A 56,774-nucleotide genomic window follows, 5' to 3' on the forward strand; every position below is an offset into this window, starting at 1 on the left:
TTCTTTAAAAGAAATAAATGTTAAGTGAGTGACGTTTCTTTACAAAGCCATATTAGAGCAAATGTCCATTTGAAATCAAATTTCCAGATCAAAGATCTACAATTAGACTTTTCTTAAGAATATTCCACTAAATTAGTGTACTCATAAATGCCATAGATACATGATACACAGTAAAAATTAACTATTTATTCACATTAATTTGGCAGAAATGACTGCTTTGATTGGAAATATTGAACTTATTGTCCCATGAGGTTGAATAATTGATTTACATCAATGCATTTATTAACACACCCCGTAACAGCGCAGAGAAATATGGCTTTAATTCAATAAATGGCCTGAATATGAAAAAATCCTGTATCGGACAAATTCAATCTTTAAAACAGTAATGACTATACTGCTACAGGAATGGCGAATAAATGACTACGCGTTTTTCGATAAACGGGAGAAAGAATCTCTCTGAAGATATTCATCATGACAATGAGTGATGGGCTGATATGAAGGGGATATACGGTATTAACCAGGCTGTAAAATCATGCCCCCTGAGAGCGGGCGCTTATGCGGTTAATGGATGTTTACCATAATCACGTAGCGCCCTGACCTCTTTTTAATGCTTTTCAATATACATTGTACGGCTGTACGCAACATCCTCTGGGTTATTTATCGGATAACCTTTAACCCATGGCTTGATGAGACGGCCATTGGTGTACTGATAAATAGGGGCAATTGGTGCTTTCTCGGTGAGGATCTTCTCGGCCATGTTGTAGTCGGCATTACGCGCTTTTTCAGTAGTTTCGAGCGTCGCCTGATGAATAATCTTATCGTAAGCAGGATCGTTGAATCGTGAGATATTCCCGCTGTGGGAGGAGGTCAGCAGCGACAGGAATGTAGACGGCTCATTGTAGTCCCCTACCCACGATGCACGGATGACGTCAAAATTCCCGGTATTGCGGCTGTCGATGTAGGTTTTCCACTCCTGATTCTGCAACTTAACGTCAACACCCAGATTTTTCTTCCACATGGATGCAACGGCAATCGCGATTTTCTGGTGGTTTTCAGACGTGTTATACAGCAGCGTTAATTTTAGCGGACGCTGGGGGCCATAGCCTGCCGCCTGCAACAACGTTTTCGCTTGCGCATTCAGCTCCTGCTGTGACATCTGCTCAAATGGCGAGGTTTCCGGCGTAAAACCCGCAGTGACATCGGGAGTAAAATGCCAGGCCGGTTTCTCGCCGGTCCCCAGGACTTTTTCCGCCATAATACGTCTGTCGATAGTCATGCTGAGCGCGAGACGTACGCGTGCATCCGCGGTTGGGCCTTTTTGCGTATTAAACGCGTAGTAATAGGTCCCAAGCTGTGGCGGTGTATATACCTGTCCCGGAATATCTTTAAGCAGCTTCTGGTACATGTTTTTCGGAAACGATTCTGTAATATCGATATCGCCCGCCAGATAGCGTTTGGTCGCTGAGGACTCCTGGTTGATTGGCACAAAGGTGACTTTTTTAAGCACCGTCCTGGCGTTATCCCAGTAATGTGAATTCGGCTCAACCACCAGTTTTTCATTCACCACGCGATCTTTCAGCACATAAGCACCGTTGCCAATGAGCGCGCCAGGGCGCGTCCATTCCTTACCGCTCTCCACATTGGCCTTTTGAACAGGATAAAACGCGAAGTTAGCCGTCAGATTACTGAACCAGGGTAGCGGTTTGTCCAGCTGCACGCGCAGAGTTTTAGCATCGACCGCCGTCACGCCGAGCGTATCCGGAGCAGCTTTGCCGTCGATGATGGACTGGGCATTGTTAATGCCCGCCAGCGCCGCAAACCAGGCGAAAGGTGACGTTGTTTTAGGATCAACCAGACGACGCCAGCTATAGACAAAATCTTGTGCCGTCACTGGGGTACCGTCAGACCACTTAGCGTTATCCCGCAGCGTGAACGTCCAGACGCGGTTGTCATTGCTCTGCCAGCGCGTCGCCACGCCGGGAACTAACTCCCCTTTTTCGTTCTGATTTACCAGCCCTTCATAGAGGTCGCGAATCACCTGTATCTCGGGCAATCCCACCGCTTTTGCCGGATCGAGCGAAGCGGGCTCATCTTTGATATGTCGAACCAGCTCCTGCTTTTGCGCCAGAACCGTTCCTTCGGGAACCTCCGCGGCATATGAAAGTGAAGAAAGCCCGCACAGCCACAGCGCAGTACAAAGAAGCGAAACAGGATGCTTCATACGATCCCCTTAATGATGTCAGGTAACAGGCAGATGCGTAATTATTTGTTTCGAAACGGAGAAATGCAAATGCTTCCTCTGGAAAGTTGATGTCAGGCAATTTTCCACACACACGGAAACTATTTGATTAAGCGCGGCTTTTGCACAACACTGCCAGAAGTGACTTTATCATCAGGGTTTACTATGGCAACTACCCGACCAAGAACGGAACGCGGCGCCTTCCCGCCCGGAACTGAACATTATGGACGCTCATTTTTAGGCGCGCCGCTGATCTGGTTTCCGGCCCCCGAGGCCGATCGCAATAGCGGCTTAATCATTGCAGGCACGCATGGCGATGAAAACTCGTCTGTCGTGACACTCTCGTGCGCGCTACGTACGCTGGCCCCCGATTTACGACGTCATCATGTGATTTTGACCGTCAACCCGGACGGTTGTCAGCTTGGATTGCGGGCGAATGCACGAGGCGTTGACCTGAACAGGAACTTCCCGGCGGCAAACTGGCGCGCCGGTGAAACGGTGTATCGCTGGAACAGTTCGGCGCAGGAGCGAGATGTGGTCCTGCTCACGGGAGACAAACCCGGTTCCGAACCGGAGACTCAGGCGCTATGCCAGCTTATTCATAAGATCCACCCGGCCTGGGTTGTCTCTTTCCACGATCCCCTCGCCTGTATTGAAGATCCTCGTCATACGGCGCTCGGGCAGTGGCTGGCGGATGCGTTTGCTCTACCTCTGGTGAGCAGCGTTGGCTATGAAACACCCGGGTCGTTTGGCAGCTGGTGCGCAGATCTCAGCCTTCACTGTATCACCGCAGAGTTTCCGCCCATCTCCTCGGATGAAGCGAGCGAAAAATACCTGCGGGCGATGACAGATCTCCTGCGCTGGCAGCCTCAAAGATGAAGCACGCCGGAAGTAAAATTCAGCGCGGGTGAGACGTCAACCGCCAGCCAGGTTGGGCCGTCAAGATCGGCAAAACGCACGCTGTTCACCAGCGGGAGCGCAGCGCCGATCGCTCTGGACGTGCACAACATACAGCCCAGCATCAGAGCAAAGCCTTGCGCCTGCGCATCTTGTGCCAGTGCCAGGGCCTCGGTTAATCCACCTGTTTTATCCAGCTTAATGTTCACCATTTCGTAGCGTCCCTTGAGAGCTGACAGGCTCGCACGGGTATGACAGCTTTCATCTGCACAGACGGGAAGCGGATGAATAAAATTCGCCAGCGCGGCATCGTCTCCTGCCGGGAGGGGTTGCTCCAGCATGGCGACGCCCAGATCGGCAAGCAGCTGACAACGGGCTGCCAGCCCTTCGCTGTGCCATGATTCGTTCGCATCGACGATAAGAGTGGCATCAGGCACCGCCGCACGAATGGCGACCATGCGTTCGCTAATCAGACGATCGTCGAGCTTCACCTTTAATAAGGTTGCACCGGTGGCATACAACGCCTGAGCGCTGGCGGCCATTTGCTCTGGTTCACCGATGACCACCGTTTGCGCGGTGACGATCGATTGCGGCAGCGTAACGTCCAGCAGCGCAGGCAGCGGTTTTTGTTGTTTCGCCGCTTCCAGACTCCAGAGTGCGCAGTCAATCGCGTTGCGTGCCGCGCCGGCCGGCAACCGAAGCTGAAGAGCCTCACGCGTCAGGCCCGCCTGCAACTCGGGCACTACCGTCATAATTTGCGCCATGACTGACGCCAGGCTTTCTCCGTAGCGAGGATAAGGGGTACATTCCCCGACGCCTTTTACGCCGTCCTCTTCACATTCAACCACGACCACGCAGGCCTCATTACGGCTGCCGCGCGAGATCACAAACGGGGTGTGCAATGGCCAGGCTTCTTCATAGACCTTAACGCTTCTCATCACTGACTCCTTGCAGGCCGGAAAGGCAGAAAATTGGTTTGCCGTGCTAACTGCGGATGACATACACTAGCCACGACGTTAACTATTTGTAAACAGGAAGATACCTATGTCACAACTCGTTCATTTCCAGGGCAACCCGGTTGCTGTTGCAGGTTCCATCCCACAGTCTGGCAGCAAAGCACAGCCTTTTACTCTGGTGGCTAAAGATCTGTCTGACGTCACGCTGAGCCAGTTTGCTGGCAAACGTAAAGTCCTGAACATTTTCCCAAGCATCGATACTGGCGTTTGCGCTGCATCAGTGCGTAAATTCAACCAGCTGGCGACCGAAATGGACAACACCGTAGTGCTGTGCATTTCTGCTGATCTGCCGTTTGCCCAGTCCCGCTTCTGCGGCGCTGAAGGCCTGAGCAACGTCATCACCCTATCCACTCTGCGCAGCCCGGATTTCCTGGAGAAATACGGTGTTGCCATTTCCGAAGGCGCGCTGAAGGGTCTGGCTGCTCGAGCGGTGCTGGTGATCGACGAAAACGACAACGTTGTTTTCAGTGAGCTGGTCAACGAAATCACTACCGAACCGGATTACACCGCTGCACTTGAGGCGCTTAAAGCCTAAACGTAAAAAAGCCTCTGCAAAGAGGCTTTTTTATTTATTCGTCACCCTTCTTCTGATTTAACCCATACTCGCGCAACTTATTCGCAATCGCGGTATGTGACACCCCAAGACGTTTAGCCAGCTTGCGCGTGCTCGGATAGCTGCGATATAGCTGCGTTAACACCGAACGCTCGAAACGGCTGGTGATGTCATCCAGCGAGCCTTCCATTGCCTCTTCGCCTACCGAGACCGTCCCGGCATCGTAATCCGGCAACAGAATATCCTGAGGGCGCAGTTCATACCCTTCAAGCTGAGTTAATGCGCGATAGACCGCATTTTTAAGCTGACGAATATTGCCCGGCCAGCCGTAACGCGTCAGCACGGTGCCCAGGTCGGCAGAGAGCTTCGGACGCGGCACGCCCTGCTCATCGGCAAAACGGGCCACGAACAGTTCTGTCAACGGCATGATGTCCTGTGGGCAATCGCGCAGCGGCGGAATATTGAGCGTCAGAACGTTGAGACGATAGTAGAGATCTTCGCGGAATACCCCTTTCTGCACCAGCTCCACCAGGTTTTTCTGGGTGGCGCAGATGACGCGCACGTCCACGTGAACTTCATGATCTTCCCCCACGCGGCGGAACGTGCCGTCATTGAGGAAACGCAGCAGTTTCGCCTGCATGCGTGGCGACATTTCGCCAATCTCGTCCAGCAGCACCGAGCCGCCATTCGCCTGTTCAAAGAAGCCTTTTTTACCTTCCGGCGCATGCCCGAACAGCTCACTTTCAACGGCATCTTCAGGAATAGAGGCGCAGTTCAGCGCCAGATACGGTTTTGCCGCACGCGGGCTGGCCATGTGCACAGCATGCGCCAGCAGATCTTTCCCCGTACCGGTATCCCCGGTAATCAGCAGCGGCGCCGTAAGATTTGCCAGCTTGCGCGCCTGGTCGATCACATGACGCATCTTCGGGCTCACCGCAATAATCTGGCTGAATGCGCCGACGTCCTGGCTGGAAAGGTTCTGTAACTGACGCCCCATTCGCACCGTGGAGCGCAGCATGATCACTGCGCCGGTCAGCACCCGCGCGGCATTTTCCCCTTTCAGGTAGACCGGCGTGATCTCCATCAGGAAATTCTGTCCGTTGATGACGACATGCTCGCTATGGGTATTTTGCGGGTTGCTGTCCAGCCAGCGCTGGAAATTAAAACCGGTGATCAGTTGCGTGGCGTGGTGCCCGATAAGTTTTTCCTGAGTCTGCGCAAACAGCTGGCAGCTGGCCTGGTTAACGCGCTCGACTTTATTTTTCAGATCGAGAGAGAGAAACGGCTCCGGCATTGCTTCCAGCAGCGCGCTCAGCGCAAGATGTTCCCGCTCGGACGGCATCCAGGGGATGGTGCGTACATCCGTAACGCCAGCGATACGGCGGATTTCCGCCATCAGGCTACTGAAGGTATTAAATTCAATTTCGGCAAAATTGAGGTAAATTCGCCCGACAGGGTCGATCTCTATGCCACGTAAATCAATGCTACGTAAAACAAGAAGATCGAGTAACTCGCGGGTCAGACCGAGACGGTCCTCACAAAAGACTTCCAGACGCATGGGAAATTCACCGTTTAAGCCAATAACAGTAAAATGATATGTCAGATCACGGTGCTCGGGAAGGTGGCTGTCAACAAATATTGACAGCCCGCACGATTAGTAAACAAAACCTCACTGAGCAGGTTTTTTATTGAGCGTCTCTTTAAGCTGGCCAATCAATTCGCGACGGAAATCCCCCAGCCGCGGCTTATCGCCATCGATCCAGGGGAGTGGACGACAAACCTCCATCGCTTTGATACCCAGGCGTGCCGTCAGCAGACCGGCACCAATCCCCTGCGCCGCCCGGGCAGAGAGACGCGCCGCAAGATCCTGCGACATCCAGTCCATCCCGACCTCCCGTACCAGTTCGCTTGCCCCGGCGAAGGCGATATTCAGCAACACCAGTTTGAACAGGCGCAGTCGGCTGTAATAGCCAAGCTCAATGCCGTACAGCCTGGCGATGCGGTTGATCAGACGCAGGTTGCGCCAGGCGATAAAGGCCATGTCCACCATTGCCAGCGGACTGACGGCGATCATCAGGGTAGATTCCGCCGCCGAACGGCTGATCTCACGACGAGCCTGCGCATCCAGTACCGGTTGAACAATGTGCGCATAGAGCGTGACCACTTCCTGGTCATTCTGGGTTTCGTGGATCGCCGCATACCAGCGCTGAAGCGCCGGGTGAGAGTGATCTATCCCGGCCTGAGCCGCAAGCTTTTCACAAAAAGCACGCCCTTTTCCTGTGCCGTGACTGTGCAGCAGATCCCGCGCTTCATCGCGTTCGTGGGCACGCTGACGCAAACGCCAGAGGCGACGCCACTCGCTGACGACTGAGCCAACGCCCGCACCAACAATCAACGCCCCGGCGGCGCATCCCCCCAGCGCCACCCAGTCCTGCGTTTGCCAGGCATTGACGCCCCACTGCACGCCCTGGCCGATTACGCTCACACCAAAAAGGGCTAACCCGGCGGTCACCATCTTACGCCACAGGCTGCGTTTCGGGCGCAGTGCCGCATCAACCACCGCTTCCGCCTGCCCCTCTTCAACCATCGGCTCGTCTGCCAGCACGGGAGCAAAGTTGTCAGCCTGCGGGCCGCTGAAGGTTTGCGCCGTTTTAAACGCCTCATGGGGCGTCTGCTCAAGCTGGCCGGTAAAATCAATGCGAGGTTTTAACGGTTCCGTCATCGCAATTTATCTCCAATTAAAAACTCCAGCGCAGCATCCAGACGGATATGCGGCAATCGCTGATCAACGTTCATGCTCTGCGGACGGAAGGCTTCGAACTGAAAACCCTGGCTTTGCCAGAAAGCCTGGCCCGGCAGACGCGCCGGAACTTCCCCCGGATAGACCGTGAGCGGTTCGCCGTCGCTGAGACGGTTGCCCCGCAGGGCCGGAATTTTCTCGCCATTCAGGTCAATCAACCCACTCTGCGTAGCCTGTACGGACGCCAGCCCCAGACAGTCCATGCTGATCCCTTCGAAGGCCGCATTCTGCCAGGCATCCTGCACCAGCTGTTGCAGCAGGGATACCAAGTTGGCGTGCTGATCGACCGTCACATGGTCAGCTTTTGTGGCGGCAAACAGCAGCTTGTCGATGACCGGCGAGAACAAACGGCGAAACAGCGTACGCTGGCCATAATGAAAGCTTTGCATCAGCTGCGTCAGCGCCAGCCGCATATCATTGAACGCCTGCGGCCCGCTGTTGAGCGGTTGCAGGCAGTCCACCAGCACGATCTGGCGGTCAAAGCGTAAAAAGTGATTTTTATAAAAACCCTTAACCACCTTCTCACAGTAATAATTGTATCGCTCGCGGAGCATACCGGCGTTGGTGGTCTTGTCCGCCTGCGCCAGTTTCGATTCGCCGATGCTGTCAACGTCCGGCCACGGGAAAAACTGTAGCGCGGGAGCACCGGCTAAATCACCCGGCAGAACGAAGCGGCCCGGCTGAATGAAATGCAACCCCTCCTGCTTGCACTGATGCAGGTAATCCGTCCAGGCTTCGGCTATGACGGCCAGACGGTTTTCATCCGCCGGTGCCAGCGGGTCCAGCCCTTCGCAAAGCTGGCGCCATTTGGTCGACCACTCTGCCCGCTGCCCCTGCAACAAACCGGTCATCTGTCGGGACCAGTTCAGGTAATCCTGCGCCAGCATCGGTAAATCGAGCAGCCATTCTCCCGGATAATCCACAATTTCGAGATAGAGCGTGGACGTTTCTTTGAAGTGACGCATCAGGGATTCATTCGAGCGGAAACGCAGCGCAAGACGGATTTCGCTCACGCCACGCGTCGGGGTGGGCCAGGCGGGAGGTTCCCCGTATAACTGCGCCAGACCTTCATCATAGGTGAAACGGGGGATGCCAAAATCACGTTGCGGTACGCGTTTCACCCCCAGCAACCGCTCCTCGCGCACTGCGCTAAGCAGTGGCAGGCGCACCCCTGCATGCAGGTTCAACAGCTGATTGACCATCGCCGTAATGAATGCTGTCTTACCGCTGCGGCTCAGCCCCGTCACGGCAAGACGCAAATGGCGATCAACGCCACGGTTCACCAGAGAATTGAATTCGTTTTTAAGTCGCTTCATCGCCGTCCTTCATTGCCTGGAACCCTGAAAAAAGTCACTTCAGAATACAGTAAATTGGGGCAGATCGTTGATTATCAATTCTTAATTATTGCTATTGCCGTTTTCTCTCCAGTAAGATGGGCGCAATTGCTGTCCGTCTGGAGTGAGTAAGGTGTATGTCACCCACCATCTATGATATTGCCCGCGTTGCTGGCGTTTCGAAATCAACCGTGTCGCGCGTTCTGAATAAACAAACGAATATTTCTCCTGAAGCGCGCGAAAAGGTGTTGAAGGCGATAGAAGAATTAAATTATCAACCGAATAAACTTGCCCGCGCACTCACCTCTTCTGGCTTCGACGCCATTATGGTTATTTCGACCCGTTCAACCAAAACCACCGCAGGGAATCCGTTTTTCTCTGATGTACTGCATGCCATAACGGCAAAAGCAGAAGAAGAAGGTTTTGATGTTATTTTACAAACGTCCAAAAGCAGCGAAGATGATCTGCAAAAATGCGTGGGTAAAATAAAGCAGAAGATGATCAAAGGGATCATCATGCTAAGCTCGCCGGCGAACGAGTCTTTTTTCGCGACGCTGGACGAATACGGTGTGCCCGTGGTCGTTATTGGTAAAGTGGAAGGCAATTACCAGAATATCTATTCTGTCGACACGGATAATTTCCACGACAGCGCCATATTAACCGACTCATTTATCAAACATGGTCGCACTAAAATTGCCTGCCTGCATGCCCCGCTCGATTATCACGTTTCTATCGATCGCCTGGCGGGCTATAAATCGAGCCTTGAGAAGCACGGTATTGCGATTAATCCGGACTGGGTTATTGATGGCGGATATACCCATGAAAGCGCGCTTCAGGCGGCCTGTCAGCTACTCTCATCAGACAACCCGCCTGATGCAGTTTTTGCGACGGACAGCATGAAATTGCTAAGTCTTTATCGTGCCGCAGATGAGCTAAATCTGACGATCCCGGAACAGGTCGCAATGGCAGGATACAGCGACCCGATGCTATCTCTCATTTTAACCCCTGCACCAGGCGGTTTTGATATCCCCACGAGAAAGCTGGGCGAAGAGAGCTGCGATTTGTTGTTCAGGTGCATTGCGGGTAAACCTGCCCCGCATAAGGTATTGGTTGAAACGCATTTTTCAGATGCGGCTTCATTACGCTAAAAACCAGGGGCAAACGCCCCTGGTAACGTCCTGTCAGAACGCGTAATTCACGCCGATCCCCGCATAGTGGAAGCGATCGTTTTTACCTTCGTCATGGTTTTCCCATTCGTAGGCATATTCCAGCGTCATGGAAAGGCCATTCGCAAAGTCATAAGCATAGAGCAATCCCAGACGATTGAAATCATGCCCTTCACGTGTCGGATCGTCCTGCCAGTCCCAGTTTGTCCAGCGGTCAAGCCCAAGACGAGTATACGGCGTCAGGGTTGTCTGTCCTAATGAAACAGGCATATACGCACGGATTTCCTGAGTGGAGAATTCACCGTTATTACGTGAACTGTCCATATTGAAACCCCGCTCTAAATAGTAATTAACTTTTGCAGAGACGGTTTCGTTAATTGTCCAGGTAAAACCGGTTTCCGTTTCAACACGGCTGTCAGAATAACCGGTTTTTGCCAGGTCATTCGCAAACTGGTACATGGCAAACCATCCGCCAAAACGCCAGTCATCGGTTAATTTTACATCCCAGTCCGGTTGAATTTTATAGCGCTGCATATTTGCGCTGCCCGCTTTCGCGCCATCCTCATCTTTGAAATGATAGCTGTAATTACGGAAACCACCCGTCAGTCCCAGCGTGAAATCATCGGTACCAATAATACGATAGCGTAATTCTACTTCGGGACGATCGAAATAGGTGCCGCGCGTCATGCTACTGTAATCAACCGGCCCTTCCTGATACATAGCCAGCGAAATGGTCCATGCATCCCAAGTGGCATTAAACCACACGGAGGGTTCATATAATCCATCTTTATCGTCGGCCTGATCTTCGACGTTTTCAATTTCATACATGGCGCCAATATTAAATTCCCACTGTTTGGCTGATTCAGTTGCTTGCGCGCAGCTCACCCCTGCGCACAGGACGAGCGCAGCACTTCTTAGTAGAGTACTCATTAAAATATTCCTTTATAATTAACATACAAAAAACCGGAAACTTTCATTTCCGGCGAACACCTTTCTTATCTAATAGCTGTTTCAGTATCAGCATCGAAGAAATGGCACTTATTCATATCGAACTGGATGCCGATATTATCTCCGGCAACGTAATCATCCGCCGCTCCCGCACGGACAACCAGTTCATGCCCACCCACGGTGGCATAAAGCATAAATTCAGCCCCGGTCAGCTCAGCAACGCTGATCTTTGCCGTGATGTTTTCGCCGCTTTGCTGTACGGTGAGAATATCTTCCGGACGGATCCCAAAGACAACCGCTTTACGCTGGTAACCTTGCGCATTCAGTACGGCCAGCTTGTCCTCCGGGATCTCCAGACGCAGCGTTTCCGTCACAAAATAGCGGTCGTCGATTGCGCCACGAATGAAGTTCATCGCCGGTGAGCCAATAAATCCTGCAACGAACATATTCGCCGGCTCGTTGTAGACCTGCTTCGGCGCGCCCACCTGCTGAATGATGCCGTCCTTTAAAATCACGATGCGGGTCGCCATCGTCATGGCTTCCGTCTGATCGTGCGTCACGTAAATCATGGTGGTATTAAGCTTCTGATGCAGCTTGCTAATTTCAGCGCGCATCTGCACACGAAGTTTGGCATCGAGGTTGGATAAGGGCTCATCCATCAGGAACACCCCCGCTTCGCGCACTATCGCCCTGCCTAACGCCACGCGCTGACGCTGACCGCCGGACAACGCGCCAGGTTTACGCTGGAGGTAATCGCGCAAGCCCAGGATCTGTGCCGCCCAGGTAACGCGTTCTTCAATGACGGAGGGCGCAATTTTTTGCATTTTCAGGCCAAACGCCATGTTGTCGTAGACCGTCATATGCGGATAGAGCGCATAGTTCTGGAAGACCTTCGCGATATCACGGGACTTGGCGGGAACATCATTCATGCAAACCCCGTCAATAATCAGTTCACCCGCGCTGATCTCCTCGAGGCCGGCAATCATTCGCAGCGTCGTGGATTTCCCACAACCCGATGGACCGACGAAGACGATAAATTCTTTGTCTTCAATTTCGAGGTTGAAATCCTTCACCACGTGGACCTGGTTATCATAAATTTTCTGAATGTGTTTCAGAGACAGTTGAGCCATTATTAATTCCTTATCAATACGCCCGGGATGCCCAGAACGCCGTCAGGCGTTCCCAGGTCAGTTCCTGCGTTGAATGAAGTTGTAATCCCGCATGGTTCAGGCCAGGCCCAATCCCGACCGACAGCATTCCTGCGTCGTTGATCGCATCTACCCCTGCGGCGGCATCTTCGATACCAATGGCCTCTTCAGGACGCACGTTCAGTCCTTTACAGGCCGCAAGGAAGATTTCCGGGTCCGGCTTTGAGCGGCTAATACGCGAAGCATCGGCGCAAAAATCGAAAGCCTGATGAATACCCAACGCGTGCAAAATCCCAGGAGCATTAAGCGATACGGATGCCAGGCCAATTTTGACCTTCGCGGCGCGAATATCCGCCAGCACGTCGCGAATACCCGGCAGCAGCGAATCCTGCGTCAGTGATGCCAGCGACTGGACGTAAAGCGCGTTTTTTTTCGTCGCCAGCGCCAGGCGCTGCTCGTCACTGAACATCCCCTCTTTCCCGCCATGTTTCAGAATGCGCTGGAGGGAGTCCATACGGCTTATTCCCTTCAGCTGTTCGTTAAATACTTCGTCGAAGGTGATACCAATCTCCTCCGCCACGGCGCGCCAGGCCAGAAAGTGAAGATGCGCGGTATCGGTGATCACCCCGTCCAGATCGAATACAACAGCGTTAAGCGTCATGGCGCCCCTCCGTGGTAGCGATCCCATTAACAGGTACAAGAAAGTCCTTACGCTCACAGACCTTTCGCCCTGATACATGCAGCGTTTTACCCCACAGCGTCAACGTGACAGGTGCGGTGGTTTCAATGGTTAACTGGTCATCTTCACAGGTAATGTGCATTGTTGCGCCCCGCCACCGCAGTGGGAAGGCGAGTTTCTGCCAGTGAGCAGGCAGCTTCGGCGCAAGATGCAGCTCCCCATCGCTAATGTGCAGGCCAGCAAATCCCTGAATGGCGCCCAACCAGATCGCACCGGTGGCGGCGGCATGAATACCGTCATCACTGCTGTGCGGGTCGTCCCCCAGGTCGATGGCAATCCCATCGCGCCAGAAGGCATACGCCCCCTCGGTGTCACCGCAGCGTGCGAGCACAATGCCGTGAATGGCTTTACTCAGGGATGAATCATGAATCGTGCGTGGCTCGTAGAACGCCAGATTGGCGGCACATTGCTGCGGCGTAAACCGTTCCGGCAGCAAGTAGTTAAGCATCACCACGTCGGCCTGCTTCAGGATCTGCATCTCGTTCACTTCCGCGCGAGAGTAATCAAGCAGAATGGTTTGCTTACCCGCTTTGGCTTTATAGCGGCTCAGATCGATGGCAGGTTTTGCCATGAAGGTATCATCCTGCGGGATCACACCCTCTGCGTCGGCCTCTGGCAGCCACAGGCGCGCCAGGAACTTACCGGCAATATCCGTAAAACGCGCATCTTCACGCCCAAATTTCGCCATAAACTGACGCGCGCAGGTCACGTTGTGCCAGGCCAGATAGTTGGTGTAAGCGTTGTTGTTGACATGCTCGGTGTATTCATCCGGTCCGATCACGTCATGGATCTCAAGACGACCATTAATTTCCGTCGCGCGTCCCATCCAGAACGAAGCGGTTTCCATCAGCAGCGTCAGACCCTCATTGCGCATAAAGGCATCGTCGTGTGTTGCCTGCCAGTAAGCGACAACGGCCCAGGCAATATCAGCCACGATGTGGTGTTCAGCGAGTGCGGAGGCGACCTTCTGGCGAACCCCGGTGCGGATGTTAATGGCTGCGAATTCTGGCGTCTCTTCCTCTATGACCGGCTCGCCCATTACGTGGCGAACAAACGCGTCCATACTGCGCAGATGTCGGCGACCGTCAGCCTCTTCCCGCTGGGTCAGCGTCTGTAAAACTCCGGCTTCGTCGTTATAAATGTGTGCCGGGAACAGCGTTGCACCCGCCTTCTCACCGCAGAAAGAGACGTTCATGATCGACTGCTCGCGGATATTAAGCGCAAAAGAGGTGTCCAGACGCAGAATGCCACCGTTGCAAAACTCAATCGTGCCAAACAGGGCATCCTCCACGGTAAACTGCGCAGGATCCCATTCGCCAAACTGGCCGGTGTGTTTACGGTTCCCCAGTCTCTGGAAGCTGTGCGCGGTTACCCGCTTCACGGGCGGGAAACCCAGCACATACATCGCGGCATCCAGCATGTGAATGCCGATATCGATCAGCGGCCCGCCGCCCTGGAGCGATTTATTGGTGAAAACGCCCCACCCCGGCACACCGCAACGACGCAGCGCCTGCGCGGAGGTGAAGTAAATTTCACCGAGCGTTCCGTTCATTACCGCATCGCGCAGGAGCTGGGTATCCAGCGCAAAGCGATGGTGAAAATCGTACGCGAGGACTTTTCCGGCCTTGCGCGCCGCGAGACGCATCTCATCCGCCTGGTGCGGCGTCATCGCCGGCGGCTTTTCACACATCACATGACAACCTGCTTCGAGAGCCGCCATCACATGTTCAAAATGGAACCGGTTAGGCGAACAGACGCTCACCAAATCCGGTTTTACTTCCTGCAACATCTCGTGAGCGTCCTGCCATGCCGATGGAATAGCATAACGTTCCGCGAACGCCTGTGCCTGCTCAAGGCGGCTGTCCATGACAGCCACCATTTGAACATCACTGCGCGTGGCGTAATACGAGGCATGCACTTTGTCTGCAACCTGCCCGGCGCCAATGATGGCGACGCGCAGAGGCAAAGGTGTAGAAGCACTCATCACGCTCGTCATCCTTAGCATTCACGCAAGTAAGTGAGAGAGTCCTTATAGGCCTGAGCCGGATCGTCGGCACGCACCCGGCACTCGTACACGACGTAACCCTGATAATTATCGGCACGCAGCTGATCGAACAGGCTGGCGAAATCGAGGCTGCCGCTGCCCGGCTGATAGCGGTGATTATCAGCAATGTGCACATGACCCAGCAGGTCGCGGTTCTGATGCAGCGCTTCCGTCAGGGAGTCTTCTTCAATATTCATGTGGTAGAAATCACCGATGATCTGCACGTGCTTCAGGCCGTTCTCTTCGATATAACGACGCGCGTCGGCCAGAGTGTTGATCATATGATCCTGATAGCGGTTCAGCGGCTCCAGGTAGACGGTAGTACCGGTGCGCGCTGCCACCTCATCCAGCCAGCGCAGGGAAGCGCTGACCGCTTTGCGATCGCCGTCCAGACTACGTGGCGAAGTCATTGGCGGCAGACGGAAGGTAAACATCCCCCAGGCAGCCGGAACGATAATCCCTTTTCCGCCCACTTCTGCCAGCGCTTCCAGAATGCGTTCAATCTGCTGTAGACCGTTCAGGCGGCGTTCTTCAATGAAATCCCCGATCCAGCCATCGTATCCGCCACAGGCCGTCGTGACCGGCAGGCCGGTGGCTTTGATAGCCGCTTTTACTTCGTCGAGGTTTTCCACCAGCAGTCGGCCATCAATTTCGTAGCCATCAAATCCCATCGCTTTGATGTATTCGAATTTTTCCATGATAGCGGTCGGGAAAAAGGCCTGGTTTTGTGTTGCGATTTTCATGATTGCTGTCCTTAGCTTAAAAAGTGACGCCCATTTTGATACTGAGTTTCGGGTGCTGATCGACATACTTCATATAGCTTTCCGGGCTGGTGGTGAAGGTGACGACCGGGTCGATCAGATCTTCGCAATTGAGATAACCGTTCATCAGCAATTCCCAGCAGGTCTCTTCAATACGCTTGCGGCTCCAGCGCGGATAATCCGGGTTGGGTTCACTGCATGCGCGGGAGAAGACAATTTTGGCGTTATTGAAGTGTGCTTCGCGACCAAGGTTGAAGCCTGCCGCAAACGGCTTGGCGAAAGCCACGTAGGAGATCGTTCCACCGTAGGCGAGACCGCGCAGCGCAGATTGCAGCGCATCTGCAAATCCGCTGGTTTCGATGATCACATCGGCGCCCTGCTTGCCGGTCAGTTTCTTAATTTCCAGACCGACATCGGTACCGATTGGGTTCAGGCAGTGGTCTGCACCGTGACGGCGGGCGATCTCACAGCGATGTTCGATAGGATCGACACCAATAACCACTGACGCGCCGGCTTTTTTCGCCAGCTGAATCGCAATCTGGCCAATCGCGCCCAGCCCCACAACCACGACGAAATCCCCTACGCGGACGTTAGCATCACGCACGCCGCTCATGGCGAACTGCGCCGGATCGTAGCAAACGGCGTTTTTCCAGGATGCGCCCTGCGGCATTTTGCGCAGCTTATAGTTGTTCACCGCGTTTACGATGACCGTTTCCTGCAACGGGCCGTAGCAGCAGACGCTGTCGCCGATCTGGTATTCCGTCACGTCCGCACCACATTCGATAATGTTGCCGACGATCATGTTCCCCAGCTGGAATTTACCAAATTCGATGCCGCGCGCTGCACCTTTTTCACGCGGGGTAAACATCTGCCACTCAGCGTTGAACTCTTCATCGATGAACGGGCTTGCCGCGCGGAAATCCACGACTTCGGTGCCGTGTTTCGGGGCACCATAACGGGCACGAATCTTCACCTCATGTGCTGCAACAGGACGATCTTCGTATTCCACCAGCGCCGCTACACGAGGCGCTGTCGCAACTAATTTTTTCATGACTGACTCCTTGTTAATATCGGCCGCCTCAGCCCTTCACGCCGCCGGCGGTCAAACCACTTTTAATGAAACGTTCAGACAGGGCATACATAATGACGACCGGAAGTGCCGTTACCAGCGATGCCGCCATCATGCGACCCCAGATGTAATCTGGCGTACTGAAGAGCGTGTTCAGCCCCACCGGCAACGTGAAGTTGCTGGCGCTGGACAGGAAAATGGAGGCGAACAGATAGTCATTCCACGCCACCATGAAGCAGTAGACAAAGACCGACACCAGACCCGAGATCGCCAGCGGCACGGTGATGCGGAAGATGATTTGCAGGCGGTTCAGGCCGTCCATCATCGCGGCTTCTTCGATTTCGTCCGGGATGGTGTCGAAATAGCTGCGCAGCATAAAGACCGCGGTAGGCAACGTCTGCGTCACCATGGTGATGATCAGCGCCAGTTCGGTGTCATAAATGCCGAGCGCGGTGATGATTTTGAACAGCGGCACCACCAGCAGGATCCCGGAGAACATATAGACGGTGTAGAAGCTCGCATTGATCGTCGTACGCCCTTTAAAGCGCAGTTTGGATAACGCATACGCGCCCAGCGTGCCGAGAAACACCGCAATGACCGAGGAGGTCAGCGACACCACCATGCTGTTACGGAAGTAATCCACAAACGGGAAAATCAGCGGGTTAAAGATGTCGATGTAGTGCTGTAGCGTCCACTCCTGCGGCAGAATGGTCGGGTGCAGCGAGATCGCCTCTTTCGCGCTTTTGAATGACGTCATCAACATCACAAAAAACGGAAACAGCGTGATAATCAGGAATAGCGCCAGTCCCAGATAAAAACCGATACGGCCCAGAACGCGTTTATTTGTTGCCATTGAGGTTTACCCTTTTTCTGGTCAGCAGAATGACCGCGAAGATGATCACAAACAGCACAACGGAAATGGCGGCTGCTTTACCCAGGTCATTGAACGCAAAGGCGGTTTTGTAGAGATATACGCCCAGAATGTCGACCTTGGTGGTGAGCAGATACACATCCGCAAACATGTAGAACATCCAGATGGTTCGCAGCGTGACCACCGTGGCCAGCACCGGCATGATGGCGGGCAACGTCACGATACGAAAACGCTGCCAGGCATTCGCTCCGTCCATCTCTGCCGCTTCGTACAATGATTTATCAATGGTCTGCAAAATTGCGAGGAACGAGATAAAGGCGTACGGGAAGTAACGCCAGATGGCGAACAGCACAACCAGGACAAAACTGCTGCCAGGATTATCGAACCACAGCGGCGCCTGATCGTAGAGATGCAGCAGATCAACGCCCAGGTAGTTCACAATCCCGTAGCCGTTGTTGAACATGTATTTCCAGGCAAATACCAGTGAAATAGACGGCGTCACGTAGGACAGAATCACCAGTGAACGTGCCGTTTTCCGCATGCGGAATTCACGGTTAAAGAAGATCGCTACGGCCAGTCCCAACCCTGTGCTGCCGAGCACGACCAGCGCCGTATACCAGAACGTCATCCACAGGGAGTGCCAGAACGCAGCATCGCCCAGAATGCGAATGTAGTTATCCAGGCCGACGAACACCGCATCAATACGCGGGTTCAGCGGTAAACGTAAAAAACTGATTTCAATGTTGGAAATCATTGGCCAGGCCACCAGGCCCCCCAGCAAAATCAGGCTGGGGGCCAACAGCAGCATGGCGAAAGGCATATCTGAACGACCAGAAAACAACGTCTTCATAATTCCCTTCGCAAAGCGCTCCTATCGTTGTGAGATCAGGTCAGTCAGTTTCTTCTGGCTGTTGCTTAACGTCGCATTGAGATCTTTTTGTCCCACCGTTACGTTATGCACCATGGAACTGATAATGCCGGACCCGGTAACATCTCCCATGCGGGTAAAGTTTTTGTCGCCTACGGCGCCAAATACCTGGACGTTCGGGAACTGCGCAATCAGCTCGTAAGGCAGTTGACCAAAGGCTTTGATCACGTCGTTGTTTTTCCAGCTCTCAGTGCCCACCACGAGTTTGTTCACCGGCAGCGCCGCACCAGGGGACATCATCACCCAGTCAGACGCGTTTTGAGCCTGCTCCATCCAGGTCACAAATTTTTCTGCCGCCTGCGTTTCCTCTTCGGTCTGGCCTGTCGTGATCGTCAACGAGGTGATCATGCCGTACACGGCTGATGATTTTTCCGTCGGGACCACGAACCCCAGGTTGGCCGGATTGCCATCTTTGTAGACCGCGGGCAGGATATAGGTGGAGTAAACGGCCATCGGCGCAGAGCCGTTCATGAAGGCGTCTTTGATCTCCATGACATCATTCGAGCCCGGCATGGTGTTCGCGGCCAGTGCCCGATAAAACGCCAGCGCTTTCGACATTTCAGGGGTATCGATTTTCACGTTGCCGTTTGCATCAAAGACGTTGGCTCCGCCTGACAACGCAAACTGCGAGAAAGCCTGCTCGGTCATGACGCTTTCTGCGGTTGGCAGCGCGATACCGTAATGTTTTTTCGCCGGATCGTTGAGCGCCTGACTGGCCTTCAGCAGTTGCTCCCAGTTGTGCGGTTCTTCGATTCCTGCTGCCGCGAGCGCATCTTTGTGATACCAGACGCCGGACAGCCAGGCGCTAACCGGCACCCCCGTCCATGCCTTGCCGTCTTCAGTGCGAACAACGCGTAAAATGCCGTCATAAAAGGTATCTTCACCGACGGCTTTAATCGCGTTGCCGATCGCGTCACGGTCCAGCAGTTGCTCTTTATCCATGACTTTGGCGTAGTCATGGCTGACTTCAATCACTTCCGGCAGCGCGCCGGTACGGGCCAACGTAATGACCTTGGTGTTATAGGCATCTTCCTCAACGGGTACCTGTTTCACCGTAATAGTCGGGTTTTCTTTCTCGAATTTTTCGATCAGTTTCGTAATAACTGCCTGACGCTCCTGTTCTACCGACGAGTGCATAAACTCAATGGTGACCTGAGATGCTTTATCGTCCTTACAGCCTGATAACAGGGCGCACGAAACCAGTGCTGATAACAGCACAATTTTGGGCATTTTCATTTTAGGGTCCTTTTTAGTTTTCTTTAATCCACATTACCTGCCATGGATTGAGGTTCAGTTCCGTACCGCTAATATCGTGTCCTGATAGTAATTCCCTACCAAAGAGCGTTAGTCCATAAATGGTCTGCATTTTATTGCTAAAATTAAATAATGCTGTCATTCGCTCGCCATTTTCAGCAACACGAACAATTTTAAGAACATGTTCGCCGATTGCGTCAAAAATAGCCTGACTATCCGGATGGAACGCACTCTCGCCGCGACGAATAGCAATAAGCTCACTCAAACGAGAATAAATTTGATAACGAATACTCTTCTTATTATTGAGTTCCAGATCAACCTGACCTGCGGTGTATTTCTTCCTGTTTATTGCGCGGTTATATCCAAGACGTTCGACACCTTCATAATCGTTACGCGAACCGAGAATGCTTTGAATATATACAGCCGGTACGCCAGGAAAACTTAACAACACAGCATGCGCCAGGATGAACCGCGCAATGCGCTCATCATCTGAGCTGTCTCGCAAACTCAACGCATCAAGATAGGTGACATTAATTTCATAGGGGCTTCGCGTACCGTCAGGATTATTTTTCCAGTTGACCAGCGCGCCTTCCTGCTGAAGCTTTTCAACCAGCGAGAGGATCTCTGATTCCGGAAGGATGCCGCGTAACGGGTTCAAACCGATACCATCATGCGAGGCCAGGAAATTAAACCAGGTGGTATGAGTTGAAGGCAGCGCCAGTGACCCCGCCCACTGGCATAGGGCTTTAACATCCTGACGATGAACAGCATGCAGCACCAGCGGAGGTAAGGAAAACTGATAGACCATCTGGGCTTCATTTTCACCATCACCGAAGTAAGAGACATTGTCTTTGTGGGGAACATTTGTCTCAGTGATGATCACCGTTCCAGGCGCCACAGCGTCCGTAATGGCGCGGAACAGCTGGATAAGGCAATGGGTTTGTTCCAGATGGATACAGGTGGTTCCCGGGATCTTCCACATAAACCCGACCGCATCCAGACGGATATAACGCGCCCCTTCCATGAGGTAATGGAGCAGAACGTCAACCATGGCAATCAGCACCTGCGGCGAGGCGAAATTGAGATCGATCTGGTCATCGCTGAATGTGGTCCACAGATGACGAACGCTGCCATCATGAAGCGTGAACGGCGTCAGCAGCGGTAATGCGCGTGGACGCGTCACCGCGGATAAATCGGTTTCGGGGTCGACAGAAATAAAGAAATCTTCGTAGCCCGGCTTCTGCGTAAGATAATTAGCAAACCATTCGCTTTTCGCTGACATATGATTGCAAACGAAGTCAAACATTAAGCTGGCTGAATGTTTTAATTCCGCGACATCTCGCCAGGTTCCTGTTTCAGGAGCAACCTCGTGATAATCAATAACGGAAAATCCATCATCCGAAGACCACGGATAAAAAGGTAACAGATGGACATGGGAAAATGTACGAGAAAGCCATTCATTATAGAACCGGGTAAATACCGGCAACGCTTGCTCCCCTTTTGTGGAGAACTGATCGGCATAGGTAATCAGCACAACGTCTTTTTCATCCCAGCCTGACTTACGCTTTTCCGTAATATTAGTCGCCGCTTTTTCAAGCTTAGTTAATAACACGTTAAGGTGTGCATCTGAAAATGATTCACCGTAGATATGATTGATGAGTTTTTTAATTTTTGCGTTCACATTATTTTCCATGGTAGCGGTCCCACGGAGTGGCAATCTACTCCCATGAAAAATAACTGTCAACGGACCCGGGGGCAGAAAGCAGCATTCTCAGCGCAGCGCAACGCATTATTGTGAGCTGCCGCAAAGAAAGCAGAAAAGCAGAAGAAACGCAGAAAGGAAAGTCATGCCCCTTCTCTGGGGGAGAAAGGGCTTATGCGGGAGGATCTAGCGTGACAAGTAGCGCCGGGAAACGCGTTTTGCCAGTTTCTGTAACAGCGGCTCCAGAGCGACCGCCAGCATCATTCTGACCGGCTTGCGGGCAACAGACTTGATCGCCCAACCCGCCACACCGGCCGGGCCATAACGTAACGCCGTCATCAGAACCAGTTTACCTGCGATTTTCAGGCCGGGTTTTACCTTCTGACCGGCCTGTTGCCAGTTTTGTTTCATGTAAGTTCTCTCTTAAAGCTGACGAAAACGACTTCTCAGCGTAAAGGTATCGGAGGTGACATAACGTTCCATCTCGCGCAATCGCTTCTCCCCTGCGCTCAGCTGTTCATCCACCGCGTTCAGGAGATCGCTGCTGGTTGGCGTGTTCTCAGCATTCAGCTCACCTTCCGGCATAGGATCGAGTACAAACGACAGAATGATGTATGCCACCAGTGTAATAAAGGCCAGACCGAAGAAAATCGACAATACGGTGACCACACGCACCAGTTTTACCGGGACATCCAGATAGTGCGCCAGCCCGGCGCAAACGCCCCGAACCATGCCCTGCTGTGGGATCCGCCACAGTTTTTTATTCAGATTCAGTCCAGCCATTACCGTTCCCTCCAGTTTGGGTGTTCCGCGTCCAGGATGGCTTCCAGCGCCTGAATACGTTCGCGCATTTTATTTGCCTCGGCAGAGAGCTGCGCCAGCCGCTGTTGTTCACTCTGCGACAGCTCACCGCGTGAAGAGCGGTTGCTGTAGTGCAGCCATAACCATATGGGCAGAACAAACAGCACGAAAATGGTCAGGGGTATAGCCAGAAAAAGCGCGCTCATGTGTACTCCTTGTCTAACGATGCGGCACGCTCAGGTGCCGCAGGAATTATTATTGGTTGTCTTGTTTCATTTTGGCTTTCAGCGCAGCCAGTTGCTCGCTAATTTCATCATCGGCCTTCAGGTCAGCAAACTGCTGATCCAGGGTTTTCTGCTTACCGATGCTGTGGCTTTCGGCTTCCGCTTCCATGTGGTCGATACGACGTTCAAACGATTCGAAACGCGCCATTGCTTCATCCAGTTTGCCGCTGTCCAGCTGGCGACGCACGTCGCGGGACGAGCTTGCAGCCTGGTGGCGCAGCGCCAGCGCCTGTTGACGTGCACGGGTTTCGCTGAGTTTGTTTTCAAGCTCACCAATCTCTTTCTTCATACGCGTCAGAGTATCATCCACCAGCGTCACTTCATGTTCCAGCGTGGCAACCATGTCGGTCAGCTTCTGCTTCTCAATCAGCGCAGCGCGGGCCAGATCTTCTTTATCTTTACGCAGCGCCAGTTCCGCTTTTTCCTGCCAGTCGTTAAGCTGGGCAGTCGCCTGCTCGATACGACGTGTTAACTGCTTTTTCTCTGCCAGCGCGCGGGCGGAGGTGGAGCGTACTTCAACCAGCGTGTCTTCCATCTCCTGAATCATCAGGCGCACCAGCTTCTGCGGATCTTCCGCTTTCTCCAGCAGCGAGTTGATGTTGGCGTTCACGATGTCGGCAAAACGAGAAAAAATACCCATAATTCAATCCTCATAGTTCTGTTATCGGGCGATGCCCTGCTGAACAGATAATACAAATCCCATGCCAACTTTTTATCTTATTGATTTTACTCAATGTGATTGATATTTATCCATCCAGCGGCTATTCTCACCTGGTGAATATCACTAAGGAGTGGTTAATTTCATCATGGCTGACTATAAGGATAATTTGCTTGGCGAAGCCAACAGCTTCCTGGAAGTGCTTGAACAGGTTTCGCGCCTCGCGCCGCTGAATAAACCGGTGCTGATTATCGGTGAGCGCGGAACGGGTAAAGAACTTATCGCTAACCGCCTGCACTTTCTGTCTGGCCGCTGGGACGGCCCTTTTATTTCCCTTAACTGCGCGGCGTTGAATGAAAATCTGCTCGACACCGAGCTGTTTGGTCATGAAGCTGGCGCCTTTACCGGCGCACAAAAACGCCATCCCGGACGCTTTGAGCGCGCCGATGGCGGAACGCTTTTTCTCGACGAGCTGGCGACCGCGCCGATGCTGGTGCAGGAAAAGCTGCTGCGCGTCATTGAGTATGGCGAACTGGAACGCGTTGGCGGTAGTCAGCCGCTCCAGGTCAACGTTCGCCTGGTGTGCGCCACTAACGCCGATCTGCCCGCGATGGTGGCAGAGGACAAATTCCGCGCCGACCTGCTGGACAGACTGGCTTTCGATGTCGTTCAGCTGCCGCCGCTGCGGGAGCGGCGCAGCGATATCATGCTGCTGGCCGATCAGTTTGCCATTCAGATGTGTCGGGAACTGGGCCTGCCGCTCTTTCCGGGCTTTAGCAAACAGGCCACTGAGATCCTGCTCGGTTACCACTGGCCGGGCAATATTCGTGAACTGAAAAACGTGGTGGAACGGTCCGTTTACCGGCATGGCAGCAGCGAAACCGAACTGGACAACATTATTCTCGATCCGTTTCGTCGCGAGGATAAACAGCCCCCGGTTCCGGCGACGCGCCAGCAGGATCCGGCGTTGCCGCTCGATTTACGCCAGTTCCAGCATCAGCAGGAACAAAACTTGCTCGAGCAGAGCCTGAAAGAGGCGAAATATAATCAGAAACGGGCGGCTGAACTGCTGGGCCTGACCTACCATCAGTTAAGGGCATTGCTCAAAAAACATCAAATGCGCTGACATTATCAGCACTTACCCCCAGACATTTTTACGAAGCAGGCGTAAGTGCGATACACTTTGCAGATCGAATCTAAAAACCTTAAAAACTATGCGCCTGGTTTTATCGTCCCTGTTTGCACTCGGTCTGTTCAGCAATCTGGCCTTTGCTGCGCCCGATCGCGCTGTGCCCCCTGATATCCGAGAGAGTGGTTTCGTCTATTGCGTCAGCGGGCAAGTTGATACCTTTAACCCACAAAAAGCGGGGAGCGGCCTGATTGTTGATACGCTGGCCGCACAGCTCTACGATCGCCTGCTCGACGTCGATCCTTATACCTATCGGCTGGTTCCGGAGCTTGCTGAAAGTTGGGAAGTGCTTGATAACGGTGCTACATACCGCTTTCGTCTACGCGATGATGTCGCCTTTCAGCACACCCCGTGGTTTACGCCAACCCGTAAACTCAACGCGGATGACGTGGTTTTCACCTTCCAGCGCATATTCAACCGAAATCATCCGTGGCATAACGTTAATGGCGGGAACTTCCCCTATTTCGACAGTCTGCAATTCGCGGACTCGGTCAAAAGCGTTCGTAAGCTGGATAACCGCACGGTTGAGTTTCGCCTGACTCGCCCGGACGCCTCCTTCCTCTGGCATCTGGCGACGCACTACGCCTCGGTCATGTCAGCCGAATACGCAGATCAGCTGACGAAAAAGGATCGTCAGGAACGTCTCGATCGTGAGCCTGTGGGCACAGGTCCGTTCCAGTTAGCAGAGTACCGCGCCGGACAATACATTCGCCTGCAACGCCACGATCGTTTCTGGCGCGGCAAACCGCTGATGCCGCAGGTAATTGTCGATCTGGGTTCAGGTGGAACAGGCCGACTCTCCAAACTGCTGACCGGCGAGTGCGACGTGCTTGCCTGGCCTGCGGCCAGCCAGTTGACCATTTTGCGCGACGACCCACGCCTGCGCCTGACCCTGCGCCCGGGAATGAACATCGCTTATCTGGCGTTTAACACCGATAAGCCGCCGCTGAATAATCCGGCCGTGCGCCATGCGCTGGCGTTAGCGATCAACAATCAGCGTCTGATGCAGTCGATTTACTACGGGACCGCGGAAACCGCCGCCTCTATTCTTCCGCGCGCCTCCTGGGCCTATGACGGCGAGGCGAAGATTACCGAATATAATCCGGCGAAAGCGCGCGAACAGCTTAAAGCGCTGGGGGCAGAAAACCTGACGCTACAGCTGTGGGTGCCCACCAGCTCTCAGGCGTGGAACCCCAGCCCGCTTAAAACGGCTGAGCTGTTGCAGGCTGATATGGCGCAGGTGGGCGTTAAGGTGATCATCGTGCCTGTCGAAGGCCGTTTCCAGGAGGCGCGTCTGATGGACATGAATCACGACTTAACGCTGGCTGGCTGGTCCACCGACAGTAACGACCCGGACAGCTTCTTTCGTCCTCTGCTGAGCTGTGCGGCAATCAACTCCCAGACCAACTACGCCCACTGGTGTAACCGGGAATTTGATGCCGTGCTGCAAAAAGCGTTGGCGTCTCAACAGCTTGCCTCACGCATTGAGGCCTATGATGAAGCGCAAAATATTCTGGCCAGAGAACTTCCCGTGTTGCCGCTTGCCTCTTCCCTGCGCCTCCAGGCCTACCGTTACGATATTAAAGGGCTGGTACTCAGCCCGTTTGGTAACGCCTCCTTCGCGGGCGTCACCCGTGAGAAAGAACAAGAGGTGAAGAAACCATGATTATATTTACCTTGCGTCGGCTGCTGTTACTGCTGGTCACCCTGTTCTTCCTGACCTTTGTCGGCTTTAGCCTGAGCTACTTTACGCCGCACGCCCCGCTTCAGGGCTCATCCCTCTGGGACGCCTGGCTGTTCTGGTTTAATGGCCTGCTACACTGGGATTTTGGCGTGTCCAGCATTAACGGACAGCTCATCTCCGAGCAGCTGAAAGTGGTTTTCCCGGCCACCATGGAGCTGTGTGTACTCGCCTTTGGCTTTGCCCTCATGGTGGGGATCCCGGTGGGGATGCTGGCGGGCATTTATCGTAATAAGTGGCAGGATAAATTCATCAGCGCGCTTGCCTTAATTGGCTTTTCCATCCCTGTTTTCTGGCTGGCGCTGCTGCTTACCCTCTTCTTCTCACTGACGTTAGGCTGGCTGCCGGTATCTGGCCGTTTTGATCTGCTGTATAACGTGCAAACGGTGAGCGGCTTCGCCATCGTTGACGCCTGGCTTTCTGATTCAGTCTGGCGCGACGAAATGATCGTGAGCGCGCTGCGCCACATGGTGCTGCCGGTGCTCACGCTGGCCGTCGCGCCGACGACCGAAGTAATTCGCCTGATGCGTATCAGCACTATCGACGTCTTCGATCAAAACTATGTGAAGGCCGCCGCCACGCGCGGACTGTCTCGCCTGACGATTCTCCGTCGCCATGTGCTGCACAATGCGCTGCCCCCCGTAATCCCACGTCTTGGGCTGCAATTTTCAACCATGCTGACGCTGGCGATGATCACCGAGATGGTTTTCAGCTGGCCGGGCCTTGGACGCTGGATGATCAACGCCATTCGCCAGCAGGATTACGCGGCGATCTCTGCCGGCGTGATGGTGATTGGCTCCCTGGTCATTATTGTTAACGTTGTTTCCGATATTTTGGGTGCCATGGCCAACCCATTGAAGCATAAGGAATGGTATGCCTTACGATAACGTCTACAGCGAAAAGCGCACGCCCGGTGCGCTACGTACCGTGTGGCGTAATTTTTACGGCGACACCACGGCGATGATCGGCTTTTACGGCTGCATTGGCCTCGTGTTGCTGTGCGTTTTGGGTTCGTGGTTTGCACCGTATGGCATCGATCAGCAGTTCCTTGGTTATCAGCTTTTACCGCCGTCGTGGTCGCGTTACGGGGAGGTTTCGTTCTTCCTGGGGACTGACGATCTCGGACGCGACGTGCTAAGTCGTTTACTGAGCGGCGCCGCACCTACGGTAGGCGGCGCGTTCGTGGTCACCCTGGCTGCCGCGATCTGCGGCCTGGCGCTGGGCATTTTTGCCGGCTCAACCCACGGGCTGCGGTCGGCCGTGCTTAACCATATTCTTGATACCCTGCTCTCTATTCCTTCGCTACTGCTGGCGATTATCGTCGTGGCCTTCGCGGGGCCGCACCTCACCCATGCGATGTTCGCCGTCTGGCTGGCCATTCTGCCGCGCATGGTGCGTTCGGTTTACAGCCTGGTTCACGACGAGCTGGAAAAAGAGTATGTCGTCGCCGCCCGTCTGGATGGCGCCACCACGTTTAATATTTTGTGGTTTGCCGTGCTGCCTAACATTGCCGCCGGGCTGGTGACGGAGATCACCTGCGCCCTGTCGATGGCGATTCTGGATATCGCAGCGCTGGGCTTCCTGGACCTTGGCGCGCAGCTTCCCTCCCCGGAATGGGGCGCCATGCTCGGCGATGCGCTGGAGCTGATTTACGTTGCGCCGTGGACGGTCATGCTGCCGGGCGCGGCCATCATGGTGAGCGTGCTGCTCGTTAACCTGCTGGGCGACGGGATCCGCCGCGCAATCAATGCGGGGGTGCAATAATGCCGTTACTCGATATCCGCAACCTCACGATAGAAATTAAAACGGGCGAAGGCTGGGTCAAGGCCGTAGATCGCATCAGCATTACGCTCGCAGAGGGCGAAATCCGCGGGCTGGTGGGCGAATCGGGTTCGGGGAAAAGTCTGATCGCCAAGGCCATTTGCGGCGTGGCGAAAGACAACTGGCGGGTGACCGCCGATCGTATGCGCTTCGACGACATCGATCTGTTGCGTCTCTCCCCGCGCGAACGCCGTAAACTGGTGGGCCATAACGTCTCGATGATTTTCCAGGAGCCGCAATCCTGTCTCGATCCGTCCGAGCGCGTCGGGAAACAGCTGATGCAGAACATCCCCGGCTGGACCTATAAAGGCCGCTGGTGGCAGCGTTTCGGCTGGCGCAAACGCCGTGCCATTGAGCTGTTGCACCGTGTCGGGATCAAAGACCATAAAGACGCGATGCGCAGTTTCCCCTACGAACTGACCGACGGTGAATGCCAGAAAGTGATGATTGCCATCGCCCTGGCGAATCAGCCGCGTCTGCTGATTGCGGACGAACCAACGAACGCGATGGAGCCAACCACCCAGGCGCAGATTTTCCGCCTGCTCACGCGTCTGAACCAGAATAACAACACCACCATTTTGCTGATCAGCCACGACCTGCAAATGCTGAGCAAGTGGGCGGATAAAATTGATGTAATGTATTGCGGCCAGACGGTAGAAACCGCGCCAAGTGAAGACCTGGTGACGACGCCACATCATCCCTACACGCAGGCGCTGATCAGGGCGATCCCGGACTTTGGCAGCGCGATGCCGCACAAAAGCCGTCTGAATACGCTGCCTGGCGCGATACCGCTGCTGGAATCGCTGCCCATTGGCTGCCGTCTGGGACCACGTTGCCCGTATGCTCAGCGTAAATGCATTGAAACACCGCGCCTGACAGGGCCGAAAAACCATCTGTTTGCCTGTCATTTCCCGCTGAACATGGAGAGAGAGTGAAATGGTCGAAACCTTACTGGAAGTACGTAACCTGAGTAAGACCTTTCGCTATCGCACCGGCCTGTTTCACCGTCAGACCGTCGAGGCGGTTAAACCCCTGAGCTTTACGCTGCGCGAAAAGCAGACGCTGGCGATTATCGGTGAAAACGGCTCGGGCAAATCGACCCTGGCAAAAATGCTCGCGGGCATGGTCGAGCCAAGCGGCGGTGAAATACTGATTGACGATCATCCTCTGGAATTTGGGGACTACTCTTTTCGCAGTCAGCGCATCCGGATGATTTTTCAGGATCCGTCGACGTCCCTGAACCCGCGCCAGCGTATTTCCCAGATCCTGGATTTCCCGCTGCGGTTGAATACCGACCTGGAGCCGGAAGCGCGTCGCAAACGGATTGTCGAAACCCTGCGTCTGGTAGGCCTCCTGCCCGACCATGTCAGTTATTACCCGCACATGCTGGCCCCGGGCCAAAAACAGCGTCTCGGTCTGGCCCGCGCGCTGATCCTGCGCCCGAAAGTTATTATCGCCGACGAAGCGCTGGCGTCGCTGGATATGTCGATGCGTTCGCAGCTCATTAACCTGATGCTGGAGTTACAGGAAAAGCAGGGGATCTCGTATATTTACGTGACTCAGCACCTGGGCATGATGAAACACATCAGCGACCAGGTGCTGGTGATGCACCAGGGAGAAGTGGTCGAGCGCGGCAGTACCGCTGACGTACTGGCCTCCCCGCTCCATGACCTGACAAAACGCCTGATTGCCGGACACTTTGGTGAAGCATTGACGGCGGACGCGTGGCGTAAAGATCGTTAGCCGTTGCGTAACCCGCTTGCCAGCAGAGTAAACACCTCTATAGCATGCGGAAGGGTCTTCTGCGGTTCATCACTCGCAGCAATCAGCAGAGCCGCATTCAGCGCAGCGCCGTTCAGCAGATGGGCTGCGACTCTGGCATCCATCTTTTTGATTACGTTGCACTCCATCATTTTTTCGATGGTCTGACGGGTCGACTCAAGGCAGTTGTTCTGGCTGGGCCATTGCGCCGGGTCGCCCAGAACAGCCGGGCCGTCAAGAAGGACGATACGCTGAACTTCCGGAACGAGCGCCATTTTGATATAGGCGATGCCCTCCGCCAGCAGTCGCTCCCAGTCATCATCGGCGGCGGCGGCAATCGCTTTCGCGTTTGCTGCCATTTCGCTGTCTATCTGCGCGACCACCGCCGCCAGTAATCCCTTCTTGTCGTTGAAATTATGATATAGCGCGCCGCGTGTTAACCCCACGCTTGCCGTGAGTTCATCCATTGACGCTGCGGCATAGCCTTTTTCAGCAAATGCCTTCCGCGCCGCCTGAATCATTTTCTCGCGATTTTCCTGGGCCGTTTCAGCACGACGTTTTGTAGCCATGGGACTTCCTTCATTAAGCGGTAATCATAATTTGACATACGCGGCGTATGTGGATTACATTTTTGACATACATCGCGTATGTTACTTCTACTGCGTAAGCACAACAATACCTCTGACAGAAAAGGAAAAGCCATGCATCCACGTGACCCCGTCTTTCCGGCTAATCGACATGCCCTCTATGAAGAGCATGGCTATTCAGCAGCAATCCGCTCTGGCGATCTGTTATTTGTTTCCGGTCAGGTTGGCAGCCGCAGCGATGGCACACCTGAACCCGACTTCCCCGCTCAGGTGCAGCTGGCGTTCGATAATTTACGGGCGACTCTGGCAGCCGCAGGGTGTACTTTTGACGATCTGATTGATGTCACGACATTTCATACCGATCCTGAAAACCAGTTCCCCGCCATCATGGAGGCGAAAAAACTGGCGTTTCCGCACCCCCCTTACCCAAACTGGACAGCAATAGGCGTTAACTGGCTTGCGGGTTTTGATTTCGAAATTAAGGTTATCGCCAGGATCCCTACGCCCGCGAATTAACATCTGGCAGCAAACTGATTTACCGTTAAGCTATCACTGACGCACAAATGAAAGACAGCATCAGCAACTATATTCTCTCCTGGGTAGAAGAAAATAACTTTACTATTTTACACATTGGTGATTTGGTTGCAGATATTGGATACAGCAGAAGAACCATCGAAACATGGTTTAAAGAGAAGTATCGGCTCTCTTTAGGTGAATATATTCTCCGACGGAGGTTAAGCCGTGCCGCCATTATGCTGAGAATGACGTCGATTCCGGTGACGGATATTGCGTATTTATTCCATTACCAGAGCAGTCAGGGATTTTCCAGAGCCTTTAAAAAAATGATGGGGCTGACACCCTCTGAGTACAGATGTGCCAGAGGGTGGAATTTTGACATCTTACAGCCCTCTTTTTTATTAAGCGAACATGAAACGCCTGAGCTCGAGGTCTGCTATCTGGATGAAACGTTTATCTATACGCATGAAATTATCGAACACGATCATCTTTTTGATACCTCAGTGCATGATATTACTAAAAAAATCAAAAAGCTCCTGACAGAAAACCGCCATGATATCGATAAAATTATTCTGATGCCCCGCCGCCCCGAGTTAGGCAAAAGCCGATCGTATCTGGTCGAGGTATTAATATCGTACGCGTTACAAAGCGACACGGTGACAAATAAAAAATCCTGCATTGTGCGTGGGAGATACGCAAGAATGCCCTTTAGCGGTAGCTGGGAAATCTACAGCGCGTTTAACAAGATTGCCTTCGTTAAGGCGATGGTAAATCAACGCCTGACGTTGCGCGACGGTATTTACATGATGAAAATTAATGCGTACAGCGACGAGTCTGTCGATTTTGATGTTTTCATCCCCATCCTGTAACCTCAGCTTCATTCAGCCTGTCTGGTAACAATTCTGTTTTTACCGTTGTGCTTAGCCTCATACAACGCCTCGTCCACGTCACGCATAATATCATTGCCGTTGACGTTATTCTGAATGGCTGAGCACACGCCGATACTTAATGTGACCCTTACAGGGAGAGCATAATGATAGCCCGGCCCGGTGCGCTGTTGAACGTTCTGGCGAATACGCTCCGCGACGGCAATAGCCTGCTTACCGTCGGTATCCGGCAGCAGCAGACCAAATTCCTCGCCTCCCAGTCGGGCAAAGATGTCGTTATCGCGAATGCTGTCTTTGATAATATCCACGACAGCCAGAATCACGCGATCCCCCACAAGATGGCCCCAGTTATCGTTAATCGACTTAAAGTTGTCGATGTCCAGCATCATAATGCTGGTCCCCTTTTCTGTCCTGAGGGAGCGGACCCGCGGAAGTGCCTCATAAAAATATTTACGGTTGTAGATCTGAGTAAGCGGATCGCGATCAACCCGATCGCCGAAAATTTTCAACAGGTTAAAGACATGGAACATTAAGGTACAAATCACAAATAATTTGCTGAGGACCTCTACTGCCCGGCTGATATACCAGAGCGACAGATTGTAGGTATCAAGCAGTAAGAGGAAAAAATTGTAAACGATGGCGGAAAGGCAAACCACAATAATACTGTTCCAGATCCCGGACGCCAGGCGTGTCACAGAGATCATATAACAAAGTAAAGCCGACCAGAGCAGGATCAGAACGTTTACGTACCTGATATCCCAGACAGGATAATGATGTTCATCTTCGTATGCTGCAATCGTTAATGTCCAGGCCGGATGGTAGCTGCTGAGATAATGGGCCAGCATCGGAAACATAACCAGTGTCATCATTAATGCTAACGTCATGCTGATCTTATTTCGGAATCTGAGCGTGGATCGTATCGTGATTTTTTCCACACGGACCGCCAGCGCCAGTAATACGATAAAGCTCAGCTGCCGAAAAAAATAGAATACCGCCGTATCGTTGGTTTTTGCCGCCTGGGTAAAACCAGCATGCTCCGGAAGCTGAATGACAATGATCGTCTCAATGAAATAAACCAGCCCACTAAGAAATGCCAGGCTCAGGATGAATAAGGAAAAACGCGATCGGTCGGAGGCATACAGCATCTGGATAAAAATAAAGATAATGGTATCCAGAAAGAACAGCGCAATCATGACGATCAAATAGGTGGTCATAGGCACCCTGAAACCAGGATTATCATTCACGCAAAAGGAGTTCACCGCGATCATAAGCGCAAAAAGCGCCGCACCTGACAGCATGATCAGTTTTTCGGCCAACGTTATATTTTTCATCTTCCTTCTTACCGCACACAGATAAAGACGCAAAATGGCATAGCCGTTATCGACCCTCGCGCAATTTTAAAGCGTTTAAAGGGCTAAACGGATCATTTTGCGCAAAAGGCGCTGGACACATCAGCATGAGGGCGGCGTCACGGTGCCCGCTGGTTGGATGAGGCGAACCCCGCGTGCGGTGATATACTGCTGGGATACACACGAAACGGCCTGATGAAGAGTCAGTTCAACCTCTTCCGTGAGCCCATTCACGGCGCAGGAGCGAGAAATATCGTGACACATGGGGCTGTGAGTGGGCTATAATTTCGAGCTAATTTCGAATGATTTTGAAATACTGCCTGTAACGCTATGAATTACAAGGCAAAATAAGCAATGAATATAAGGATTAAAGCTATGGGTTTTCTTTCCGGTAAGCGCATTCTGGTGACTGGCGTTGCCAGCAAACTGTCCATCGCATACGGCATCGCACAGGCAATGCATCGCGAAGGCGCTGAGCTGGCGTTCACCTACCAGAACGACAAGCTGAAAGGCCGTGTTGAAGAATTTGCCGCGCAGCTGGGTTCCAGCATTGTTCTGGAATGTGACGTTGCACAAGACGAAAGCATTGATGGCATGTTTGCTGAACTGGCAAAAGCATGGCCGAAATTCGACGGTTTTGTTCACTCCATCGGCTTCGCTCCTGGCGACCAGCTGGACGGCGACTACGTGAACGCGGTTACCCGTGATGGCTTCAAAATCGCCCACGACATCAGCTCCTACAGCTTCGTTGCAATGGCAAAATCCTGCCGCGCGATGCTGAACCCGGGCGCAGCCCTGCTGACCCTGTCCTACCTCGGCGCAGAACGTGCTATCCCTAACTACAACGTTATGGGTCTGGCGAAAGCGTCTCTGGAAGCCAACGTGCGCTACATGGCGAACGCAATGGGTCCTGAAGGCGTGCGTGTTAACGCTATTTCTGCGGGTCCAATCCGTACCCTGGCCGCTTCCGGTATCAAAGATTTCCGTAAAATGCTGGCACACTGCGAAGCGGTTACCCCGATTCGTCGTACCGTTACCATCGAAGATGTGGGTAACTCTGCGGCATTCCTGTGCTCTGACCTTTCCGCAGGTATCTCCGGCGAAGTGGTTCACGTTGACGGCGGCTTCAACATCGCTGCAATGAACGAGCTGGAAATCAAATAAGCTTGTCACTCTCTTCCCGCCAGGGAAGAGAGTTTCTCCCCGCCCCGCTCCTCGTTATTCCGTTCTGCTATTTGTTATCACCTAACAATATTTTTCCCCTCATCCGCCTTACGCCAGGATATTGATCGCCATTTTGAGATCAAGGAACGCCCATGGAACAACGCCGTTTTTCCGGCAAAGGCCACTGGTATCATGAAACCCAGTCGAATCATTCGCAGACGGACGTTCTGCCGCTGGTGCCCGAAGCCGCTAACGTCGACGACCGTTTTTTGCTCGATTTAGCCCTGCCCGATGACATTCTCGCAAGCTGTGCTGGTTGGCTTGCGCCTGCCCGAACCCTGTGTCATCTTTTGTTCCCGCTTGATACTCCCGTGAGCCGTCTGCATACGCTCAGCGCCTACGACAGGCTGAGCACGGCATTAACGGTTGCCCAGGCGTGTGGTGTTCAGCGGCTCTGTAACCACTACGCTGCCCTGCTCGCCCCTCTTCCGGGGCCGGACTCCTCCCGGGAAAGCAATCGACGCCTTGCAGAAATTACCCAGTATGCCCGCCAGTTAGCAAGCTCACCCGATGTGATCGATGACAAAGCCCAAAACCAGCTTGATGAGGTTGGACTCACAACGTATGACATTGTGCTTATCAACCAGATCATCGGCTTTGTCGGTTTTCAGGCGCGAGTGGTCGCGGTATTTCAGGCATTGCTTGGCCATCCGGTACGCTGGTTGCCCGGGCACCACATTCAGCCCCATACGCTGCCGGTCAGCTTCAGCAGATGGACCGCCACGCTACCCGCGGTAGAGCTAAAATATGCCAGTGCGCTTCAGCTTGAGGCGCTCTCACGCTGGCAGGCGGAACCGGCGCTTGAAGCGCTCACCCCTGTGCTGTGTCATGAGCCGATGCTGCTTAATCTGACGGGCGAAATTCTGCTTAACCATCCGCTAAGTGAAGGTCCCGCGTCTTCGATGATCTCAGCCGCTCGTGCGCTGCTCGTCGCCTCTCCGGATCGCTTTAGCGCCGCTCAGTTAACGCCCCTGACCGGGTCGGGTCTCTCGCCAGAGAAGGCCATCAATCTGCTAACCCGAGATGCATTTTATGGCTGGCTGAACCGTCTGCGCGTGGCGCTCGGCAAAGAGGAATAACCATACTCTTTACCTAAAGAGCGCTTGCTGTAGCAGTGAGATTCGCGTAAAACTGTCAGCCGCTCAATGGCTACGAAAATAGAACATTATGTTTCAGGACAACCCGCTGCTAGCGCAGCTTAAACAGCAACTGCATTCCCAGACGCCGCGTGCAGAAGGGGTCGTAAAAGCCACGGAAAAGGGCTTTGGCTTTCTTGAAGTTGACGGGCAGAAGAGCTACTTCATTCCGCCTCCTCAGATGAAGAAAGTGATGCATGGCGACCGTATTTCGGCCGTTATTCATACCGAAAAGGAACGAGAGTCTGCCGAGCCGGAAGCACTGATCGAACCTTTCCTGACCCGCTTTGTCGGGAAAGTGCATAAAAAAGACGATCGTCTTTCCGTCGTGCCGGACCATCCTCTCCTGAAAGATGCTATTCCGTGCCGCGCCGCGCGTGGCGTTGAGCATGATTTTGTTGAGGGTGACTGGGCGGTTGCTGAGATGCGCCGTCATCCTTTAAAAGGCGATCGCGGTTTCTACGCCGAGCTTACCCAATACATTACCTTCGGCGACGACCATTTCGTCCCATGGTGGGTGACGCTGGCGCGCCACAACCTCGAAAAAGAAGCACCTGATGGCGTGGCGACTGAAATGCAGGACGAAGGTCTGGAACGTCGCGATCTGACGGCGCTGGACTTTGTCACCATTGACAGCGCCAGCACCGAGGATATGGACGATGCGCTGTATGCCGAAGAGACAGCCGATGGCAAACTGCATCTGACCGTCGCCATCGCCGACCCTACCGCATGGATTGTCGAAGGCAGCAAGCTGGACGAGATGGCCAAAGTGCGCTCGTTCACCAACTACCTGCCGGGCTTTAACATTCCGATGTTGCCGCGTGAACTCTCCGACGATCTTTGTTCGCTGCGTGCGCATGAAGTACGTCCGGTGCTGGCATGTCGGATGACCATTGCGGCTGACGGTACCATTGAAGAAGATATTGAATTCTTCGCCGCCACCATCGAATCCAAAGCCAAGCTGGCCTATGACGACGTGTCCGACTGGCTGGAGAACACGGGCAACTGGAAACCCGAGTCGGACAACATTGCCGCACAAATTCGTCTGTTGCACCGCGTCTGCCTGAGCCGCAGCGAATGGCGTCAAACTCACGCGCTGGTCTTCAAAGATCGTCCGGACTACCGTTTTGTGCTGGGTGAAAAAGGTGAAGTGCTGAATATCGTCGCTGAGCCGCGCCGTATTGCCAACCGCATCGTTGAAGAAGCGATGATTTCCGCCAACATTTGTGCTGCACGCGTGCTGCGCGACAAATTAGGCTTTGGCATTTACAACGTGCACACCGGGTTTGATCCGGCGAACACCGAAGCGCTGGCTGCCCTGCTGAAAACCCATGACGTACACGTCGATCCTGAGGAAGTGCTGACCCTGCAAGGTTTCTGCAAACTGCGCCGCGAGCTGGACGCACAGCCGTCAGGGTTCCTCGACAGCCGTATTCGCCGCTTCCAGTCCTTTGCGGAAATCAGCACCGAGCCTGGCCCGCACTTCGGCCTTGGCCTTGAGGCTTATGCGACCTGGACCTCCCCGATCCGTAAGTACGGCGACATGGTTAACCATCGTCTGCTGAAAGCGATCATCAAAGGGGAATCTGTTGCCCGCCCACAGGATGGTACGACATTGCAGATGGCAGAACGTCGCCGTCTCAACCGTATGGCGGAGCGTGATGTCGGCGACTGGTTGTACGCGCGCTTCCTGAATGATAAGGCAGGGACTGATACCCGTTTCCCGGCTGAAATCATTGACATCAGCCGCGGCGGTATGCGCGTTCGCCTGGTGGATAATGGCGCCGTTGCCTTTATTCCTGCCCCGTTCCTGCATGCCGTCCGCGACGAACTGGTTTGTAGCCAGGAAAACGGGACCGTGCAAATTAAAGGCGAAACGGTTTACAAGGTCACTGACGTGATTGATGTCACCATCGCTGAAGTGCGCATGGAAACCCGCAGTATTATCGCGCGCCCTGTCGCCTGATAACCGCGTAAACTTCCGGCCGTTCCGTTAAGGGATGGCCGGGAGTTCTCTCCTGAATTATCTCCCGCAAAATCATCGTTTTTTCTCACACTTTTCTGTTTCCCATCGCCACATTTCTCCAGAATTATCTACAGTAAAAGAGAGCCGTCATTGTCGACTGCAAATGAATAATTTGTGCGCTACTCAGCAGCCGCGGGAGAAAACGTGATGGACGATCTGGAGCAGAATTTGCTGTTTCGTTACATGGGTACGCATAGCCCCTGGTGGCGACTGACAGCAGACAGCAATGCTCTGCATCTTGCTGCCAGTGAAAGCGCTGACATCATTCAGGTGGTTGCGCTGGATGATGAACAGGCCGCGCTGATCCGCCAGCTCACCGTAATCACCTCCAGCATTGCCATGACCCTGCCTTTGTACGGTGTGGACGTTCCCGTTCATCTTGTCGGCCGTAAAATTAACAAAAATGAGTGGGCAGGAACGGCATCAGCCTGGAACGATACCCCTTCCGTTGCGCGCGACCTGGCGCAGGGGCTCTCCTTCGCCGAACAGGTAGTTTCCGAGGCTAACTCCGTGATTGTGATCCTCGACCAGAACGGGAATATTCAGCGCTTCAACCGTTTAAGTGAAGAATATACGGGCCTGAAGGAACAGGAAGTTATCGGGCAAAACGTGTTCAAACTGTTTATGAGCCGCAGCGAAGCCGCGGCCTCCAAACGCAACATCACCGGTTTTTTTCGTAACGGCAGCTCCTACGAAGTTGAACGCTGGATCAAGACCCGCAAGGGGCAGCGCCTGTTTCTCTTCAGAAATAAATTTGTTCACAGCGGCAGCGGAAAAAATGAAATTTTCCTCATCTGTTCAGGTACCGACATAACCGAGGAGCGTCGGGCCCAGGAGCGCCTGCGCGTTCTCGCCAATACGGATACGATTACCGGTTTGCCTAACCGAAATGCCATCCATGAGCTGATCTCTGATGCCATCACCGCTCGGGGTGACACGCAGGTTGGCGTAGTTTACCTCGATCTGGATAATTTTAAAAAAGTGAACGATGCCTATGGGCATATGTTTGGCGACCAGCTGCTACAGGCCGTTGCGCTGGCGATCCTGAGCTGCCTGGACGAAGGACAAACCCTGGCGCGCCTGGGTGGGGATGAGTTTATCGTGATGGCCACCGATACCTCGCAGGGCGCGCTGGAAGCGATGGCGTCGCGAATACTGACCCGACTGCGTCAACCTTTCCGCATCGAGCTGATTGAGGTTTACACCGGCTGCTCGCTGGGCATCGCGCTTGCGCCCCAGCACGGTAACGATCGCGAAAGCGTCATTCGCAATGCCGACACCGCCATGTACACCGCCAAAGAAAATGGCCGGGGCAAATTCTGCGTCTTCTCGCCAGAGATGAACCAGCGCGTATTTGAATACCTGTGGCTGGATACTAACCTGCGTAAAGCGCTGGATAACGATCAGCTGTTAATCCACTACCAGCCCAAAATGACCTGGCGCGGCGAAGTCAGAAGTCTGGAGGCGCTGGTGCGCTGGCAGTCGCCAGAGCGTGGCCTGATCCCGCCGATGGAGTTTATCTCCTATGCAGAGGAATCAGGGCTGATTGTGCCTCTGGGCCGCTGGGTTATGCTTGATGTGGTGCGCCAGGTAGCAAAATGGCGCGACAAGGGGATCAACATGCGCGTCGCGGTCAACGTCTCCGCCCGTCAGCTGGCGGACCAGACCATCTTCAGTGACCTGAAGCAGGCGCTGAAAGACCTGAATTTTGAATACTGCCCGATTGACGTGGAATTAACCGAAAGCTGTCTCATTGAAAATGAAGAACTGGCCCTGTCAGTGATCCAGCAATTTAGCCGCCTGGGAGCGCAAATTCATCTGGATGACTTTGGTACGGGGTACTCTTCCCTGTCGCAACTGGCGCGCTTCCCTATCGATGCCATTAAGCTTGACCAGTCTTTCGTGCGGGATATCCATAAGCAGTCCATTTCACAGTCGCTGGTGCGTGCGATAGTCGCCGTGGCGCAAGCGTTAAATTTGCAGGTCATTGCTGAAGGGGTGGAAAGTGCAAAAGAAGACGCCTTTCTGACGAAGAATGGCGTCAACGAACGGCAGGGTTATCTTTTTGCTAAGCCCATGCCCGCTGCCGCATTCGAGCGATGGCTAAAACGTTATCAGGCCAGGAATGTCCGTTAGCTGGCTTTGCGTAAGCCCGTCGCCTGATGGCGATTTTGCAGCATAACCAGCCGCTCCATGTAGGCGATATCCTTCGGTTCAAGGCAGAAGGCGGCATCAACCCAATCCTCAGTAATGTCCATCAACTCGCTTCGCGGAAGTGGCAGCACGCGCGTACGTGCACGCAGCATGGCCCTTACGCCGTTCAGCTTCGGCTGTAGCGTGTCGATAAACGTCCGCACCGAAACATAGCTCTGTAACGGCTCAAATAAGAGATCCACAAGACCATGCTGCTCATACCATTCCGCCGTATGCGTCTCACCTTTGTAGATCAGCGCCTCCGCCATTTTCATGCCGGCACGACGCGCCACCAGTGAATAGCCGCCCATGCCCGGGAACAGATTGAACGCGATTTCCGGAAAGCCTAATCGGGCATCGCGCTGGGCCAGAATGAAATGATGCGCCAGCGCGGCTTCAAACCCGCCCCCTAAAGCGCTTCCTTCCACCATAGCCAGCGTGACAGCGCCGGTATCAAACCCTCGCGAGGCGGCATGAACGCAGTCCACACAGGCCCGGGCATAGGCGCGTAACGCTTCGCGTCGGTTGTTTTTGATGCACTCAACGAAGAACTGTAAATCACCGCCGGTATTGTAGATGTCGGGGACCAGCGATCCGGTGACCCAAAAATCAACGACAAATCCGGACTGTCGAACCAGCCAGGAGAGATTCATGATCTCCACGATCAGCGCATGGTTGAAGCAAGGCCGTGGCGTGGCGCGTAACATCATCCACACCGTACGCCGTTCGGCCTCATAATAAGCCGCCAGTTGAGTGAATCGTTCAGCATCAGTAAACAATGTGCAGGTTGTCTGGTTGATAACTGTCATAGTCGAATTCCTCTTATAAAAAAGCGCGTTGCGCGCAGTTTTAGACTAATCCACCCCTACAACCCGCAGCAGACGGGGGTTAAATTTATCACTTTCATTTATGGACTTTGGTTATTGCATTTTTTACCTTCTCTTTTGAATCAATTTTCTGCATCATTGATAATATTAACTTTTCGCTTCAGGGTGAGCTTATGTCTAACATTGATGCAACAGCCGTGGCGCAGCGTATTGATACTGTGCTGGATATTCTTGTCGCAGGCGATTATCACTCTGCTATCCGTAATCTTGAGATCCTCAAGTCTGAACTGCTGGCTGAGAACGGCGCTGATAACGCTCCAGAATCCACTCAACCTAAAGCCCCGTGGGAAGTGTAACCACGTCGTTTCCGACCTTGCCTTTTAAATGGATGCTATGAACTCCCGACAACAAATCATTTTGCAGATGGTGATCGATCAGGGGCGCGTAAGCGTGGTCGATCTCGCTAAAGCCACCGGCGTTTCTGAAGTCACCATTCGTCAGGATCTGAATCTTCTGGAAAAACAGAGCTACCTGCGGCGTGCGCACGGATATGCCGTTCCACTGGACAGCGACGACGTTGAAACCCGCATGATGAACAATTATGCGCTCAAGCGGGAGCTGGCGGAGTTTGCTGCATCCCTGGTGAATAACGGTGAGACCGTCTTTATTGAAAATGGTAGCAGTAACGCCCTTCTGGCGCGCACGCTTGCCGATCAAAAAGACGTTACCATCATCACCGTAAGCAGCTATATTGCCCATCTGTTGAAGGAAACTCGCTGCGAGGTGATTCTGCTGGGCGGCATTTACCAGAAGAAAAGCGAAAGCATGGTGGGGCCATTAACGCGCCAATATGTTCAGCAGGTTCACTTCAGTAAGGCATTCATAGGTATTGATGGCTGGCAGCCCGACACCGGCTTTACCGGCCGCGACATGATGCGTTCAGACGTGGTTAACGCCGTACTCGCCAAAGAGTGTGAAGCGATTGTGCTGACCGACAGCTCTAAGTTTGGCGCCGTACACCCTTATACGATGGGGCCGGCCTCGCGCTTCAGCCGTGTGATCACGGATGAGCGTTTGCGTGATGAATATCGCCAGCAATTAGAACAAGACGGTCTGACTGTCGATATTGTAAAAAAACGGCCTGATTATCCTGCTGCGCCCGAATAATGGGCGCACTTAAACCTTTCTCTGAGAGTATTCCGACCCTTCCTTTAAGAGTTTTTACCTGTTGAAACCGTTCTAAACACGTAAAATTAGTATTAGCGATATAACAGGAAGTGACTATCACCTGCGTGATGATGAAACGCCTGCGCGACCAGCTTTCACGGGAACAGAATTTAAGTATGGATATTGTCTATACTTAAAGTGCATTCCTTTCCGTGAATCGATAATTCAGGAGAAAGTATTATGACCTTTACCAGCAAAAAATTAGCCGCCGCTGTTCTGGCAATCACTGTAGCAATGTCCCTGAGCGCTTGCTCTAACTGGTCTAAACGTGACCGTAACACCGCGATTGGTGCCGGTGCTGGTGCGCTTGGTGGTGCAGTATTAACGGATGGTAGTACGCTGGGTACATTAGGTGGTGCTGCCGTAGGTGGTATTATCGGTCACCAGGTGGGCAAATAATCACCATAACGGCTCTCACCGGCATAATAATATATTAAGTATTTTCAGGTCTGACTTACGCACGTAAAAAAAAGAGCCACGGCAATGTCCGTGGCTCATTTATTTTAGCCGCCCGCCAGTTTGACTTTCATTCCTTTGGCTTCCAGCAGCGTTTTAATTAAATCTCGTTTATCGCCCTGAATCTCAATAATGCCGTCTTTTACTGCCCCACCGCATCCGCACTTCTTTTTAAGCTCAGCGGCGAGCTTTACCAGGTCTGCATCATCCAGGTCAATGCCGGTGACAAGGCAAACGCCTTTCCCTTTTCTGCCGCTGGTCTGGCGCTGAATTCGCACGATACCATCGCCTTTTGGACGTTCAGCTTTCTCTTTTGGCTCTTCAATGCGCCCGGTATCCGTTGAATAGACCAGACGACTGTTGGCGTCACGCATTATGCCCCCTTTTTCAGTGATGCATTAATCGCTTTCAGGGTCTCTGCCGGATGAGCGGATTGCGTCACCGGGCGACCAATCACCATATAGTCTACACCCGCGCTCAGCGCCTGCTCTGGCGTCATGATACGTCGCTGATCCCCTGACTCGCTGCCTGCTGGACGAATACCTGGCGTCACCAGTTTAAAATCGCGGCCTAACTCAGATTTGAAGCGAACCGCCTCCTGAGCCGAACAGACCACGCCATCGAGACCACACTGTTGCGTGAGGCGCGCCAGACGCTCTGCATGTTCGGCAGGTGACAACGTCACACCCAGGTCGCGCAGGTCGGATTCATCCATACTGGTCAGCACGGTGACGGCGATCAGAAGCGGAGCGTCATTACCAAACGGCACCAGCGCTTCGCGCGCAGCCGTCATCATGCGTGCCCCGCCCGATGCATGTACGTTAACCATCCACACGCCGAGTTCAGCTGCCGCAGCAACGGCGTGCGCAGTGGTATTTGGAATGTCGTGGAATTTCAGGTCGAGGAAAACGTCGAAACCACGTTGATGCAGATCGCGGACGATTTGTGGGCCGAACAGCGTAAACATCTCTTTGCCTATTTTCAGACGGCAATCGCGGGGATCAATGCCATCAACAAAGGCCAGTGCGGCGTCACGGTTATTGTAATCCAGAGCAACAACTACGGGAGAATCGGTAACTACGCGGGAAGTGGAGGATGTAACAGACGTCATGACCAGCCCTTTTCGTCTATGGGCGCGCAGCGGCGCGGAACAGATAAACGGCGTGCATTCTACCTGCCCTCGGGGTAAATGAACAGAATCGAATGCTTTTCCTGCTGAACCCCAGACCGCACGGTGCTGATGGAATTACTGTAACCATTAGTATGTTGTAACTAAAGTGCAGCGTTTTAAAAAATTACTGTCCGTCCAGACCTCGGATTGGCTTAATGGTGGACCACGCCCGGCAGGAAGGGCAATGCCAGTAGAGCGAATAGGCGGTGAAGCCGCATTTCTGGCAGCGATAGCGCGGTTTGCTGCGCACCTGTTCACCCACCATGTCTCGCAGCACCATCAGGCTCTCTTTAGCGCGCCCTTCTTCTGCGTCATTAAGGTGGTAATCCATCAGCTTATGGAAGACACGCATGGTAGGATGACGCTGCAACTGACGGGTAATGTATACCTGGGCGGTATCGCTTCCTTCATGCTCTTCGACGACATCTGACAGCATCAGCTCGGCTGTGGCACCTGTATTCTCTTCAACACAGCGACGCAGAAACGCAACCCACTCGTCCTGCTTACCGAGCTGCTGATAGCAGGTTTGCAGCATTTCCAACGTTTCGCTGACCAGCTCTTTGTCCTGATCGATAACGCGAAGCAGGCTCTCCACGGCTTTGGCGTAATCACCGTTAGCCATAAAGACCCGCCCCATCATGATCGAGATGCGCGCGCTGTTGCGATCGGCCGCTGCGCCTTTCTTTAACAGTGCCATGGCTTTATCCATGTCATCGCTACCCATCTGCTGGAGAGCCAGCTCGCAATAGAAGTGGGCAATTTCGACGCGCTGTTTGTCTTTGCCGAGTTTGACCAGCCGTTCAGCGGTATCAATCGCTTTTTGCCAGTCGCTGGTGGCCTGATAGATTTGCAGAAGCTGCTGAAGCGCACCGATACGGAAGTCCGTCTCATCCACCAGCTGAGAGAACATATCCTCGGCGCGATCGTAAAGCCCCGCGGCCATGTAATCCCGCCCAAGCTGCTGCACGGCCAGCAACCGTTGCTCATAGGTCAACGAAGCGCTTTCCATCAAGGTCTGGTGGATACGAATGGCACGGTCAACCTCTCCGCGCGAGCGGAACAGGTTTCCCAGGGTGAGATGCGCCTCAACGGTGCCGGTATCCTCTTTAAGCATATCGAGGAACAGATCCACCGCTTTATCCTGCTGATTGCTCAGCAGGAAGTTCACCCCCGCTACGTAGTCACGGGAGAGTCGGTTTGCTTCATCCTGTTTTGTTTGTTGCGCGCTTCTGCGGCCCATATACCAGCCATAGGCTGCGGCGACAGGCAAAAGCAGAAACAACAACTCCAGCATATTCGATTATTCCTTGACTACCGGCACACCAGAGCTCGCCGGAATGCCAGACGCAGGCGTAAGTTGATGTTCAAGTCGTTTAATTTTACGTTCAGCGCGAACAAGAGAAACACGAACCTTAAGCCAGAACAGGCCGCATACAAGCCAGCCGATGACAAACCCCGCCGCGAATAACACAGCCAGCAGGCTCGACACCCGGTACTCGCCCTGCGCCAGCAGATAGTTGAAACTTACCTGTTGATCGTTTTGCGCGCCCAATGTGACTGAAATGACAAAAATCGCCAACACCAGTAAGAAAATGAGTAAATATTTCACATGACTTCCCGTTATGTGGTTCGAGCGTATAAAGCGTGTTCAACTCACTGCAATCAGCCTTATAAGCTACCATTTTAGTGGCGGGCGCGAAATGGAAAAAGTAATGCGCCCTACATGGATTTATGGTCAAAATGCGGAATATCAACCTTCAGGTTCCGCCAGACTCCCTTTCGGCTATTTCTTCCTTCTCTTCCGGCGGCGGCGTCAGGGGTCCACAAAAACGTTGTGCAAGCCAGGTCGCCAGCGTCACCAGTACCCACGAGATCAGCGTTGCCACCACCAAATCACGCGGCCAGTGCATCCCCAGCAGCATCCGGCTGCCCATTACGCCTGTCGCCCAGACCAGCAAAATCGCAATCGTGAGGGTACGCCGACGCGGCCACAGCAGTCCTACGCCAAGTAGCGCCCAGCTGGCAGCAAACATCGTATGCCCGGAAGGAAACGCAAAGCCGGTCTCTTTTTGCCAGTGTTTGCGTAAAAAGGTCGGGATATCCTGCTGTTCCGCAAGTTGCTCCTTTACCAGCGCACCGCGATCTTTACGCTTTAAATTGTAGAACTCATCCACCGGAACATGGTGCGTTTTTTCCAGCCAGACGACGAAAGGACGGGGTTCCTGCACGCGATCTTTCACCCACGACTTCACCCCCTGCCCGATGAGTATGGCCCCGCCGAGAATGGCAAACAGTACCAGCGCCGCACGAAGGCGAAAGCGCAGGCACCACAGGAACCAGCCACAGAGCAGCACGTGTGTAATAATCCCCCACGGCTGGGTGACCGTCTCGGTTATCCAGTATAGGGCTTTCAGCCACGTCTCGTTTTGTCCGGGCTGCCACATCCAGCCGGAGAACCAAACGACCAGGGGGATAACGAGCAATACGGCGGCGCCTGCGGCCGTTCGTCTGGCAATTGAAAGCATGTCCTCTCCTTTTTCACTAAGCACCACAATCATAACTGAATTTCATCATTCAGGTGGATATGTCGGATTGTGCGTTTAACGTTTGTAAAGCGTGGTGGTGATTAGGTGAAGTTGCCGGGCTTGTGGCAAAATAGTCCAATACAGAAAGCATAATGGGGCAAAGGCACGAAACGTGTCAGCCTGGTCTGGAGAATCACATGCAGCTTAAACGTGTGGCAGAAGCCAAACTGCCAACCCCATGGGGCGATTTCCTGATGGTGGGTTTTGAAGAACTGGCAACCGGGCAAGATCACGTCGCCCTGGTATTCGGCGACATTTCGGGGCAAACGCCGGTGCTGTCCCGCGTTCATTCAGAGTGTCTGACCGGTGACGCGCTGTTCAGCCTGCGCTGCGACTGCGGTTTTCAGCTTGAAGCCGCCCTTTCTCATATCGCAGAGGAAGGACGTGGCGTTCTGCTGTATCACCGTCAGGAAGGACGCAATATTGGCCTGCTGAATAAAATCCGCGCCTACGCGTTGCAGGATCAGGGCTACGATACCGTCGAAGCGAACCATCAGCTCGGCTTTGCTGCTGACGAGCGCGATTTCACCCTGTGCGCAGATATGTTCAAGCTGCTGGGTGTGGACGAAGTGCGTCTGTTGACCAATAACCCGAAGAAAGTGGAAATCCTCACTGAAGCGGGCATCAATATCGTGGAACGCGTGCCGCTGATTGTCGGCCGCAACCCGAAAAACGCGCACTACCTCGATACTAAAGCCGCCAAAATGGGGCATCTGCTGAGCGAGTAAACGCAAAACGCCCGGCACATGTGCCGGGCGATTTTATCAGTCCAGCATCTTACGAATTACATAATGTAAAATGCCGTCGTTCTGGTAATAGGTCAGCTCTGTTGCCGTATCAATACGACACCGGCAATCCAGCACTTCTGTCGTACCATCTGCGCGCGTTAATTTCACCGGAACGGTTTTACCCGGTTGCAGATTTTGCAGACCGCTGATATCAATCTGCTCTTCCCCGGTCAGACCCAGCGTTTTACGCGTCACGCCCTGCGGGAACTCCAGCGGCAAGATCCCCATGCCGATCAGGTTTGAGCGGTGGATACGTTCAAAGGATTCGGCAATCACCACGCGAACCCCGAGCAGACGCGGACCTTTTGCCGCCCAGTCGCGACTGGAACCGGAGCCGTACTCTTTACCGGCAATAACGGCCAGCGGCGTCCCCTCCTGCTGATACTTCATGGCTGCGTCATAAATTGAAATGACCTCTGTATCCGGCAGGTGGCGCGTCATGCCCCCTTCCACGCCCGGAACCATTTCATTGCGAATGCGGATGTTGGCAAAGGTCCCGCGCATCATCACTTCGTGGTTACCACGGCGCGAACCGTAGGAGTTGAAATCGCGACGTTCCACGCCACGGCTTTGCAGATACCGACCTGCCGGACTGTCCGCCTTGATGCTCCCAGCCGGAGAGATATGGTCGGTGGTGACGGAATCGCCCAGCATCGCCAGGATCCGCGCGCCGTGAATATCTTTCAGCGGTGCAGGCTCCGCCAGCATTTCGTCGAAGAATGGCGACAGGCGAATATAGGTGGAATCATCCTGCCAGTCATAGGTATCGGAACCCACCACGTCGATCGCTTTCCATTCCGCTGTGCCTTCGAACACTTCCGCATACTCTTTGCGGAACATCTCGGTGGAAACTTTCTCTACCGCGCGCGCAATTTCACGCGATGATGGCCAGATGTCTTTCAGATAGACCGGTTCATTTTTGCGATCGTGACCAATCGGATCGGTCGCCAGATTAATGTTCATGTTTCCGGCCAGCGCATAAGCTACAACCAGCGGCGGCGAGGCCAGCCAGTTGGTTTTCACCAGCGGATGAATACGCCCTTCAAAGTTTCGGTTACCGGAAAGTACCGCGCCAACGGTCAAATCACCCTGCCTGATCGCCACTTCAATAGGCTCAGGCAGTGGACCAGAGTTACCGATACAGGTCGTACAGCCGTAGCCCACCAGGTTGAAGCCCAGCTCGTCGAGGTAAGGCGTGAGTCTGGCCTGCGCCAGATAATCGGAAACCACTTTCGAACCAGGCGCCAGAGAGGCTTTAACCCACGGCTGTGGCTTGAGCCCCAGTTCTACCGCTTTTTTTGCCAACAGCCCGGCAGCCATTAACACACTCGGGTTGGACGTGTTGGTACAGGAAGTGATAGCGGCGATCACCACGGCGCCGTCAGGAAGCTGATACTGATGCCCGTTCAGAACATAGTCCACCGGACGGTGATCTTTTTGCGCGGCGTTAACCTCCAGCTCATTGCTGGCGGCAAAGGCTTTGGGAACGTTGCTCAGGGCGACGCGGTCCTGCGGACGTTTTGGCCCTGCGAGGCTTGCTTCAACGGTGCCCATATCCAGTTCCAGCGTACTGGTAAATACCGGCTCGTCACCCGGGTTACGCCACATGCCCTGCGCTTTAGTATAGGCCTCAACGAGGGCCACCTGCTCCTCGCTGCGACCACTGAGGCGCATATACTCCAGCGTAACGCTATCAATCGGGAAAAAGCCGCAGGTCGCGCCATATTCCGGCGCCATGTTGGCGATGGTGGCCCGGTCCGCCAGCGGCAAGGAATCCAGACCATCGCCATAAAATTCAACGAATTTACCCACCACACCATGCTTACGCAGCATCTGGGTAACCGTCAGAACCAGATCCGTGGCGGTGATGCCTTCGGACAATTTACCGGTCAGCTTAAAGCCCACCACATCGGGAATGAGCATTGATACCGGCTGGCCGAGCATGGCCGCTTCCGCTTCAATACCACCGACGCCCCAACCCAGAACGCCAAGGCCGTTAATCATGGTTGTGTGTGAATCGGTGCCCACCAGCGTATCCGGGTAAGCCACCCACTCTTTATCCTGCAATTCACTCCAGACGGCTTTGCCGAGATATTCCAGGTTGACCTGGTGACAAATGCCGGTGCCCGGTGGAACAACGCTGAAGCGGCTGAACGCCTGCTGACCCCATTTCAGAAATACGTAGCGTTCATGGTTACGTTCCATCTCCAGACGGACGTTTTCGCCGAAAGCATCGTCGTCACCAAAGTGATCGACGGTGACGGAGTGGTCAATGACGAGGTCTACCGGGGACAGGGGGTTAACCTTAGCAGTATCGCCCCCGAGACGCTTAACGGCTTCACGCATGGCAGCCAAATCCACAACCGCTGGTACGCCGGTGAAATCCTGCATCAGCACCCTGGCCGGGCGATAGGCAATTTCTCTGTCTGCATGAGCATTTTTCAGCCACCCTGCCAGAGCCTGGATGTCCTCCTCGGTAACCGAGTCGCCATCCTGCCAGCGCAAGAGGTTTTCCAGTAAGACTTTCAACGACTTGGGTAACCGCGAAATGTCCCCAAGCGTTCTGGCAGCCAGCGGTAAGCTGTAGTAGCGCCAGGTTTTATTTTCCGCCTGTAATGTGTCCTTACTGGCTTCGCGTAGGGTTAACGACATAAGCTCCTCCTTAAAAACAGGGATGTCCTGACAATCATCAGGGCTGTAATTAAAGATAACACAAAGATGTCGTAACGTTTTGATAACAACCCAAATTGATAAATTTAGGAATGGTCCAACGCGAGGGATAAAACAAAAAACCCCGCCGTGGCGAGGTTTTACGATTTAGTGCAAGGCCAGCCAGAGGAGCTGACACCAGAAGAGGATCGACGCTGAGAATACGCCGAGCCATGACCAGTATTTTACGGTTGTCATGTTATTCATCATAGGGACACCAGACTTTAATTATTTAAGGTTGCGAGGTCTGCCCTCGTTCTATATTGCTGATGTGTATTTATTAAGGAGTACAAAAGTGCACAGTCTTTATTCAGACTATTTGCATCATTACGCAAAAATCAAAATTATTGTTTTTTGGGTTCGTCTTCCGCGAACACATCAATAAAGGCCTGCTGTTGTGGCGTCAGTTTCCAGGAAGCTGGTACGCTGGTTGCTGGCGCCTTACGGGCTTTGTGAACATTGTCACGAAGCTGACACATCTCTTTTCTCGCTTCTGTACGCACCGTCATGACCATAATCAACCCCAGTAATTCCAGACAAGAAGAGCAACCACCACCCAGAACAGGGCAGAGCCAAGAAAGACCGCCAGCCAGGCTTTACGCTTAAGCGCGGGATCCCTTTGCGGTTCTTCACTTCCTGACGGCATTGCTAACCTCATACAATCGACATCGCTTATCATTTAGAGACCAAACAATTGGCACAAGTAATCATCTGATGAGATAAATCCTAAAGAAACTTTAGCCGAAAAGCCAGTGAATTTACGTATCTGGGCCTGGGAAAATTCAATCTTTTGACCCGAAATAAATAATTGAAAAGAATAATTTGCACACCTGTAAATTAGTTTCTACTTTTGTCGCAAATTTGCGACAGTAAAACCATAGTCATTTAATGGGTTATGACGATATATGACAGTGGACGTAGATGATGATAATTCTAATTAAGGTTTAAAGGGTAATGACGGTATCTTTCCGTACCAGAAAGATACCGGGTGTGATTATTTGGCGGGAAGTTTAATGTCTTTAAACATCTCTTCGATGTCTTCATTGGAGCGTAACGCTACAGCTGTATCCACCACGTCGCGCGTTAAATGTGGCGCGAAGCGTTGAATAAAATCATACATATAGCTGCGCAGGAACGTGCTGCGACGAAAACCTATCTTGGTGGTGCTGTGGCTGAAAATATCATGCGCATCCAGACGCACCAGATCCGGGTCTGAGACAGGATCCACCGCCATGCTGGCAATAACCCCAACGCCCAGGCCCAGACGCACATACGTTTTTATGACGTCCGCATCCGTCGCCGTAAAGACAATCCGTGGCGTTAATCCGGCGCGGTTAAACGCGGTGTCCAGTTCAGACCGGCCCGTAAAGCCGAACGTATAGGTCACCAGCGGGTATTGCGCCAGTTCTTCGATTGTCACTTCACCCTTCCCCGCCAGCGGGTGATCCGGGGTCACAACAATAGAGCGGTTCCAGTGGTAGCACGGGAGCATGACCAGATCATCGTACAGATGGAGCGCTTCCGTCGCGATAGCGAAGTCTGCATTACCTTTAGACACGGCCTCTGCGATTTGCGTCGGTGAGCCCTGATGCATATGCAGGGAAACGCGGGGATAGCGTTCGATAAAACCTTTGATCACCCCGGGAAGCGCATAACGCGCCTGTGTATGCGTGGTGGCAATATACAGAGAACCTTTATCGGGCCAGGTATGTTCCCCGGCGACGGATTTAATGGCGTCGACTTTGGAGAGCACTTCCCGTGCGATGCGTATGATTTCCTGTCCAGCCGGCGTGACCTGCGTCAGGTGCTTACCGCTGCGGGCAAATATCTGAATACCTAACTCATCCTCCAGCATACGCACCTGCTTGCTGATGCCGGGCTGAGAGGTATAAAGACCTTCTGCGGTGGAAGAGACATTGAGGTTATGATTGACGACCTCAACGATATAGCGAAGCTGCTGTAATTTCATGCCAGACCATCCGATTTAGCGCATGCGTCAATCGCTTAAGACGATTTGATAATAAGAAACGGGTTAACTATAACCACTATATCATTTATAGTCAGGCTGTATAGTACGGAACAAAAAATAATAACTACGTAATAAAAAAGGGCCGGAAGTCCGGCCCTTTCACAGGTAAGTTACGGTAAGGAAAGATTATTTCTTGCCTTCAACCCATTTCCCGTCGACAAAGAAGGCTGACCATCCGGTCGCTTTGCCCTCTTTCTCTGCCGCCACGTACTGCTGCTTCGTTTTACGGCTGAAGCGCACCACGGTTTTGTTGCCTTCCGGATCCTGCTGTGGCGCATCGGCCAGGTAACGCAGTTTCTCCGGCAGACGGTCGCGGAAGCGGTACAGCTCTTCTACCAGCGGCGCACGAGTTTCGCGCGATTTCGGGAAGGTGTTGGCCGCGAGGAATACCCCGGCAGCACCGTCACGCAGCACGAAATACGCGTCAGACTTCTCGCACGGCAGCTCAGGAAGCGGAACCGGATCTTCCTTCGGCGGCGCCACTTCACCGTTACGCAGGATCTTACGCGTGTTTTTACAGTCGTCGTTGGTGCATGCCATGTACTTACCGAAGCGTCCCATTTTCAGGTGCATTTCGGAACCACATTTCTCACACTCAACGATCGGACCGTCATAGCCCTTAATGCGGAACTCACCTTCTTCGATCTCATAACCATCGCAGGTCGGGTTATTGCCACAAACGTGCAGTTTGCGTTTTGGATCGATCAGGTAGCTGTCCATCGCCGTGCCGCATTTCTTACAGCGGCGTTTGGCGCGCAGTGCGTTAGTCTCCGCATCGTCCCCTTCCAGCACGTTGAGAACTTCGTTCTCCGGCACGAGGTTGATGGTGGTTTTGCAACGCTCTTTCGGTGACAGCGCATAACCAGAGCAACCGAGGAACACGCCCGTGGTCGCGGTACGGATCCCCATTTTACGGCCACAGGTTGGGCAGTCGATGCTGGTCAGTACCATCTGGTTAGGCAGCATGCCGCCCTCTTCAGGATCTTTCTCGGCTTTCTCAAGCTGATTGGTAAAATCGCTGAAGAAGCTGTCGAGAACTTTCTTCCACTCTGCCTTATGGCTGGCAACCTCATCGAGGCTGTCTTCCATCTGCGCGGTGAAATCATAGTTCATCAACTCGCGGAAGTTCGCTTCCAGACGGTCAGTGACAATCTCCCCCATTTTTTCAGCATAGAAACGACGGTTCTCAACGCGAACGTATCCACGATCCTGAATGGTCGAAATGATTGACGCATAGGTGGACGGGCGACCGATGCCGCGTTTTTCCAGCTCTTTCACCAGCGATGCTTCGCTAAAGCGCGCAGGTGGCTTGGTGAAGTGCTGAGCCGGGACCAGATCAACCAGCGACAGCTCGTCACCTTTGTTGACTGAAGGCAGCGTTCTGTCTTCATCACCTTTACGCAGCGCAGGCATCACTTTTGTCCAGCCGTCGAAGCGCAGAATACGGCCGCGCGCTTTCAGGCGGAAATCACCCGCGCCGACGGTCAGCGTGGTGGAGTCGTATTTCGCTGGCGTCATCTGGCAGGCTACGAACTGGCGCCAGATCAGCTGATACAGCTTCTGGGCGTCCGCTTCCATATCTTTCAGCGATTCTGCCAGAACGGAAACGTCAGAAGGTCGAATCGCTTCGTGCGCTTCCTGAGAATTCTCTTTGCTGGCGTACTGATTAGGACTGTCCGGCAGGTATTTCTTACCGAAGTTGTCCTCGATATAGCCGCGCACCATGTTGACAGCATCCTGGCTCAGGTTGGTGGAGTCAGTACGCATGTAGGTGATGTAACCCGCTTCATACAAACGCTGGGCCATCATCATGGTTTTCTTCACGCCGTAACCCAGACGCGTACTCGCCGCCTGCTGAAGCGTTGACGTGATAAACGGTGCGCCAGGCTTGCTGCTGGTCGGTTTGTCTTCACGATCCAGAACCTGATAACGCGCTTTTTCCAGCAGCGCCACGGCGGCCATGGTCTGATCGCGATTTTCAGGACGGAACGGTTTGTCGTTGTGGTGGCTCACCTGCAACGGCAGCGCATCGCCGCCCGGCGTGGTGACATTCGCATCCACTTCCCAGAACTCTTCCGGGACGAACGCTTTGATCTCGCGTTCACGCTCAACAACAAGACGAACAGCAACAGACTGCACACGCCCCGCAGACAGGCCGCGAGCGACCTTTTTCCACAGCAACGGCGAGACCATGTAGCCAACAACGCGGTCCATAAAGCGACGCGCCTGCTGAGCGTTTACACGGTCGATATTCAGTTCACCCGGCTTTTCAAACGCCTGACGAATCGCATTCTTTGTAATTTCGTTGAACACTACACGGCTGTAGCGTTTGTCATCACCCCCGATCACTTCCCGCAGGTGCCATGCGATGGCCTCCCCTTCGCGGTCAAGGTCGGTTGCGAGATAAATGTGGTCTGCTTTTTCAGCAAGCTGTTTCAGCTCGTTAACGACTTTTTCTTTGCCTGGCAGCACTTCGTAATGTGCATCCCAGTTGTGCCATGGGTTAACACCCATGCGGTTGACAAGCGCGCTACGTTCATCCTTTTTAGGCTTTTTAGCCCCTTTGGTGGAGGTAGAGTCTGCGCTCTTTTTGCTGGCTGAGCCACTGGTCGGCAAGTCGCGAATGTGACCAACGCTGGACTTAACCACGTAGTCATTGCCCAGATATTTATTGATCGTTTTGGCTTTTGCCGGGGACTCAACGATGACGAGAGCTTTACCCATATTCACCTTTACCTAATTTAATTCTTCCAGGAATACGCCGCACGTTGATTTCCCTTCCGCTGACGACGAGCCATTGATATTGCGACGTCGTCAGGGGATATCAACCCCTATGTGTTACCGAACGTCAGAATGGCGACATCCAGGTCATTGAGTTTTCGGGTATTTTTCTCACATCAAAGTTCATTCGTGACGAATTCCCGGTCGAATGTCAAGCAATTCTGTTGCCAGAATGACGAAAGCGCACACTGTACCTGATAAAATTCGTTACGCAACTTTATTAGCATGCAAAAGCAAATCCCGCCAGCCAGCCCCTGTTCCTTATCCCCTCGGATAACAGGGAAAATTTGCCCCCGAAGCGACCCAGGCGTAGACTATTGTCACTGTTTAAGGAGTGGAATATGCAGAATACGACCCAACCCATTGACCGAGCTTCACTGCTTATCGAAGCAAACAAACTCATTCGCGACCATGAAGACACCCTGGCGGGGATTGAAGCGACTGGCGTGGAACAACGTAATGGCGTGCTGGTGTTCAGCGGTGAATACTTCCTTGATGAACAAGGATTACCCACCCCAAAAAGCACCGCCGTATTTAACATGTTTAAATACCTGGCGCATACCCTCTCAGAGAAGTACCACCTGGTCGATTAAAACGAAAACGCGAGGCATCTGCCTCGCGTTTTTCTTTACAGCAGCGGCTTTTGTCCGCGCTGCAACCAGCGTAGCAGCAGGCGATCCGCGCTTTCTGCCGCGCTATTGGTAAAACGGTCGAGCAGGCGCTTACGTCGGGTGAAGCGCACCCCCACCAGCTCACGGCCTTCCATCAGGTTGAGCAGGAGGTCGTCGCTGGTACCCACTTCATCCACCAGCCCTTTCTCCTGCGCCTGCGTGCCGTACCAGTGTTCGCCCGTAGCCACCTGCTCAATGTCCAGCGTTGGGCGCATGCGGTGCACGAAATCTTTGAACAGATGGTGGGTTTCGTTCAGATCTTCCCGGAATTTCTGCCGTCCCTCTTCGGTATTTTCGCCGAGCAGCGTCAGCGTACGTTTGTACTGGCCCGCCGTATGCAGTTCAATGTCGATCTCTTTATTTTTCAGGAAACGATTGAAGTTAGGGATCTGCGCGACTACCCCAATCGAGCCGATAATGGAGAACGGTGCCGCGACGATTTTATCCGCCACGCACGCCATCATATAGCCGCCACTCGCCGCGACCTTATCTACCGCCACGGTGAGCGGGATCTGTTTATCCCGCAGACGTTGTAACTGCGAAGCCGCCAGTCCATACCCATGCACTACGCCACCCGGGCTTTCAAGGCGTACCACCACCTGATCCTGGACTGTCGCCACGGCCAGCACCGCCGTCACTTCTTCACGCAGTGAGGAGACTTCATGCGCATCCATGCTACCTTTAAAATCGAGCACATAGACGCGCGGTTTTGCGTCAGCCTGTGGCGTGGCGAGTTTAGCTTTCGCCTTCGCAGCTTTGGCGTCCTGCTTATGTTTTTTCTTCTGGGCTTTTAGCCACAGCTTCTGTTGATGATCGTCAAGCAGCGCCAGAGACATCTCCTCCTGCATCTCTTTATACTGTTCGCTCAGGCGGGTAATGCGTAACTCACCACGCTGACGCTTACGCTGCGTCAGGTTGACAATCAGGACGGCAATCACCGCGACAGCTATAACCACCGTCGCGATTTTGGCCAAAAACAACCCATACTGAGAAAGTAATTCCACGCGTTCCACCTTGATTTAACCACGAATCTTTCACGCCAGTGTACAACAGCCCTGCGCAGGCGTCTCGCTCTGGACATTACCTCTGCGAGGCGGCTTCAGGAATCCCCCGTTTCTGGTTTAAATCTTTGCAAATTGTTAATTTCCCAGCGATCTGTCCTGTAGACTGATTGAATTCTGACGCTGTTTCGGGCATAAAGCCGAAAAGTCATAAATAAAGGTGCAAGTCACGCCCAATGCGCCTGAGGAGCAACCGTGCATTATCAGCCACAAAAAAACCTTCTACAGAACCGCATCATTCTGGTTACCGGTGCCAGCGATGGGATTGGTCGCGAAGCGGCGCTGACCTATTCTGAATACGGTGCGAGCCTTATTCTGCTGGGACGTAATGAAGAAAAGCTCAAGGCCGTCGCCCGTGAAATCGAAAACGCCGGCGGTACCCCCACGCCCTGGTATACGCTCGATCTGTTGACCTGTACGCCAGCGTCATGTCAGGCCCTTGCCCAGCGTATCAGCACGCATTATCCGCGTCTGGATGGCGTACTGCACAACGCGGGGTTACTGGGCGAAGTGCGCCCGATGGATGAACAGGATCCGGAGATTTGGCAGCAGGTGATGCAGGTTAACGTCAACGGGACGTTCTTCCTGACCCAGGCCTTGCTTCCTTTATTACTCAACTCCGATTCCGGCTCGCTGGTCTTTACCTCCTCCAGCGTGGGGCGTCAGGGGCGTGCGAACTGGGGGGCTTACGCCGTCTCAAAATTTGCCACCGAAGGAATGATGCAGGTGCTGGCCGAAGAGTACCAAAGCCGCCACCTGCGGGTTAACTGTATTAACCCGGGCGGTACGCGCACCAAAATGCGTGCCAGCGCCTTCCCGACAGAAGA

At 53.5% G+C, this 56,774-nt stretch carries 54 protein-coding genes and 1 pseudogene (1 of these 55 running past the window's edge); 21 read left to right on the forward strand and 34 right to left on the reverse strand.

What is annotated here, in order from left to right:
* Positions 1-604: 604 nt before the first annotated feature.
* A complete protein-coding gene (locus ACOTYB_RS09460) occupies positions 605-2,221 on the reverse strand; it encodes a peptide ABC transporter substrate-binding protein (protein ID WP_045343273.1) in 1,617 nt (538 codons plus the stop codon).
* Between the two features lie 183 nt (positions 2,222-2,404).
* Between ACOTYB_RS09460 and mpaA the strand changes: the two genes are divergently transcribed.
* Positions 2,405-3,118, forward strand: a complete 714-nt coding sequence (gene mpaA, locus ACOTYB_RS09465) for a murein tripeptide amidase MpaA (protein WP_023314235.1) — start codon at positions 2,405-2,407, stop codon at positions 3,116-3,118.
* On the opposite strand, the gene ycjG is transcribed toward mpaA, so the two are convergent.
* The gene (gene ycjG / locus ACOTYB_RS09470; protein ID WP_058675165.1) at positions 3,109-4,074 is read right to left on the reverse strand and encodes an L-Ala-D/L-Glu epimerase; all 966 of its coding nucleotides are present in this window, start codon (positions 4,072-4,074) and stop codon (positions 3,109-3,111) included. The genes mpaA and ycjG overlap by 10 nt on opposite strands.
* 106 nt (positions 4,075-4,180) lie before the next feature.
* On the opposite strand from ycjG, the gene tpx reads away from it, so the two are divergent.
* Complete coding sequence (tpx, locus tag ACOTYB_RS09475; RefSeq protein WP_003856889.1) at positions 4,181-4,687, forward strand: thiol peroxidase; 507 nt, start codon at positions 4,181-4,183, stop codon at positions 4,685-4,687.
* A 34-nt stretch (positions 4,688-4,721) separates the two neighbouring features.
* On the opposite strand, the gene tyrR is transcribed toward tpx, so the two are convergent.
* From tyrR to ACOTYB_RS09490, 3 genes are all read right to left on the reverse strand, one after another.
* Entirely contained in the window at positions 4,722-6,263 is a 1,542-nt protein-coding gene (gene tyrR / locus ACOTYB_RS09480; RefSeq protein ID WP_003856887.1) for a transcriptional regulator TyrR, read from the reverse strand.
* Between the two features lie 111 nt (positions 6,264-6,374).
* Positions 6,375-7,427 carry a YcjF family protein gene (locus ACOTYB_RS09485; RefSeq protein ID WP_032609317.1) on the reverse strand — a complete coding sequence of 351 codons (1,053 nt, stop codon included), beginning with the start codon at positions 7,425-7,427 and terminating at the stop codon, positions 6,375-6,377.
* Positions 7,424-8,821, reverse strand: coding sequence for a YcjX family protein (locus tag ACOTYB_RS09490; protein WP_409248832.1), 1,398 nt, complete (start codon positions 8,819-8,821; stop codon positions 7,424-7,426). The genes ACOTYB_RS09485 and ACOTYB_RS09490 overlap by 4 nt, the downstream gene beginning before the upstream one ends.
* A gap of 155 nt (positions 8,822-8,976) precedes the next feature.
* On the opposite strand from ACOTYB_RS09490, the gene ACOTYB_RS09495 reads away from it, so the two are divergent.
* Positions 8,977-9,987 (forward strand): LacI family DNA-binding transcriptional regulator, encoded by a 1,011-nt coding sequence (locus ACOTYB_RS09495; RefSeq protein ID WP_003856881.1) that lies wholly within the window; start codon positions 8,977-8,979, stop codon positions 9,985-9,987.
* A gap of 33 nt (positions 9,988-10,020) precedes the next feature.
* Here ACOTYB_RS09495 and ACOTYB_RS09500 read toward each other — a convergent pair whose 3' ends face one another.
* From ACOTYB_RS09500 to pspA, 14 genes and pseudogenes are all read right to left on the reverse strand, one after another.
* Complete coding sequence (locus ACOTYB_RS09500; protein WP_220153096.1) at positions 10,021-10,935, reverse strand: OmpG family monomeric porin; 915 nt, start codon at positions 10,933-10,935, stop codon at positions 10,021-10,023.
* Positions 10,936-11,000: 65 nt separating this feature from the next.
* Positions 11,001-12,083, reverse strand: coding sequence for an ABC transporter ATP-binding protein (locus tag ACOTYB_RS09505; protein WP_409248833.1), 1,083 nt, complete (start codon positions 12,081-12,083; stop codon positions 11,001-11,003).
* Positions 12,084-12,096: 13 nt separating this feature from the next.
* A complete protein-coding gene (pgmB, locus tag ACOTYB_RS09510) occupies positions 12,097-12,762 on the reverse strand; it encodes a beta-phosphoglucomutase (protein WP_045343269.1) in 666 nt (221 codons plus the stop codon).
* A pseudogene (locus tag ACOTYB_RS09515) lies at positions 12,752-14,788 on the reverse strand (Gfo/Idh/MocA family oxidoreductase); the annotation flags it as partial. The gene pgmB and the pseudogene ACOTYB_RS09515, both read right to left, overlap by 11 nt.
* A 50-nt stretch (positions 14,789-14,838) precedes the next feature.
* The gene (locus ACOTYB_RS09520; RefSeq protein ID WP_003856868.1) at positions 14,839-15,627 is read right to left on the reverse strand and encodes a sugar phosphate isomerase/epimerase family protein; all 789 of its coding nucleotides are present in this window, start codon (positions 15,625-15,627) and stop codon (positions 14,839-14,841) included.
* Between the two features lie 16 nt (positions 15,628-15,643).
* Positions 15,644-16,696: a zinc-dependent alcohol dehydrogenase gene (locus ACOTYB_RS09525; protein WP_409248834.1), complete on the reverse strand. Its 1,053-nt coding sequence runs from the start codon at positions 16,694-16,696 to the stop codon at positions 15,644-15,646.
* A 28-nt stretch (positions 16,697-16,724) separates the two neighbouring features.
* Positions 16,725-17,567 carry a carbohydrate ABC transporter permease gene (locus ACOTYB_RS09530; RefSeq protein WP_015570402.1) on the reverse strand — a complete coding sequence of 281 codons (843 nt, stop codon included), beginning with the start codon at positions 17,565-17,567 and terminating at the stop codon, positions 16,725-16,727.
* Positions 17,554-18,435, reverse strand: a complete 882-nt coding sequence (locus ACOTYB_RS09535; RefSeq protein ID WP_003856862.1) for a carbohydrate ABC transporter permease — start codon at positions 18,433-18,435, stop codon at positions 17,554-17,556. The genes ACOTYB_RS09530 and ACOTYB_RS09535 overlap by 14 nt, the downstream gene beginning before the upstream one ends.
* Before the next feature lie 21 nt (positions 18,436-18,456).
* Positions 18,457-19,749: an ABC transporter substrate-binding protein gene (locus ACOTYB_RS09540; RefSeq protein WP_017693335.1), complete on the reverse strand. Its 1,293-nt coding sequence runs from the start codon at positions 19,747-19,749 to the stop codon at positions 18,457-18,459.
* Positions 19,750-19,762: 13 nt separating this feature from the next.
* Positions 19,763-21,460 (reverse strand): sugar phosphorylase, encoded by a 1,698-nt coding sequence (locus ACOTYB_RS09545; protein WP_220153100.1) that lies wholly within the window; start codon positions 21,458-21,460, stop codon positions 19,763-19,765.
* 195 nt (positions 21,461-21,655) lie between these two features.
* Positions 21,656-21,880, reverse strand: coding sequence for a phage shock protein PspD (gene pspD / locus ACOTYB_RS09550; protein WP_003856857.1), 225 nt, complete (start codon positions 21,878-21,880; stop codon positions 21,656-21,658).
* A gap of 12 nt (positions 21,881-21,892) precedes the next feature.
* Positions 21,893-22,252 carry an envelope stress response membrane protein PspC gene (gene pspC / locus ACOTYB_RS09555; RefSeq protein ID WP_003856855.1) on the reverse strand — a complete coding sequence of 120 codons (360 nt, stop codon included), beginning with the start codon at positions 22,250-22,252 and terminating at the stop codon, positions 21,893-21,895.
* Positions 22,252-22,476: an envelope stress response membrane protein PspB gene (gene pspB, locus ACOTYB_RS09560; protein ID WP_003856853.1), complete on the reverse strand. Its 225-nt coding sequence runs from the start codon at positions 22,474-22,476 to the stop codon at positions 22,252-22,254. Before pspB ends, pspC begins: the two co-directional genes overlap by 1 nt.
* A 49-nt stretch (positions 22,477-22,525) precedes the next feature.
* Positions 22,526-23,194: a phage shock protein PspA gene (pspA, locus tag ACOTYB_RS09565; RefSeq protein WP_045343263.1), complete on the reverse strand. Its 669-nt coding sequence runs from the start codon at positions 23,192-23,194 to the stop codon at positions 22,526-22,528.
* 151 nt (positions 23,195-23,345) lie between these two features.
* Between pspA and pspF the strand changes: the two genes are divergently transcribed.
* The 6 genes from pspF to sapF all read left to right on the forward strand — a co-directional run bounded on the left by pspF (position 23,346) and on the right by sapF (position 29,706).
* On the forward strand, positions 23,346-24,338 hold the full coding sequence (gene pspF, locus ACOTYB_RS09570) for a phage shock protein operon transcriptional activator (protein ID WP_409248835.1): 993 nt from the start codon (positions 23,346-23,348) through the stop codon (positions 24,336-24,338).
* An 88-nt stretch (positions 24,339-24,426) separates the two neighbouring features.
* Entirely contained in the window at positions 24,427-26,067 is a 1,641-nt protein-coding gene (gene sapA, locus ACOTYB_RS09575) for an ABC transporter substrate-binding protein SapA (RefSeq protein ID WP_003856847.1), read from the forward strand.
* A complete protein-coding gene (gene sapB / locus ACOTYB_RS09580; RefSeq protein WP_003856845.1) occupies positions 26,064-27,029 on the forward strand; it encodes a putrescine export ABC transporter permease SapB in 966 nt (321 codons plus the stop codon). Before sapA ends, sapB begins: the two co-directional genes overlap by 4 nt.
* Positions 27,016-27,906, forward strand: coding sequence for a putrescine export ABC transporter permease SapC (gene sapC, locus ACOTYB_RS09585; RefSeq protein ID WP_409248836.1), 891 nt, complete (start codon positions 27,016-27,018; stop codon positions 27,904-27,906). The genes sapB and sapC overlap by 14 nt, the downstream gene beginning before the upstream one ends.
* A complete protein-coding gene (sapD, locus tag ACOTYB_RS09590; protein WP_003856840.1) occupies positions 27,906-28,898 on the forward strand; it encodes a putrescine export ABC transporter ATP-binding protein SapD in 993 nt (330 codons plus the stop codon). The genes sapC and sapD overlap by 1 nt, the downstream gene beginning before the upstream one ends.
* A 1-nt stretch (position 28,899) precedes the next feature.
* Complete coding sequence (gene sapF, locus ACOTYB_RS09595) at positions 28,900-29,706, forward strand: putrescine export ABC transporter ATP-binding protein SapF (RefSeq protein ID WP_003856838.1); 807 nt, start codon at positions 28,900-28,902, stop codon at positions 29,704-29,706.
* Here the strand turns inward: sapF and ACOTYB_RS09600 are convergent.
* Positions 29,703-30,293, reverse strand: a complete 591-nt coding sequence (locus tag ACOTYB_RS09600; protein ID WP_003856836.1) for a TetR/AcrR family transcriptional regulator — start codon at positions 30,291-30,293, stop codon at positions 29,703-29,705. The genes sapF and ACOTYB_RS09600 overlap by 4 nt on opposite strands.
* A gap of 132 nt (positions 30,294-30,425) precedes the next feature.
* Between ACOTYB_RS09600 and ACOTYB_RS09605 the strand changes: the two genes are divergently transcribed.
* Both ACOTYB_RS09605 and ACOTYB_RS09610 read left to right on the forward strand, forming a co-directional pair.
* Positions 30,426-30,827, forward strand: coding sequence for a RidA family protein (locus tag ACOTYB_RS09605; RefSeq protein WP_003856835.1), 402 nt, complete (start codon positions 30,426-30,428; stop codon positions 30,825-30,827).
* Positions 30,828-30,874: 47 nt separating this feature from the next.
* The gene (locus ACOTYB_RS09610) at positions 30,875-31,696 is read left to right on the forward strand and encodes a helix-turn-helix transcriptional regulator (protein WP_047055154.1); all 822 of its coding nucleotides are present in this window, start codon (positions 30,875-30,877) and stop codon (positions 31,694-31,696) included.
* 8 nt (positions 31,697-31,704) lie between these two features.
* Here the strand turns inward: ACOTYB_RS09610 and ACOTYB_RS09615 are convergent, their stop codons facing one another.
* A complete protein-coding gene (locus ACOTYB_RS09615; protein WP_058652957.1) occupies positions 31,705-33,045 on the reverse strand; it encodes a sensor domain-containing diguanylate cyclase in 1,341 nt (446 codons plus the stop codon).
* Positions 33,046-33,438: 393 nt separating this feature from the next.
* Between ACOTYB_RS09615 and fabI the strand changes: the two genes are divergently transcribed.
* The 4 genes from fabI (at position 33,439) to pdeR (ending at position 39,585) form a co-directional block, all read left to right on the forward strand.
* Positions 33,439-34,227: an enoyl-ACP reductase FabI gene (gene fabI, locus ACOTYB_RS09620; protein ID WP_003856831.1), complete on the forward strand. Its 789-nt coding sequence runs from the start codon at positions 33,439-33,441 to the stop codon at positions 34,225-34,227.
* Between the two features lie 152 nt (positions 34,228-34,379).
* Positions 34,380-35,366 (forward strand): CMD domain-containing protein, encoded by a 987-nt coding sequence (locus ACOTYB_RS09625; protein ID WP_003856829.1) that lies wholly within the window; start codon positions 34,380-34,382, stop codon positions 35,364-35,366.
* 88 nt (positions 35,367-35,454) lie between these two features.
* The gene (locus ACOTYB_RS09630) at positions 35,455-37,389 is read left to right on the forward strand and encodes an exoribonuclease II (RefSeq protein WP_045346338.1); all 1,935 of its coding nucleotides are present in this window, start codon (positions 35,455-35,457) and stop codon (positions 37,387-37,389) included.
* A 204-nt stretch (positions 37,390-37,593) separates the two neighbouring features.
* Positions 37,594-39,585 carry a cyclic di-GMP phosphodiesterase gene (gene pdeR / locus ACOTYB_RS09635; protein ID WP_409248846.1) on the forward strand — a complete coding sequence of 664 codons (1,992 nt, stop codon included), beginning with the start codon at positions 37,594-37,596 and terminating at the stop codon, positions 39,583-39,585.
* On the opposite strand, the gene ACOTYB_RS09640 is transcribed toward pdeR, so the two are convergent.
* Positions 39,582-40,451, reverse strand: a complete 870-nt coding sequence (locus ACOTYB_RS09640) for a crotonase/enoyl-CoA hydratase family protein (protein ID WP_409248838.1) — start codon at positions 40,449-40,451, stop codon at positions 39,582-39,584. The two genes, pdeR and ACOTYB_RS09640, sit on opposite strands and share 4 nt — an antisense overlap.
* A 191-nt stretch (positions 40,452-40,642) precedes the next feature.
* Here ACOTYB_RS09640 and ACOTYB_RS09645 point away from each other — a divergent pair, with 191 nt between their 5' ends.
* The 3 genes from ACOTYB_RS09645 to osmB all read left to right on the forward strand — a co-directional run bounded on the left by ACOTYB_RS09645 (position 40,643) and on the right by osmB (position 42,095).
* Positions 40,643-40,825 (forward strand): hypothetical protein, encoded by a 183-nt coding sequence (locus ACOTYB_RS09645; protein ID WP_003856825.1) that lies wholly within the window; start codon positions 40,643-40,645, stop codon positions 40,823-40,825.
* A 37-nt stretch (positions 40,826-40,862) separates the two neighbouring features.
* The gene (locus ACOTYB_RS09650) at positions 40,863-41,636 is read left to right on the forward strand and encodes a DNA-binding transcriptional regulator YciT (RefSeq protein ID WP_220153105.1); all 774 of its coding nucleotides are present in this window, start codon (positions 40,863-40,865) and stop codon (positions 41,634-41,636) included.
* Positions 41,637-41,876: 240 nt separating this feature from the next.
* Positions 41,877-42,095, forward strand: a complete 219-nt coding sequence (gene osmB, locus ACOTYB_RS09655; RefSeq protein WP_003856823.1) for an osmotically-inducible lipoprotein OsmB — start codon at positions 41,877-41,879, stop codon at positions 42,093-42,095.
* 104 nt (positions 42,096-42,199) lie between these two features.
* Here osmB and yciH read toward each other — a convergent pair whose 3' ends face one another.
* From yciH to pgpB, 5 genes are all read right to left on the reverse strand, one after another.
* Entirely contained in the window at positions 42,200-42,526 is a 327-nt protein-coding gene (gene yciH / locus ACOTYB_RS09660; protein WP_003856822.1) for a stress response translation initiation inhibitor YciH, read from the reverse strand.
* Entirely contained in the window at positions 42,526-43,263 is a 738-nt protein-coding gene (gene pyrF / locus ACOTYB_RS09665) for an orotidine-5'-phosphate decarboxylase (protein WP_047055149.1), read from the reverse strand. Before pyrF ends, yciH begins: the two co-directional genes overlap by 1 nt.
* A 184-nt stretch (positions 43,264-43,447) precedes the next feature.
* Positions 43,448-44,617: a lipopolysaccharide assembly protein LapB gene (lapB, locus tag ACOTYB_RS09670; protein ID WP_003856819.1), complete on the reverse strand. Its 1,170-nt coding sequence runs from the start codon at positions 44,615-44,617 to the stop codon at positions 43,448-43,450.
* 6 nt (positions 44,618-44,623) lie between these two features.
* The gene (locus tag ACOTYB_RS09675) at positions 44,624-44,932 is read right to left on the reverse strand and encodes a LapA family protein (RefSeq protein ID WP_421765800.1); all 309 of its coding nucleotides are present in this window, start codon (positions 44,930-44,932) and stop codon (positions 44,624-44,626) included.
* A 148-nt stretch (positions 44,933-45,080) separates the two neighbouring features.
* Positions 45,081-45,848 carry a phosphatidylglycerophosphatase B gene (gene pgpB / locus ACOTYB_RS09680; protein ID WP_003856815.1) on the reverse strand — a complete coding sequence of 256 codons (768 nt, stop codon included), beginning with the start codon at positions 45,846-45,848 and terminating at the stop codon, positions 45,081-45,083.
* 197 nt (positions 45,849-46,045) lie between these two features.
* Here pgpB and ribA point away from each other — a divergent pair, with 197 nt between their 5' ends.
* Entirely contained in the window at positions 46,046-46,636 is a 591-nt protein-coding gene (gene ribA, locus ACOTYB_RS09685) for a GTP cyclohydrolase II (RefSeq protein WP_003856813.1), read from the forward strand.
* Positions 46,637-46,672: 36 nt separating this feature from the next.
* Here ribA and acnA read toward each other — a convergent pair whose 3' ends face one another.
* From acnA to topA, 6 genes are all read right to left on the reverse strand, one after another.
* Positions 46,673-49,348 carry an aconitate hydratase AcnA gene (acnA, locus tag ACOTYB_RS09690; RefSeq protein WP_022651350.1) on the reverse strand — a complete coding sequence of 892 codons (2,676 nt, stop codon included), beginning with the start codon at positions 49,346-49,348 and terminating at the stop codon, positions 46,673-46,675.
* A gap of 165 nt (positions 49,349-49,513) precedes the next feature.
* Complete coding sequence (ymiC, locus tag ACOTYB_RS09695; RefSeq protein ID WP_032103392.1) at positions 49,514-49,612, reverse strand: small membrane protein YmiC; 99 nt, start codon at positions 49,610-49,612, stop codon at positions 49,514-49,516.
* Between the two features lie 137 nt (positions 49,613-49,749).
* Entirely contained in the window at positions 49,750-49,920 is a 171-nt protein-coding gene (locus ACOTYB_RS09700) for a hypothetical protein (RefSeq protein ID WP_032634178.1), read from the reverse strand.
* A 2-nt stretch (positions 49,921-49,922) separates the two neighbouring features.
* The gene (locus ACOTYB_RS09705; protein ID WP_213083754.1) at positions 49,923-50,063 is read right to left on the reverse strand and encodes a YmiA family putative membrane protein; all 141 of its coding nucleotides are present in this window, start codon (positions 50,061-50,063) and stop codon (positions 49,923-49,925) included.
* Positions 50,064-50,399: 336 nt separating this feature from the next.
* Positions 50,400-51,374, reverse strand: coding sequence for an HTH-type transcriptional regulator CysB (cysB, locus tag ACOTYB_RS09710; RefSeq protein WP_006810844.1), 975 nt, complete (start codon positions 51,372-51,374; stop codon positions 50,400-50,402).
* A gap of 186 nt (positions 51,375-51,560) precedes the next feature.
* Positions 51,561-54,158 (reverse strand): type I DNA topoisomerase, encoded by a 2,598-nt coding sequence (gene topA, locus ACOTYB_RS09715; RefSeq protein ID WP_003856806.1) that lies wholly within the window; start codon positions 54,156-54,158, stop codon positions 51,561-51,563.
* A gap of 398 nt (positions 54,159-54,556) precedes the next feature.
* Between topA and ACOTYB_RS09720 the strand changes: the two genes are divergently transcribed.
* Positions 54,557-54,808, forward strand: coding sequence for a YciN family protein (locus tag ACOTYB_RS09720; RefSeq protein WP_003856804.1), 252 nt, complete (start codon positions 54,557-54,559; stop codon positions 54,806-54,808).
* A gap of 35 nt (positions 54,809-54,843) precedes the next feature.
* Here ACOTYB_RS09720 and sohB read toward each other — a convergent pair whose 3' ends face one another.
* Positions 54,844-55,890: a protease SohB gene (sohB, locus tag ACOTYB_RS09725; protein ID WP_048240659.1), complete on the reverse strand. Its 1,047-nt coding sequence runs from the start codon at positions 55,888-55,890 to the stop codon at positions 54,844-54,846.
* A 252-nt stretch (positions 55,891-56,142) separates the two neighbouring features.
* Between sohB and ACOTYB_RS09730 the strand changes: the two genes are divergently transcribed.
* On the forward strand, positions 56,143-56,774 hold the 5' portion of the coding sequence (locus ACOTYB_RS09730) for a YciK family oxidoreductase (RefSeq protein WP_017384219.1). 130 nt of this gene lie beyond the right edge of the window; only the first 632 of its 762 coding nucleotides appear in the window; the start codon lies at positions 56,143-56,145; its stop codon lies beyond the right edge, outside the window.

This window comes from Enterobacter cloacae complex sp. IR5450, from assembly GCF_049238665.1.
Lineage (GTDB): Bacteria > Pseudomonadota > Gammaproteobacteria > Enterobacterales > Enterobacteriaceae > Enterobacter > Enterobacter hormaechei_C.

Bases quoted from the DNA above. Each gene is read 5' to 3' on its own strand.
- ACOTYB_RS09625 (WP_003856829.1), top strand. From the start codon at position 34,380: ATGGAACAACGCCGTTTTTCCGGCAAAGGCCACTGGTATCATGAAACC.
- sapD (WP_003856840.1), top strand. From the start codon at position 27,906: ATGCCGTTACTCGATATCCGCAACCTCACGATAGAAATTAAAACGGGC.
- ACOTYB_RS09540 (WP_017693335.1), bottom strand. From the start codon at position 19,749: ATGAAAATGCCCAAAATTGTGCTGTTATCAGCACTGGTTTCGTGCGCC.
- lapB (WP_003856819.1), bottom strand. From the start codon at position 44,617: ATGCTGGAGTTGTTGTTTCTGCTTTTGCCTGTCGCCGCAGCCTATGGC.
- ACOTYB_RS09490 (WP_409248832.1), bottom strand. From the start codon at position 8,821: ATGAAGCGACTTAAAAACGAATTCAATTCTCTGGTGAACCGTGGCGTT.
- yciH (WP_003856822.1), bottom strand. From the start codon at position 42,526: ATGCGTGACGCCAACAGTCGTCTGGTCTATTCAACGGATACCGGGCGC.
- pspD (WP_003856857.1), bottom strand. From the start codon at position 21,880: ATGAAACAAAACTGGCAACAGGCCGGTCAGAAGGTAAAACCCGGCCTG.
- ACOTYB_RS09520 (WP_003856868.1), bottom strand. From the start codon at position 15,627: ATGAAAATCGCAACACAAAACCAGGCCTTTTTCCCGACCGCTATCATG.
- ACOTYB_RS09485 (WP_032609317.1), bottom strand. From the start codon at position 7,427: ATGACGGAACCGTTAAAACCTCGCATTGATTTTACCGGCCAGCTTGAG.
- sapB (WP_003856845.1), top strand. From the start codon at position 26,064: ATGATTATATTTACCTTGCGTCGGCTGCTGTTACTGCTGGTCACCCTG.
- pspC (WP_003856855.1), bottom strand. From the start codon at position 22,252: ATGGCTGGACTGAATCTGAATAAAAAACTGTGGCGGATCCCACAGCAG.
- ACOTYB_RS09605 (WP_003856835.1), top strand. From the start codon at position 30,426: ATGCATCCACGTGACCCCGTCTTTCCGGCTAATCGACATGCCCTCTAT.
- ACOTYB_RS09610 (WP_047055154.1), top strand. From the start codon at position 30,875: ATGAAAGACAGCATCAGCAACTATATTCTCTCCTGGGTAGAAGAAAAT.
- sapF (WP_003856838.1), top strand. From the start codon at position 28,900: ATGGTCGAAACCTTACTGGAAGTACGTAACCTGAGTAAGACCTTTCGC.
- sapC (WP_409248836.1), top strand. From the start codon at position 27,016: ATGCCTTACGATAACGTCTACAGCGAAAAGCGCACGCCCGGTGCGCTA.
- ACOTYB_RS09505 (WP_409248833.1), bottom strand. From the start codon at position 12,083: ATGGCTCAACTGTCTCTGAAACACATTCAGAAAATTTATGATAACCAG.
- osmB (WP_003856823.1), top strand. From the start codon at position 41,877: ATGACCTTTACCAGCAAAAAATTAGCCGCCGCTGTTCTGGCAATCACT.
- ACOTYB_RS09495 (WP_003856881.1), top strand. From the start codon at position 8,977: ATGTCACCCACCATCTATGATATTGCCCGCGTTGCTGGCGTTTCGAAA.
- pspB (WP_003856853.1), bottom strand. From the start codon at position 22,476: ATGAGCGCGCTTTTTCTGGCTATACCCCTGACCATTTTCGTGCTGTTT.
- ACOTYB_RS09705 (WP_213083754.1), bottom strand. From the start codon at position 50,063: ATGAGGTTAGCAATGCCGTCAGGAAGTGAAGAACCGCAAAGGGATCCC.
- pgmB (WP_045343269.1), bottom strand. From the start codon at position 12,762: ATGACGCTTAACGCTGTTGTATTCGATCTGGACGGGGTGATCACCGAT.
- topA (WP_003856806.1), bottom strand. From the start codon at position 54,158: ATGGGTAAAGCTCTCGTCATCGTTGAGTCCCCGGCAAAAGCCAAAACG.
- mpaA (WP_023314235.1), top strand. From the start codon at position 2,405: ATGGCAACTACCCGACCAAGAACGGAACGCGGCGCCTTCCCGCCCGGA.
- ACOTYB_RS09615 (WP_058652957.1), bottom strand. From the start codon at position 33,045: ATGAAAAATATAACGTTGGCCGAAAAACTGATCATGCTGTCAGGTGCG.
- pspA (WP_045343263.1), bottom strand. From the start codon at position 23,194: ATGGGTATTTTTTCTCGTTTTGCCGACATCGTGAACGCCAACATCAAC.
- ACOTYB_RS09645 (WP_003856825.1), top strand. From the start codon at position 40,643: ATGTCTAACATTGATGCAACAGCCGTGGCGCAGCGTATTGATACTGTG.
- ACOTYB_RS09600 (WP_003856836.1), bottom strand. From the start codon at position 30,293: ATGGCTACAAAACGTCGTGCTGAAACGGCCCAGGAAAATCGCGAGAAA.
- acnA (WP_022651350.1), bottom strand. From the start codon at position 49,348: ATGTCGTTAACCCTACGCGAAGCCAGTAAGGACACATTACAGGCGGAA.
- pyrF (WP_047055149.1), bottom strand. From the start codon at position 43,263: ATGACGTCTGTTACATCCTCCACTTCCCGCGTAGTTACCGATTCTCCC.
- ACOTYB_RS09530 (WP_015570402.1), bottom strand. From the start codon at position 17,567: ATGGCAACAAATAAACGCGTTCTGGGCCGTATCGGTTTTTATCTGGGA.
- ACOTYB_RS09500 (WP_220153096.1), bottom strand. From the start codon at position 10,935: ATGAGTACTCTACTAAGAAGTGCTGCGCTCGTCCTGTGCGCAGGGGTG.
- ycjG (WP_058675165.1), bottom strand. From the start codon at position 4,074: ATGAGAAGCGTTAAGGTCTATGAAGAAGCCTGGCCATTGCACACCCCG.
- ACOTYB_RS09535 (WP_003856862.1), bottom strand. From the start codon at position 18,435: ATGAAGACGTTGTTTTCTGGTCGTTCAGATATGCCTTTCGCCATGCTG.
- ymiC (WP_032103392.1), bottom strand. From the start codon at position 49,612: ATGAATAACATGACAACCGTAAAATACTGGTCATGGCTCGGCGTATTC.
- ACOTYB_RS09700 (WP_032634178.1), bottom strand. From the start codon at position 49,920: ATGGTCATGACGGTGCGTACAGAAGCGAGAAAAGAGATGTGTCAGCTT.
- tpx (WP_003856889.1), top strand. From the start codon at position 4,181: ATGTCACAACTCGTTCATTTCCAGGGCAACCCGGTTGCTGTTGCAGGT.
- tyrR (WP_003856887.1), bottom strand. From the start codon at position 6,263: ATGCGTCTGGAAGTCTTTTGTGAGGACCGTCTCGGTCTGACCCGCGAG.
- fabI (WP_003856831.1), top strand. From the start codon at position 33,439: ATGGGTTTTCTTTCCGGTAAGCGCATTCTGGTGACTGGCGTTGCCAGC.
- ACOTYB_RS09460 (WP_045343273.1), bottom strand. From the start codon at position 2,221: ATGAAGCATCCTGTTTCGCTTCTTTGTACTGCGCTGTGGCTGTGCGGG.
- ACOTYB_RS09545 (WP_220153100.1), bottom strand. From the start codon at position 21,460: ATGGAAAATAATGTGAACGCAAAAATTAAAAAACTCATCAATCATATC.
- sapA (WP_003856847.1), top strand. From the start codon at position 24,427: ATGCGCCTGGTTTTATCGTCCCTGTTTGCACTCGGTCTGTTCAGCAAT.
- ACOTYB_RS09630 (WP_045346338.1), top strand. From the start codon at position 35,455: ATGTTTCAGGACAACCCGCTGCTAGCGCAGCTTAAACAGCAACTGCAT.
- ACOTYB_RS09650 (WP_220153105.1), top strand. From the start codon at position 40,863: ATGAACTCCCGACAACAAATCATTTTGCAGATGGTGATCGATCAGGGG.
- ACOTYB_RS09525 (WP_409248834.1), bottom strand. From the start codon at position 16,696: ATGAAAAAATTAGTTGCGACAGCGCCTCGTGTAGCGGCGCTGGTGGAA.
- ribA (WP_003856813.1), top strand. From the start codon at position 46,046: ATGCAGCTTAAACGTGTGGCAGAAGCCAAACTGCCAACCCCATGGGGC.
- ACOTYB_RS09720 (WP_003856804.1), top strand. From the start codon at position 54,557: ATGCAGAATACGACCCAACCCATTGACCGAGCTTCACTGCTTATCGAA.
- pgpB (WP_003856815.1), bottom strand. From the start codon at position 45,848: ATGCTTTCAATTGCCAGACGAACGGCCGCAGGCGCCGCCGTATTGCTC.
- cysB (WP_006810844.1), bottom strand. From the start codon at position 51,374: ATGAAATTACAGCAGCTTCGCTATATCGTTGAGGTCGTCAATCATAAC.
- ACOTYB_RS09640 (WP_409248838.1), bottom strand. From the start codon at position 40,451: ATGACAGTTATCAACCAGACAACCTGCACATTGTTTACTGATGCTGAA.